This window comes from Streptomyces sp. NPDC048825, assembly GCF_043198355.1.
GTDB classification, from domain to species: Bacteria; Actinomycetota; Actinomycetes; order Streptomycetales; family Streptomycetaceae; genus Streptomyces; species Streptomyces xiangluensis.
This window is the reverse complement of record NZ_JBICUR010000029.1, coordinates 1-54896: the sequence shown is the minus strand read 5'-3', so window position 1 is coordinate 54896 and position 54896 is coordinate 1. Positions and strand designations below refer to the sequence as shown.

At 68.8% G+C, this 54896-nt stretch carries 53 protein-coding genes and 10 pseudogenes (1 of these 63 running past the window's edge); 26 read left to right on the top strand and 37 right to left on the bottom strand.

The annotated features are described in order from the left end of the window. From ACGFNK_RS43160 to ACGFNK_RS43145, 4 genes are all read right to left on the bottom strand, one after another. Positions 1-141, bottom strand: partial view of a hypothetical protein gene (locus tag ACGFNK_RS43160; RefSeq protein WP_393426057.1) — the 5' end (the start) only. Its footprint begins 159 nt before the window's first position; only the first 141 of its 300 coding nucleotides appear in the window; the start codon lies at positions 139-141; its stop codon lies off the left edge, out of view. A gap of 18 nt (positions 142-159) precedes the next feature. After that, the gene (locus tag ACGFNK_RS43155) at positions 160-285 is read right to left on the bottom strand and encodes a hypothetical protein (protein ID WP_393426054.1); all 126 of its coding nucleotides are present in this window, start codon (positions 283-285) and stop codon (positions 160-162) included. A 506-nt stretch (positions 286-791) separates the two neighbouring features. Next, positions 792-2303 carry a hypothetical protein gene (locus tag ACGFNK_RS43150; RefSeq protein WP_393426051.1) on the bottom strand — a complete coding sequence of 504 codons (1512 nt, stop codon included), beginning with the start codon at positions 2301-2303 and terminating at the stop codon, positions 792-794. Between the two features lie 36 nt (positions 2304-2339). Further along, complete coding sequence (locus tag ACGFNK_RS43145; protein ID WP_393426048.1) at positions 2340-2567, bottom strand: DUF6192 family protein; 228 nt, start codon at positions 2565-2567, stop codon at positions 2340-2342. Between the two features lie 396 nt (positions 2568-2963). Between ACGFNK_RS43145 and ACGFNK_RS43140 the strand changes: the two genes are divergently transcribed. From ACGFNK_RS43140 to ACGFNK_RS43120, 5 genes are all read left to right on the top strand, one after another. Next, entirely contained in the window at positions 2964-3605 is a 642-nt protein-coding gene (locus ACGFNK_RS43140; RefSeq protein WP_393426045.1) for a hypothetical protein, read from the top strand. Beyond that, a complete protein-coding gene (locus ACGFNK_RS43135) occupies positions 3602-4516 on the top strand; it encodes a DUF692 domain-containing protein (RefSeq protein ID WP_393426042.1) in 915 nt (304 codons plus the stop codon). Before ACGFNK_RS43140 ends, ACGFNK_RS43135 begins: the two co-directional genes overlap by 4 nt. After that, complete coding sequence (locus ACGFNK_RS43130; protein ID WP_393426039.1) at positions 4517-5224, top strand: putative DNA-binding domain-containing protein; 708 nt, start codon at positions 4517-4519, stop codon at positions 5222-5224. 64 nt (positions 5225-5288) lie between these two features. Then, a complete protein-coding gene (locus ACGFNK_RS43125; protein WP_393426036.1) occupies positions 5289-6590 on the top strand; it encodes a ferritin-like protein in 1302 nt (433 codons plus the stop codon). Positions 6591-6884: 294 nt separating this feature from the next. Then, a complete protein-coding gene (locus ACGFNK_RS43120; protein ID WP_393426033.1) occupies positions 6885-7652 on the top strand; it encodes an SDR family NAD(P)-dependent oxidoreductase in 768 nt (255 codons plus the stop codon). Positions 7653-7848: 196 nt separating this feature from the next. Here the strand turns inward: ACGFNK_RS43120 and ACGFNK_RS43115 are convergent, their stop codons facing one another. Further along, entirely contained in the window at positions 7849-8352 is a 504-nt protein-coding gene (locus tag ACGFNK_RS43115) for a lamin tail domain-containing protein (RefSeq protein WP_393426030.1), read from the bottom strand. Positions 8353-9261: 909 nt separating this feature from the next. Further along, positions 9262-9619: pseudogene (locus tag ACGFNK_RS43110) on the bottom strand (IS5/IS1182 family transposase); the annotation flags it as partial. Positions 9620-9860: 241 nt separating this feature from the next. Between ACGFNK_RS43110 and ACGFNK_RS43105 the strand changes: the two are divergent. Further along, a complete protein-coding gene (locus tag ACGFNK_RS43105) occupies positions 9861-11204 on the top strand; it encodes a PQQ-binding-like beta-propeller repeat protein (protein WP_393426027.1) in 1344 nt (447 codons plus the stop codon). 32 nt (positions 11205-11236) lie between these two features. Here the strand turns inward: ACGFNK_RS43105 and ACGFNK_RS43100 are convergent, their stop codons facing one another. The 3 genes from ACGFNK_RS43100 to ACGFNK_RS43090 all read right to left on the bottom strand — a co-directional run bounded on the left by ACGFNK_RS43100 (position 11237) and on the right by ACGFNK_RS43090 (position 13067). After that, complete coding sequence (locus ACGFNK_RS43100) at positions 11237-11467, bottom strand: ATP-binding domain-containing protein (RefSeq protein ID WP_393426024.1); 231 nt, start codon at positions 11465-11467, stop codon at positions 11237-11239. Beyond that, positions 11434-12417, bottom strand: a complete 984-nt coding sequence (locus tag ACGFNK_RS43095) for a hypothetical protein (protein WP_393426021.1) — start codon at positions 12415-12417, stop codon at positions 11434-11436. Before ACGFNK_RS43095 ends, ACGFNK_RS43100 begins: the two co-directional genes overlap by 34 nt. A gap of 170 nt (positions 12418-12587) precedes the next feature. Beyond that, a complete protein-coding gene (locus tag ACGFNK_RS43090) occupies positions 12588-13067 on the bottom strand; it encodes an SAM-dependent methyltransferase (RefSeq protein ID WP_393426018.1) in 480 nt (159 codons plus the stop codon). 297 nt (positions 13068-13364) lie between these two features. Between ACGFNK_RS43090 and ACGFNK_RS43085 the strand changes: the two genes are divergently transcribed. Next, positions 13365-13976, top strand: coding sequence for a hypothetical protein (locus tag ACGFNK_RS43085; protein WP_393426015.1), 612 nt, complete (start codon positions 13365-13367; stop codon positions 13974-13976). Positions 13977-14281: 305 nt separating this feature from the next. Here the strand turns inward: ACGFNK_RS43085 and ACGFNK_RS43080 are convergent, their stop codons facing one another. The 3 genes from ACGFNK_RS43080 to ACGFNK_RS43070 form a co-directional block, all read right to left on the bottom strand. Next, positions 14282-14554, bottom strand: a complete 273-nt coding sequence (locus ACGFNK_RS43080; protein WP_393426012.1) for a hypothetical protein — start codon at positions 14552-14554, stop codon at positions 14282-14284. 158 nt (positions 14555-14712) lie between these two features. Beyond that, positions 14713-15312, bottom strand: a complete 600-nt coding sequence (locus ACGFNK_RS43075; protein WP_393426123.1) for a hypothetical protein — start codon at positions 15310-15312, stop codon at positions 14713-14715. A gap of 47 nt (positions 15313-15359) precedes the next feature. Beyond that, positions 15360-18536: a BTAD domain-containing putative transcriptional regulator gene (locus tag ACGFNK_RS43070; RefSeq protein ID WP_393426009.1), complete on the bottom strand. Its 3177-nt coding sequence runs from the start codon at positions 18534-18536 to the stop codon at positions 15360-15362. 912 nt (positions 18537-19448) lie between these two features. Here ACGFNK_RS43070 and ACGFNK_RS43065 point away from each other — a divergent pair. Further along, complete coding sequence (locus tag ACGFNK_RS43065) at positions 19449-20609, top strand: pentapeptide repeat-containing protein (RefSeq protein WP_393426006.1); 1161 nt, start codon at positions 19449-19451, stop codon at positions 20607-20609. A gap of 341 nt (positions 20610-20950) precedes the next feature. On the opposite strand, the gene ACGFNK_RS43060 is transcribed toward ACGFNK_RS43065, so the two are convergent. From ACGFNK_RS43060 to ACGFNK_RS43050, 3 genes are all read right to left on the bottom strand, one after another. Beyond that, complete coding sequence (locus tag ACGFNK_RS43060; RefSeq protein WP_393426003.1) at positions 20951-21091, bottom strand: hypothetical protein; 141 nt, start codon at positions 21089-21091, stop codon at positions 20951-20953. Positions 21092-21103: 12 nt separating this feature from the next. Further along, on the bottom strand, positions 21104-21229 hold the full coding sequence (locus tag ACGFNK_RS43055; protein ID WP_393426000.1) for a hypothetical protein: 126 nt from the start codon (positions 21227-21229) through the stop codon (positions 21104-21106). 173 nt (positions 21230-21402) lie between these two features. After that, the gene (locus tag ACGFNK_RS43050; RefSeq protein WP_393425997.1) at positions 21403-22314 is read right to left on the bottom strand and encodes a hypothetical protein; all 912 of its coding nucleotides are present in this window, start codon (positions 22312-22314) and stop codon (positions 21403-21405) included. 273 nt (positions 22315-22587) lie between these two features. Here ACGFNK_RS43050 and ACGFNK_RS43045 point away from each other — a divergent pair, with 273 nt between their 5' ends. Continuing rightward, complete coding sequence (locus ACGFNK_RS43045; RefSeq protein ID WP_393425994.1) at positions 22588-22716, top strand: hypothetical protein; 129 nt, start codon at positions 22588-22590, stop codon at positions 22714-22716. A 97-nt stretch (positions 22717-22813) separates the two neighbouring features. Then, on the top strand, positions 22814-23026 hold the full coding sequence (locus ACGFNK_RS43040; protein WP_393425991.1) for a DUF4287 domain-containing protein: 213 nt from the start codon (positions 22814-22816) through the stop codon (positions 23024-23026). On the opposite strand, the gene ACGFNK_RS43035 is transcribed toward ACGFNK_RS43040, so the two are convergent. Together ACGFNK_RS43035 and ACGFNK_RS43030 are read right to left on the bottom strand one after the other, a co-directional pair. Further along, positions 22975-23310 (bottom strand): pentapeptide repeat-containing protein, encoded by a 336-nt coding sequence (locus ACGFNK_RS43035; RefSeq protein ID WP_393425988.1) that lies wholly within the window; start codon positions 23308-23310, stop codon positions 22975-22977. The two genes, ACGFNK_RS43040 and ACGFNK_RS43035, sit on opposite strands and share 52 nt — an antisense overlap. Before the next feature lie 104 nt (positions 23311-23414). Then, a complete protein-coding gene (locus tag ACGFNK_RS43030; RefSeq protein WP_393425985.1) occupies positions 23415-24386 on the bottom strand; it encodes a GNAT family N-acetyltransferase in 972 nt (323 codons plus the stop codon). On the opposite strand from ACGFNK_RS43030, the gene ACGFNK_RS43025 reads away from it, so the two are divergent. From ACGFNK_RS43025 to ACGFNK_RS43005, 5 genes are read left to right on the top strand one after another with little or no spacing between them, the layout of a single operon-like run. Further along, a complete protein-coding gene (locus ACGFNK_RS43025; protein ID WP_393426120.1) occupies positions 24366-25484 on the top strand; it encodes a fumarylacetoacetate hydrolase family protein in 1119 nt (372 codons plus the stop codon). The two genes, ACGFNK_RS43030 and ACGFNK_RS43025, sit on opposite strands and share 21 nt — an antisense overlap. Continuing rightward, positions 25481-26416, top strand: coding sequence for a 4-hydroxy-tetrahydrodipicolinate synthase (gene dapA / locus ACGFNK_RS43020; RefSeq protein WP_393425982.1), 936 nt, complete (start codon positions 25481-25483; stop codon positions 26414-26416). The genes ACGFNK_RS43025 and dapA overlap by 4 nt, the downstream gene beginning before the upstream one ends. After that, on the top strand, positions 26413-27465 hold the full coding sequence (locus ACGFNK_RS43015) for an aldehyde dehydrogenase family protein (protein ID WP_393426117.1): 1053 nt from the start codon (positions 26413-26415) through the stop codon (positions 27463-27465). Before dapA ends, ACGFNK_RS43015 begins: the two co-directional genes overlap by 4 nt. A 3-nt stretch (positions 27466-27468) precedes the next feature. Then, complete coding sequence (locus ACGFNK_RS43010) at positions 27469-28194, top strand: siderophore-interacting protein (RefSeq protein WP_393425979.1); 726 nt, start codon at positions 27469-27471, stop codon at positions 28192-28194. A gap of 34 nt (positions 28195-28228) precedes the next feature. Beyond that, complete coding sequence (locus tag ACGFNK_RS43005) at positions 28229-29026, top strand: BTAD domain-containing putative transcriptional regulator (RefSeq protein ID WP_393425976.1); 798 nt, start codon at positions 28229-28231, stop codon at positions 29024-29026. A gap of 666 nt (positions 29027-29692) precedes the next feature. Here the strand turns inward: ACGFNK_RS43005 and ACGFNK_RS43000 are convergent. Together ACGFNK_RS43000 and ACGFNK_RS42995 are read right to left on the bottom strand one after the other, a co-directional pair. Further along, entirely contained in the window at positions 29693-30196 is a 504-nt protein-coding gene (locus ACGFNK_RS43000) for a hypothetical protein (RefSeq protein ID WP_393425973.1), read from the bottom strand. Next, positions 30193-30864: an SDR family NAD(P)-dependent oxidoreductase gene (locus ACGFNK_RS42995; RefSeq protein ID WP_393425971.1), complete on the bottom strand. Its 672-nt coding sequence runs from the start codon at positions 30862-30864 to the stop codon at positions 30193-30195. The genes ACGFNK_RS43000 and ACGFNK_RS42995 overlap by 4 nt, the downstream gene beginning before the upstream one ends. A gap of 149 nt (positions 30865-31013) precedes the next feature. Between ACGFNK_RS42995 and ACGFNK_RS42990 the strand changes: the two genes are divergently transcribed. Beyond that, the gene (locus ACGFNK_RS42990) at positions 31014-31706 is read left to right on the top strand and encodes a TetR/AcrR family transcriptional regulator (protein ID WP_393425968.1); all 693 of its coding nucleotides are present in this window, start codon (positions 31014-31016) and stop codon (positions 31704-31706) included. 21 nt (positions 31707-31727) lie between these two features. Here ACGFNK_RS42990 and ACGFNK_RS42985 read toward each other — a convergent pair whose 3' ends face one another. The 5 genes and pseudogenes from ACGFNK_RS42985 to ACGFNK_RS42965 all read right to left on the bottom strand — a co-directional run. After that, positions 31728-31922 carry a putative quinol monooxygenase gene (locus ACGFNK_RS42985; protein ID WP_393425965.1) on the bottom strand — a complete coding sequence of 65 codons (195 nt, stop codon included), beginning with the start codon at positions 31920-31922 and terminating at the stop codon, positions 31728-31730. 213 nt (positions 31923-32135) lie between these two features. Next, a complete protein-coding gene (locus ACGFNK_RS42980) occupies positions 32136-32792 on the bottom strand; it encodes a LysR substrate-binding domain-containing protein (protein ID WP_393425962.1) in 657 nt (218 codons plus the stop codon). A gap of 91 nt (positions 32793-32883) precedes the next feature. Next, positions 32884-33402: pseudogene (locus tag ACGFNK_RS42975) on the bottom strand (response regulator); the annotation flags it as partial. Between the two features lie 85 nt (positions 33403-33487). Beyond that, positions 33488-33643: pseudogene (locus ACGFNK_RS42970) on the bottom strand (sensor histidine kinase); the annotation flags it as partial. 136 nt (positions 33644-33779) lie between these two features. Beyond that, positions 33780-34565, bottom strand: a pseudogene (locus tag ACGFNK_RS42965) (histidine kinase); the annotation flags it as partial. A gap of 404 nt (positions 34566-34969) precedes the next feature. Here ACGFNK_RS42965 and ACGFNK_RS42960 point away from each other — a divergent pair. Further along, a complete protein-coding gene (locus ACGFNK_RS42960; protein WP_393425959.1) occupies positions 34970-36199 on the top strand; it encodes an aminoglycoside phosphotransferase family protein in 1230 nt (409 codons plus the stop codon). Positions 36200-36674: 475 nt separating this feature from the next. On the opposite strand, the pseudogene ACGFNK_RS42955 reads toward ACGFNK_RS42960, so the two are convergent. Further along, positions 36675-36927, bottom strand: a pseudogene (locus tag ACGFNK_RS42955) (type II toxin-antitoxin system Phd/YefM family antitoxin). A 304-nt stretch (positions 36928-37231) separates the two neighbouring features. Between ACGFNK_RS42955 and ACGFNK_RS42950 the strand changes: the two are divergent. Next, positions 37232-38470 carry an MFS transporter gene (locus ACGFNK_RS42950; RefSeq protein ID WP_393426114.1) on the top strand — a complete coding sequence of 413 codons (1239 nt, stop codon included), beginning with the start codon at positions 37232-37234 and terminating at the stop codon, positions 38468-38470. 459 nt (positions 38471-38929) lie between these two features. On the opposite strand, the gene ACGFNK_RS42945 is transcribed toward ACGFNK_RS42950, so the two are convergent. Beyond that, positions 38930-39298: a VOC family protein gene (locus tag ACGFNK_RS42945; protein WP_393425956.1), complete on the bottom strand. Its 369-nt coding sequence runs from the start codon at positions 39296-39298 to the stop codon at positions 38930-38932. Between the two features lie 381 nt (positions 39299-39679). On the opposite strand from ACGFNK_RS42945, the pseudogene ACGFNK_RS42940 reads away from it, so the two are divergent. After that, positions 39680-39886 (top strand): annotated as a pseudogene (locus ACGFNK_RS42940) (collagenase); the annotation flags it as partial. Positions 39887-39960: 74 nt separating this feature from the next. On the opposite strand, the gene ACGFNK_RS42935 reads toward ACGFNK_RS42940, so the two are convergent. From ACGFNK_RS42935 to ACGFNK_RS42920, 4 genes are all read right to left on the bottom strand, one after another. Beyond that, positions 39961-40437, bottom strand: coding sequence for a thioesterase family protein (locus tag ACGFNK_RS42935; RefSeq protein WP_393426111.1), 477 nt, complete (start codon positions 40435-40437; stop codon positions 39961-39963). Between the two features lie 2 nt (positions 40438-40439). Continuing rightward, positions 40440-41414, bottom strand: coding sequence for a 3-hydroxyacyl-CoA dehydrogenase NAD-binding domain-containing protein (locus ACGFNK_RS42930; protein ID WP_393425953.1), 975 nt, complete (start codon positions 41412-41414; stop codon positions 40440-40442). A gap of 58 nt (positions 41415-41472) precedes the next feature. Then, positions 41473-42360, bottom strand: coding sequence for a 3-keto-5-aminohexanoate cleavage protein (locus ACGFNK_RS42925; protein ID WP_393425950.1), 888 nt, complete (start codon positions 42358-42360; stop codon positions 41473-41475). A 138-nt stretch (positions 42361-42498) separates the two neighbouring features. Continuing rightward, a complete protein-coding gene (locus ACGFNK_RS42920) occupies positions 42499-43326 on the bottom strand; it encodes an IclR family transcriptional regulator (protein ID WP_386347752.1) in 828 nt (275 codons plus the stop codon). A 320-nt stretch (positions 43327-43646) separates the two neighbouring features. On the opposite strand from ACGFNK_RS42920, the pseudogene ACGFNK_RS42915 reads away from it, so the two are divergent. Together ACGFNK_RS42915 and ACGFNK_RS42910 are read left to right on the top strand one after the other, a co-directional pair. Beyond that, a pseudogene (locus ACGFNK_RS42915) lies at positions 43647-43937 on the top strand (ABC transporter substrate-binding protein); the annotation flags it as partial. Between the two features lie 70 nt (positions 43938-44007). Continuing rightward, positions 44008-44154, top strand: a pseudogene (locus tag ACGFNK_RS42910) (GNAT family N-acetyltransferase); the annotation flags it as partial. A gap of 248 nt (positions 44155-44402) precedes the next feature. Here ACGFNK_RS42910 and ACGFNK_RS42905 read toward each other — a convergent pair. The 4 genes from ACGFNK_RS42905 to ACGFNK_RS42890 all read right to left on the bottom strand — a co-directional run bounded on the left by ACGFNK_RS42905 (position 44403) and on the right by ACGFNK_RS42890 (position 48950). Continuing rightward, the gene (locus ACGFNK_RS42905) at positions 44403-46055 is read right to left on the bottom strand and encodes a TniB family NTP-binding protein (protein WP_393425946.1); all 1653 of its coding nucleotides are present in this window, start codon (positions 46053-46055) and stop codon (positions 44403-44405) included. A gap of 84 nt (positions 46056-46139) precedes the next feature. Then, positions 46140-47114, bottom strand: a complete 975-nt coding sequence (locus tag ACGFNK_RS42900; protein ID WP_393425943.1) for an ATP-dependent DNA ligase — start codon at positions 47112-47114, stop codon at positions 46140-46142. A 444-nt stretch (positions 47115-47558) separates the two neighbouring features. Next, on the bottom strand, positions 47559-48182 hold the full coding sequence (locus ACGFNK_RS42895) for an NADPH-dependent F420 reductase (RefSeq protein ID WP_393425940.1): 624 nt from the start codon (positions 48180-48182) through the stop codon (positions 47559-47561). A gap of 33 nt (positions 48183-48215) precedes the next feature. Then, positions 48216-48950: an SDR family NAD(P)-dependent oxidoreductase gene (locus tag ACGFNK_RS42890; RefSeq protein ID WP_393425937.1), complete on the bottom strand. Its 735-nt coding sequence runs from the start codon at positions 48948-48950 to the stop codon at positions 48216-48218. Between the two features lie 144 nt (positions 48951-49094). Here ACGFNK_RS42890 and ACGFNK_RS42885 point away from each other — a divergent pair, with 144 nt between their 5' ends. Beyond that, complete coding sequence (locus ACGFNK_RS42885) at positions 49095-49706, top strand: TetR/AcrR family transcriptional regulator (protein WP_393425934.1); 612 nt, start codon at positions 49095-49097, stop codon at positions 49704-49706. Between the two features lie 763 nt (positions 49707-50469). Further along, positions 50470-50704, top strand: a pseudogene (locus ACGFNK_RS42880) (IS5/IS1182 family transposase); the annotation flags it as partial. 11 nt (positions 50705-50715) lie between these two features. Here ACGFNK_RS42880 and ACGFNK_RS42875 read toward each other — a convergent pair. After that, positions 50716-51132 (bottom strand): hypothetical protein, encoded by a 417-nt coding sequence (locus tag ACGFNK_RS42875; protein ID WP_393425931.1) that lies wholly within the window; start codon positions 51130-51132, stop codon positions 50716-50718. Positions 51133-51134: 2 nt separating this feature from the next. After that, the gene (locus ACGFNK_RS42870) at positions 51135-51746 is read right to left on the bottom strand and encodes a hypothetical protein (protein WP_393425928.1); all 612 of its coding nucleotides are present in this window, start codon (positions 51744-51746) and stop codon (positions 51135-51137) included. Between the two features lie 88 nt (positions 51747-51834). On the opposite strand from ACGFNK_RS42870, the gene ACGFNK_RS42865 reads away from it, so the two are divergent. The 3 genes from ACGFNK_RS42865 (at position 51835) to ACGFNK_RS42855 (ending at position 53720) form a co-directional block, all read left to right on the top strand. After that, a complete protein-coding gene (locus ACGFNK_RS42865; RefSeq protein ID WP_393425925.1) occupies positions 51835-52344 on the top strand; it encodes a hypothetical protein in 510 nt (169 codons plus the stop codon). Further along, positions 52287-52415, top strand: a complete 129-nt coding sequence (locus tag ACGFNK_RS42860; protein WP_393425922.1) for a hypothetical protein — start codon at positions 52287-52289, stop codon at positions 52413-52415. Before ACGFNK_RS42865 ends, ACGFNK_RS42860 begins: the two co-directional genes overlap by 58 nt. Before the next feature lie 201 nt (positions 52416-52616). After that, positions 52617-53720, top strand: a complete 1104-nt coding sequence (locus ACGFNK_RS42855; protein WP_393425919.1) for an amidohydrolase family protein — start codon at positions 52617-52619, stop codon at positions 53718-53720. Positions 53721-54371: 651 nt separating this feature from the next. Here ACGFNK_RS42855 and ACGFNK_RS42850 read toward each other — a convergent pair. Beyond that, positions 54372-54896: pseudogene (locus ACGFNK_RS42850) on the bottom strand (ATP-binding protein); the annotation flags it as partial.

The window sequence follows — 54896 nt, the reverse complement described above, 5'->3', positions numbered from 1 at the left end:
CCGGACGACGAACGACGGCACGTTCGCCCGCTCGCCGATCACGTTGGGGGTGCCGAGAGCCTCGGCGATCCGGTCCGCCGCCGCCGGAGAGCGGCGGGGAGGGCATCGCCGCCCGGATCGCGTCGGCGCGAGCGCCTCCACAGCGGCCCGCGACCACTGTCAGAAGGACGCGTCCGGTGCCGGAATGAGCCCGATGTGCCGCGCCCACCGGAAGGCGGCCGCGGACACCCGCAGGTGCTTGGTGGTCTGGGCCGCGTCGTACTCGGCCAGTGGTACTCGTGCCATGAGATCACTGTGACTTCGAGCGATACGTGGCCAGGGGCGCTCGGATCCGCCCTGGTCAGCCCTCCTTGACGATTCGTGGTTGGCTACTGTGCCGACGGATAGTTGGCCATTGGGAATCCGAACTGCATGGCACTACTCCACATCAACGTGGACGTGCACCTGCGCGCCTTCGCTGCGGACGCTGGTGTCTCGGGCCTGAGGTACGAGCAGCTGCGGGCTGCGTATGAGCAGACTGCGTCGCTTCTCGGCCATGAACCTGGCGGATTGGAGCACGCTGTCCGGCGGTTCAAGTCGCAGAACGTGTAGCCCGTTGCAGAGGTCGTCGAACTTTTGCGCATCGTGTGCTCCCCGCACCCGCGGGGATGGTCCCAAGCTCGGCGGCGTCGATACGAACACCGCCAACTGCCCCCCGCACCGTGGGGATGGTCCCTGCACTGCGAGGTCGGCCGCTCCGTCGGGACTCTGCTCCCCGCACCCGCCGGGATGGTCCCGTGTTCAGCAGCCTTCTAGGGCATCAGATCCAGCATCACAGCACGCGGCAGCGACGGATTGCCGGCCGCCGCTTCCACTACCTGCCAGTCGTCGTCGGTGAGCAACTCCACGATGGCCGGGGGCGGGAGTGTCGGATGGCCGGCGGCTATGCGTCTCGCCTGGGCGTCCGTCAGGCAGGCGAGCAGTGCCTGCGGTGTCGCGCGGCGGTGTCGGGCGACTTCGCGGAACGCCTTCTGTACTGGCGGCTCGTGGCGGGTGAGGTCCTCCAGCAGCGCCCCGGGCGTGTCCGGGTTGGTCGCCACCTTGGCGAGGACCCGGACTCCGTGCCGGTGGACCATGGCACGCAGCTGTGCCTCGGAGAGGCCCGGGTGCGGTGCGATGGACTTGAGTACCTTCGCGTCGGGGTCGCTGGCCAGCGCGTCGCGGATCTCGGCGGGCAGATCGCGTCGCTGGGCCAGGAGCATCCGTACGGCCGGCTCGGTCGACCGGGCCAGTTCCTCGACCTCGGCGGGGGAAGCGGTCGCGATCCGTGGTGGCAGGGCGGCGCCGAGTCTGGTGGTGGCGGCGAGGTGGATGAGCACGTCGAGCGGCACGTTGGGGTTGTGCGCGAGGCGGAACCGCACGTCGTGGCTCTGGTCGTCGGCCAGCGTGCGCATCAGGGCGTCGTCGATCGCCGGGTTCTCGGCGAGGTCGGCCCGGACACCCGGAACGGGATCCACGGCGAGCCGTCGGCTCGCCTCCGGGGGGAGGTCGGGGCGTTCGGCGAGGGCCCGGCGCAGCAGCATCGACGGGTGGTCCACGAAGGCGACCACGGCTTCGGTGGGTGTGGCCGGGTTCCGCAGGGCCGCATGCCACATGTCGTGCACGGTGGACTCGTGGGAGCCGTCGCAGGAGGCGCCCGGCGGCAGCTCGCAGTCGAGCCGCGCGCACTGCGGATCGTGCGTGAACGGCGTCTCTTCACGGTCGCAGACCAGACACCGCTGCGCGGGAGGCGGTCCCTCGCCGCTGATCAGCGCCGCCAGTACGGCCGGGGGCGTCGCCTCGTTGCCCGCCACCGCCCGGCGGACCTCAGCGTGCGGATGCTCCGCGAGCCCGGTCGCAACGTCTGGCGTCGTCCACAGGGCGAGTTCCGCGACGACCCGTACGTCCGAGTCCGCGGCGAGCGTCTCCACCACATCGGAGGGGAGGCCGGAGCAGGCGGCCAGCTTCTCCCTCCGCTCGACCACCGGATCCGCTGCGAGCAGGCGCCCCCACTCCGGGTTGCCGGCCCCCTCGTCGAGCAACGCGAGGGCAGTGTCCGGCTGTGCCTCGGGATCGACGTCGGCGGCGGTCAGCCGGCCCTCGCGGGCAAGCCGTACGCCGCTCTCCTCGACGCGTGAGTACAAGGCGATCGCCTGCGCACGGCTGAGGTCCGCGCGGCCTGCGAGGTCCGAGGCGATATCGGCGTCCGCGACCGCGATCAGCCGGTCCACCAGCTCCGGCGGCAGGGCGGTATTGGCGGCGAGCCCGCACAGGACATGGTTCACAGGGGGCATCCTGCCGGGGGCGTGGCCGAATGGCTCCTATGTTTCGGATTCCCGCCCCGGGGCGAGAGAGTGGATCGCGCTGACCTTCTCCTGCGCAGTGACGGGCTTGACGACCTGTCGGCCGACCCTTCGGTTGGCCTCGTCCGGCGTCCAACGGGACTTGCCCGGCGGCGGGTTGAGGATCGTGTCGAACCGTTCCCCGTCGTCGGTGATGCCCGCGAGGATGTAAGGGAGTGGGACTCCTCTGCTTCCACAAGGCCCCACAGCAGCGCCTCAACTTCGGTAATGCAGCACAAGACCAGCCATATCGCCTTGGAATAGGCCGAACGAGTGAACGGGCAGGGTGTCCGTCACGGTCAGTCCACAACGGGCACACAGACAGCATGCCTGCGGTGACAGCCCGCCCGGCGACCCGGGTCGACCGGGCTTGCGGTACCGCCCGGGCCACCCGATTGGTCCCAATCGGGCTTGTGCTCGCCAACGTGCCGGTCCCCAGGGCTTCAGAAGGCGCCTGACCCCGATGGCGGTGCTCCCCGCGCGTCGTCGGCCGGTCCCCGGGAGGCTGAGATGTGCAGGTCGGCGTTGCTGCGCCGCCTTTAACCAAACGTGGACGACACGGGGCCCGTCGTCGGGGCCGTTTTCGATGGAGGAGGTAGGTCCATGGCTGGCAGTGATGGCGACGGCGATGGCCGGGTGGCGCATGATCCGGCGGTCCTGGAGACGATCGAGGCGATGCGGGCCGGCGGAACGCTGGGCCGTGCTCGGCGGCGGATGGCGAGTGAGTCGGGCGGGCCACGCGCTGGGGCGGCGGAGCTGCAGAAGATCACCGAGCTGCATGTCTGCATGGGTTTGAACGCCTGCAAGGGGCATGACCGGGATGGCACAGCACCGATGGCGGGCATGGGCCGGTGCGCGACGGTGCTGCACGTGTGCCACGGTGCGAACGAGTGCCGGGGGCAGGGCGGGTGCGGCTACACCGGGCCGGACGCGGAGCTGGCCCGGCCGGGTACGCAGGCGTGTCGTGAGAACGGCAGTTGCGCGAGCCCGATCAACGTCAGCCGGGTGTTCGCCGGAGGCCCGCTGAAGGGCAAGAGCGTGTGGAAGCTGGCCCGGCAGCTGTTCGAGGCCAGGATGTACGAGGCCGGGATCCCGTTCGGTCCCGCTCCGGGCGAGGGCTACCCGGACGATCTTGTCCCGCCGTACGAAGTGACGGAGCAGGACAAGCAGAAGCGCAGGCTGCAGGACGGCGCAGCGCGGCAGGGTGCGGCACTGACGGCCGGGCCCGACGGGGCTGCTTCGTGACATCACTGCCCGGCAGCGGGGGCATTTCCTCCATCTCCCGCTTCGCGCTTCCCGCTTTGGGGTTCGGGGTCGGTCTGCGGGCTCCGCATCACGGGTGGGTCCTGGATCACCTGGACGGCGGGCTGGGTGTGGACTGGCTGGAGGTGATCAGCGAGAACTACCTGGGCTCCGGCGGCTTTCCGCGTCATGTACTGGACCGGGTGGCTGAGCGGTACCCGGTGGTGCTGCACGGGGTGTCGATGTCCATCGGCAGTGTCGATCCACTGGACTTCGACTACCTGGCCCGGTTGCGGCGTCTGGCGGACACTGTCGGTGCCGCGTGGGTGTCGGATCACATCTGCTGGACCGGGGTGGCCGGGGTCAACACGCACGACCTGCTGCCGGTGCCCTTCACCGAGGAGGCCCTGGCCCATATGGCCGAGCGGGTGCGGATGGTCCAGGAGGTCCTGGAGCGCCCGCTGGTGCTGGAGAACCCCAGCTCGTATGTGGGCTTCACCGCCTCCACGATGCCGGAGGAGGAGTTCGTCGCACGGCTGGTCACGGAGGCGGACTGTGCGCTGCTGCTCGATGTGAACAACCTCTACGTCTCGGCGGTCAACCACGGCACCGACCCGCACGCCTACCTGGCGGCGCTGCCGCTGGACCGTGTGGTGCAGATTCACCTGGCCGGTCACACCGACGTCGGCACCCACCTGGTGGACACCCACGACGGGCCCGTCACGCCGCCCGTGTGGGACCTGTACGCCGCGGTGCTGGCGCGCAGCGGTCCGGTCTCCACCCTGCTGGAGTGGGACGACCGGCTGCCTTCCTTCCCTGACCTGGTGCGCCACCTCAGCCAGGCACGGCAGTTGGCCGAGCGCTCAGAACCGGCCGCCAGGGCTGTGGTGGCGGCTGCAGGGGCGGGAGGGTGAATGCCCACCACCACCCCGCCCCTGGCCCCGCACCACAGTGTCGCCGATGCGGCAGGGCCCGCGGACCTGGCCGATCTTCAACGCTGGTTCCAGACCGCGATCCTGCACCCGCACGCAGCGGAGGGCGAAGGCGCGGACCGGGTCGCAGCCGTCCTCACCAGCTCCTCGCGGCAGGCCGCCCACGAGCGCCTGGCGGTCTACCAGCGCGGCTACCGGCTGCGTCTGCTGGGCAGCCTGCACTCCTGCTTCCCGGCGCTGCGCCACCTGCTGGGGCCCGAGGCGTTCGACGTCCTCGCCACGGAGTACCTCGACGCGCTCCCCCCGCGCGGCTACACCCTCGACCACTACATGCAGGGCTTTCCCGCCCACTTGATCCAGGGCAGACCCGACGCGGGGCGACCTGCCGATGAACGTGACCCGTGGGTCGACCTCGTCGTCGACCTGGCCCGCTTCGAGCGGGCCTTCGCCGAGGTGTACGACGCAGCTGAACCGAACCCCCACCGCTTGCTGGCATGCCGGCATCCCGTGCACACCTACGCCACCGCCGTCGCCCGCGGCCAAGCCCCCGCACCACCCCCGGCCCGGCCCGTCCTGCTGACACTGCGCCGCCGCGGCCACACCGTGGTCGTCACCGAGACAGCCCCGCAGGCCAGCAGCCGTGGCGCCACCCAGCCCCGCCACACCGCACAGGCGCGGACGCCCGCGTGAGCAGTACGCCCTCACCCCGTCCCTGTCCGGGTCGCCAGCGCCCGGCAACCGAACTGGAGCCATCATGACAACCCGCACCACTGCCGGCCTGCCCTTCACGATCGAGCCCCTGGTTCCCGTGAATTCGAATGAACCGATCCAGGACTACGAAACCCTGGTCAACCATCTCCACCAGGCGGCGCAGGTGGAGATGTCCACGATCCCGATGTACCTGTACGCGGCCTACTCCATCCAGACCAAGGGCCACAATCAGTGGCTGCCCGGCATCTCCGCCTTCCGCACCATCGTGGCGATCGCGATCGAGGAAATGCTGCACCTGTGCCTGGTCCGCAACCTCTTGGTCGCCCTCGGAGCGGCAGACCGGATCACCTTCAACGACAAGCACTTCATCCCCAGCTACCCCAGCAAGATGCTGCACAGGGTCCCCGACCTCGAACTGCACCTGCAACCGTGCTCGCCCGAGCTGATGAGGGACGTCTTCCTGCCACTGGAGCTGCCCGCCGAGCACCATGCGCCGGCGCAGCCCGACCAGTACCAGACCCTCGGCCAGTTCTACCGGGCCATCGAGGACGGCCTGGTCCGCGTGGACCGCGCCGAGGGCAGCAGGCTGTGGCAGTACGCCAAGGACAGCACCGCCTGGCAGTACCAGCGCGCCTACTGGAACCGCGACGGCGGCGGCGAACCCATCCTCATCACCGACCTCACCACCGCCCGCGAAGCCCTGCAGATCGTCGTCGAACAAGGGGAGGGCGTCGACCCCGCCAAGGCCACCGTCCCCATCGACCCAGTCAACCCCACCCCCGGCTTGGACGAACTCTCCCACTACGCCCGCTTCCTGCGCATCCAGCAAGGCATCGAGCCCATCGGAAACGTGCGCAACGTTCCTGTCGACCCCAAAGTCCGCGACTTCGACGAGCCCGCCGCGAGCCTGGCCCAGCTCTTCAACGCCGCCTACTTCTACACCCTCGCCATGCTCGACAAGCTCTACAACCTACCCGCGACCTTCGCGGCCGAGACGGCCAACCCCCGCTACCACCTCGAGCGGACCTTCGTCTCCGCCATGAGCGGCCTGCTTTACCCCATCGCCGACCTGCTGATGCAAACCCCCGCCACGAAACTGGACCCCGACCCGGCGACGGTGCCCGTCTTCGCCGCCCCGACCTTCGAGTTCTACGACTTCCCCGCCGAGATCAAGAAGTCCGGCTCCCACACCATGAAGCAACACCTGATGTGGCTGTGCAACCAAGCCATCGCGCACTTCCCTGAACTCGGCGGAGACAACAGCGTCCACTGGCTGATCGACAAAATGCCCGACATCGACCAGATCTCCTCGCAGCCCCCCACCAGCCGCCCCCAACAGAAGTGACGCCACACCACACTCGGGCCCCGATCCGCAGGTTCGACGGCGGACTGTCAGGCACACCGAGACCTGGGAAGAAGAGGCCCAAGACGCCCGCTCAAGTGGTCCCGGCGCAGGCGGATCCCCGGGGCCACTTGAAGATGTCCAGGAGACACAGGATCTTCACCAACTGGGGCCGCTGGAAGGCGTCCTGCCGGGTCCGCTGAACAACGTCACAGCCAACCTTGAGTACGCGTTCGCGTCGGCGGGCAGGGGCGGCTGCGGGGGTAAGAGCGGCTACGGCCTGGGCATGGACCAGGGATGGGACGTTTTGAGGGGCACGCTGTTTTGGTCACTGGGGCGGCACGCGGTATCGGCGCAGCCACTGCCCGCAGGTTCGCGATGGAGGGCGCCCGCGTCCTGGTCACGGACGTCGATCCTGCTGAGGCGGAGAAGACGGCCGCCGCGATCGGGTCGGCCGAACCGTTCGTGTGTGATGTCGGCTCGCGGGAATCCGTCGAGTCTGCTGTCGCGTACGCCGTGGACGTGTTCGGCTCGCTGGACGTGCTGGTCAACAACGCCTGCGCGTGCCACCCCGATGCCCCGCTCTTCGAGGAGGAGCCCGACGAGGTGTGGGCTCGTGACCTTGACGTCACCCTCACCGGCGCCTTTCGTTGCTGTCGTGCCGCGCTTCCGCATCTGGCCGCTTCCGGCCGCGGAGCCATCGTGAACGTCGGCTCCGTCAACGGCCTGATGGACTTCGGCAACCACGCCTACAGCGCGGCCAAGGCGGGGCTTGGCTCGCTCACCCGCACCCTTGCCGGGGACGCGGGCGCACGCGGGGTTCGCGTGAACCTGGTCGCTCCGGGCACTGTCCGGACCTCGGCATGGGAGGGTCGGGAAGCCGATCTGGAGAGCGTGAGCGGCCTGTACCCGCTCGGCCGGGTCGGCGAGCCGGAGGACATCGCCGCTGCCATTGCCTTCCTCGCCTCGCGCGACGCGTCCTGGATCACCGGTACGACGTTGTGCGTGGACGGCGGACTGCTGGCGGTCAACACCGCGTTCCAGCATGCAGATTGGGGCAGTTGACGCAGTGCAGGGCGGCCGCGGCACGGGTGCCGCCCCGGGAGGGGGGCGGGGCACATATCCACGTGTTCGATCAGACCGGGGTAGAGGAGGGGGTAACCCCCGCGCAGGCGGGGGTTGTTCTGCGCGGAGCAGGCTGGGGGGTGGGCTGCGATGTGCGCGACGTGGTGATCGCCTCTGGGTAGCGTGTCAGGTTCGCTCAGCGGTTGTGGTGACGGTGGTGGCCGCCGGCGCGGTGGTTGTGGTCGTCCCAGGAGTCGGTGTCGATGACGCGGCCACGGTCGTTGCTCAGGGTGGCGGTATCCGAGCGGTTGTCCCACACATACCCGTGCCGGTCCTGGTAGACGTCGCTGTCGCTGTCGCGGCCGGTGCCGGTGTGGATGCGAACGGTGGCGCGCCCCGCCAGCCAGAAGCCGTCGAAGGTGTAGGTGTGGCCGTCTTCGTTCGACAGGGTCCAGCCGTCCAGGTTCACCGCGTGGCGCGAGGTGTTGGTGAGCTCCACCCACTCTGTGTTCAGCGAACGGTTGCTGCCGTCGTCGTAGCCCGGCGAGTCGTACTGCACGTTGCTGATCTCCACGTGCGGCCGGTGGGGACGCGGGGCGTGGTCGGCGGAGGCCGGCACGGCCGTCGCTCCCACCAGAGCGCCGGCCGCGGCGAGGGCGAGGGACAGACGGCGGACGGTGACAGACAGAGAAGCAGACATGAAGCCCCTTCATTTCCGTGGTGGCAGACCGGAGTCCGGCATGGAGGTTGCCGAGGTCTGCTGGTGTGGGCCCCGGCCCGGTGGCCGAGGACCCTCACACTTCCGCCCAATCTTGCCGATATGAGCGTTACGCGATGCCTGTTACAGAATGCCGGTATTTTCGTGACGGTCGCCTGCATGATCCATTCACGAAGCGAAAGCATCTGCCTGGTGCCCCGTCAGTTCGGTCTGCCTCATGAATTCCGGCCGGCCTCAACCCCGGCCAGCACACCCCTTCCGGCCCCTCACCAGCCCGTCACCCGAAAGTGCGTAACAGCACGAGCATGGCTGCCGGGCATGGCCACCCTGTGGCTGTACGTCCGCGGGCAAGGACGTCCGTGGTCCCAGGCAGCGCTGCCGGGGCTGCAGGAAACCAATCCGCTACCCGGGCACCTGACCTGACAGCACATCAATAGGCAAGGCCGCGGCCTCATCCGCGTTGCTCATGCCGCTCGTCACCGGCCATACGCCTGCCGCCCCTCGGCCTTCGCCACTGAAACCGGTCAGTGACGCCAGTTGCAGGGCCGTCGGCCTACGGCCCTGCTCGGCAGTTTCCGCCGGAGATCGCACGCAGGTGAAAGCCCCGGCTGGACGGGGGAGACCAGCCGGGGCAGTGAGGTGGTGGCGTGCGGAGGGCGGTCGCCTCTCGGCGGACGGCTCCATGGGGCTTCAGCCGGACGATCGTCCCCATGGGCTGTAGGTGAGGCCCGGGGACACTGTCCCCTCCGCAGCCACATACAGATGAACCGTCAGCTGCCCCCAGTTGTTCCATGCCCGCTCCAGCGGTTGCTGTGAGCTGAGGCACCCCCATGGAGCAGGTCAATGGAGATATTGCCGGTGTGGGCCCACTCCGGCTGGGGAAGTTGGGCTCTAGGCCGTTTCTGATGGCTCTTGGACGGTGTCGCGGAGCCAGATGACGATCGCTGCGAGTGTCAGGGTGCCGTTGAAGATGTAGTCGCGTTTGTCGTATCGGCTGGCCACCGCGCGGAACTGTTTCCACTTGTTCACGCACCGCTCGACCGCGCTGCGGCGACGGTACTGGGCCTTGTCGAAGGCCGGTGGCCTGCTGGCCGCGCCGTCGGATCCGCAAGGCGCCCAGCACGGGAACGAACATGGGGCTGTCGCCGCGCTGACCGGGTGAGGTCTGCCAGGTCAGCGGTCGGGCCCGGTCGTTGGACAGGAGATGGACCTTGGAGGTCAGCCCGCCCCGCGAGCGCCCTAACGCCTCGCGTCCATCGGCGTCCTCACGCACCCCGCCCCCTTTTCCGGGAAGCCTGCAGCTGAGACCGTGCACCGTCCTGGGAGGCGCGGTCACGGTGCAGTTTTATCGTGATCTGGGGACCGCTCGCGGCGAGCAAGTCCAGGAGCCTGCCGGCCCGGAAGTAGCGCGTCCCCTGTCCTCCTTCGCCAGCCACAGGCACCATGCTCGTGGGGAGTCTGCGGGGTCAGGGCCGCCGAAGGGGGATCCGATGATCGAGGACGACTTCGGCACGCGGCTGGAGCGGGGGCCGGGGCCGGGGCTGTGGACACTGACGGCACCCAAGTGGAGCCTGTCACGGCCCGTGGTCGCAGGGGGACGGGTGTATGTGTCGGTCGACGGGTGGATCACAGCGCTGGACCGGGAGACGGGCGAGCAGGTGTGGCGCAGCCCGTACCGGTGCTCCACGTCCCGCAGCCAACCTCTCACCGTGGCCAGCAGTTGTGTTGTGGTGCAAGGCCCCGAGGGCGTCGCCGTCGCTGTCCTGGAGACCGAGTCGGGCTCCGAACTGCGCCGCATCGACGTCAGGAACCACATCGGTCACGTGAGCGACGGGCGGACCGTGGTCGTGGCGCACGCCCCGGACGGGAGGATGTTCACCGGATACGACGTCCGTGGCGGCGACCCGCTGTGGTCGTGGCCGGACCCCATTGCATGGGGCGCCATCGCTTCCGTGCGCGGCATGGAGGTGATGGACGGCCGTCTCGTGCTCTACGGCGGGGAGGACAACGAGTACCGCAACACCCCCCGCAGCTTCGTTGTCCGAGGCTACGACCTTCGCACGGGCAGCCTGCTCTGGCGTCGCCCCTTCCCCAACGCGAAGATCCTCTCGCCACCGCGCGCGAGTGAGGCGCAGCAACGGCTGGTCTTCGTGTGGTGCCCGGACACGCTATGCCTCACCTGGCTCTCCGCCGCCGACGGAGAGGAGGTGGGCCGGCTCACCTACCCCTCGATGAGCGAGTACGCAAGGCCACGCCTCTTCGACGACGAGCGGACCCTGTGGATCACCAAGTCGGGAGGGCGCAGCGTGTACCGATTCCGCGCGTTCGAGCCGGAGGAACCGCGGGTCACGTACCGCCTCGTGGAGGAGCTCTCGGTCTACGACCTCTCCCTCGCGGTGGCGGGAGGGTGGCTGTACGCGACTACCAACGACGGCATGCTGGCGGCCGCCCGCGCAGACAGGAACCGCTGGCCGCGCCGCGTGCGCCACCGGGTCCGCGTGCGCGGGACTCTCCGGTGGCGCATGGCCGAGGGCCACGAACGGCTCGTGGCGGGAGGCGATTACGTTTACGCCCGCGCCTGGGACCGCAGGGGATGGGCCAGTGTCGTCGCGCTGCGCCACGGCCAGGAACTCTGGCGGCGCCGTCACTGCTCGCCGGTCGAGCCGCTACCTTGCGACGACCGTGTGCTCCTCATGGAATCCGACAAGTGTGCCGTCCCCGACGACCCCTACAAGGAGTGGCTGACCGGCCGCCGCGGCTGCGCCCGCCCCCACGACCAAGACCGCCTCCTGATGGTCGACGCGGAGACCGGAGCCACGACAGGTTCGCCCTAGGTCGGACGCGGGGAGAGGGTGCCGGTCACGGCTCAGTGCTCATCGATCCAGCCCAGTCCCTCGCGGTTGAGGACCTCGGTCGCGCGGGTAACGGCGACGTAGGCCGCCCTCGCATACGACGCGTCGATGCGCCCTGCGGCCCCGTTCTCCCGGCGCGGGGGCGGCGGGAAGTCGGTCGCGATCCGGACCTTCGGCCACTCAAGTCCCTTGGCCTTGTGCACGGTGGAGATCACCACGTCCGCCGACTGCTCGTCCGGTGCCATGGCGTCGCGACCACGGGGTTGGAGTCCTGCGCCTCGTCCAACATCACGTACGCGTAGCCCAGCTGGGGCTCGTCCAGGGCCCACATCTTCAGGTACACGTCCGGATCGAAGAACAGCCGCCCGGCCTGCGATGAGAGGTCCGCCCAGGCCGCGTACGCCATCGGCAGCACCGCGTCCCGCAGCTGCTGCGCCTCGGTCGGCGTGAGGAGCGACGGGACAGGCACGTGCTGCTTCTCGATCTGTGGATCGGCGCTGTGGCACCACCGGGTCACGGTCTGCGTCGCCATCTCCGCCAGGCGCGCGGGCCCGTACCGGAGATGGCCGTTCACCTGGAACACCTCGTCTATCCCGAGGATCTCTGCCTGCTTCGCGCCGGGCAACCGCGCAGAGTTGTCGAGCCGCTCCTTGTACCGGTGGCCGACGGCGGCGTACGCGAGCTTGTGTGCGTTCTTGCACGTGACGTGCTGGGGGAAGACCTTGGCCGCCGACAGGATCGAAGCCTTGGTGAACGACGTGTACAGGCCGCGTTCCGGCATCCGCTCTGACGTCATCACCAGCGTCGACGTCTTGCCCGCGCCAGCCGCAGCGTCGACGACCATGTTCTCGCCGCGTACCCCGCCCTCGATCACCTTGTCGGTGGGCCGCGGGCGGTCTGCGTGTACGAGCGGTGCCACAGCCGGCTGCCGAGCCGACGCGGTCACTACTGGACGCGGGGGAGGGGTGGCCGGGGTGAGCCGTCCGCTGGCTTCCCACGCTTCCAGTGCCTCCACGCCGTCTTGTGCGTGGCCCTGGAGCTCCTGGAGCTGCGGCTCGTCCAGAGGTTCCAGGGCGCGCGCATCGCTCGTCAGCCCGGCCGCGGCTTGCCGCAGCACGGCGAGGGCCTGCCACGCCTTCGCCTTCAACTCCCAGAGGGCCGACGCCGGTTCGTTGTCATGATCTCGAATCGTCATGCAGCCGACCTTGATCCGGGCATGGGGCACCTGGCCAGCGCGGATCGTCCCCAAGTGCCCGATCTCCCGCAGGGTGACTATTTTTCTGCTTCGGCCTCCCGGCCTGCGGGAATTGGCGGCACCGGCCCGCCCGAGTGGTCTTTAGCGGCTGGGGTTAAGGGGCTTATGGCTCAGGACCGCGGGATGAGCAGTTCGCGAAGTGGATCGCCACCGTCGATGAAGAGCCGGGCGTTTGCCTTGGTTGCCATGGCGATACGCTGCAGCACCTGCTGACCAGCCTCGGGGTGTCGCCCGTCGAGGGCGCCAACGCGGACGGCGAACACGATGTCGTACGGCTCTTCGTGTGGTTGCAGAACGAAGTGTTCGGCCGGTACCTGACGGATACTCATGCGCCCCGACACGATCTCCTCTACCGCGGCGGCTTTTGCCTGGGCGATGGCGGTGGCGGATCTGTCGATAGCCAAGATGTGGCCGGTGGTGAGTCGGCTTGCGACTGCTCGTGCGGCCGCCCCGGGCCCGCACCCAATTTCGAGAACGCGAGAGTGCGGCTGGAGGGGAAGCGCGTCCACGATCGCGGCGAGACGCGGGGACAGACCTTTCGGCACGGGCGAAAGGATAAGTGCCGAACGGCCAACACGCACTCGCGGCATGGCGCACTGGTCGCGCGCCTGCTCGCGTACTGCGTTCGCACGGCGGACACGACGTCGGGGCCGTACCGTCAAGACCGGACTCAATCTCCAACCGCCGTAACCCCAGCCATTGAAAATCTCTAAGGCGGCTCCGGCGCTATGTGAATGCCCCTGGCGCCTGCTCGGATGCGCCGAACCCTCGGGGAGGAGCGGCCGCGCCTTCGACGCCCGTTTGGCTACTGGTACGCGGGCCAGCCGTGAAAGGATCAAGGAACAGTTCACAGACAGCTTTGACCATGAAACTGCAGGGGTGAGGGTATGAAGCGCGCAGTCACGGCGACCACGGCGGCCGCCGTGCTGTTAGCGATCGCCGGATGCTCATCAGACACCGAGGAGAAGAAGGAATCTGGCGCGGCCAACAAGGGCGGGGCGACTACCCAGGCATCCGCCGAGGAGTTCGCCCGTACGTACCAGGAGGCCGTCAACGACGAGAACTGGCAGCGGGTGTGTCAGATGCGCACCGAGCGGTACCGGTACGGAACCGTTCAGTCATGCGTCGACGACAACACGGAGACGACACCGACCGCTGCCCCGTCGCTGAGTGAGACCAGTGATCCGCCCCTGCGGCGTGCGGACGGCTCGGTCATCCCGACCAGGGCGGCTCCGTCCGCAAGCGGCCCGGAGCGGGCTGCCACCGGCCGCTTCGAGGCCGGCGACGTGGTGACGGTGCCGGCCATCGGAGACCACCCGGCCGGGACCGGCGTAGGCGTCGAGTACACGGTCACCTGGCCCGACAGCACCACTACGACGAAGGAAGCCCTCCGCATGGTCAAGCAGGGCGGCGAGTGGTTCGTCGACCAGGCTGAGGAGATCCATGCCTCGGACGAGGCACACGGTAATCCGGTCCGCGATGCCCTGATGAACGGATGACTCCGCCAACGGCAGCGGAGTGACCTGCGCCGACTCCACGGCGGCCGTCCCAGGCGGCTGAATTCCGCCACCTCGCGGGCCCCGTTTCGTCGGTTCTTCCGACAAGTACAGGATCGACACCGTCGGCCTCTACCTGTCCCGCTCCGGGGTCCTTACTTCCTGGCTCGTCGACAGATACAAAGTCCCCAGCAGCAAGCTGACGGGGATTCATGAACCATTGCGGTTAAGGCCTGAATGGCCGTGGAGCGCACGGCTCTACCGACGCCGTGCGCTCCACGATACTGAAGCATGTCCCAAGCGGGAGGTCAGCCTATGCTGAAGTGGGTTGATGTCCAGACTGAGAAGCCATAGTCACCGATGGCAGCACGCTTTTTGAAGGTGCTGAATTGGAGATAGCCGCTACGGTGGCCCTTCAACTCGGTCGCGGTGTAGGTGTGATACCACGTGTAGGAGGAGTTGCAGCCGGACGTCTGACGGTACTTCCACTCATTGATGAGGGTTCCTCCGGTGCGGAACGCCTTGATGATGACCCCAGGTCCGACGTTGTCGCAGTTGTCGTCGTGAATGGAAACCGTCACCTTCACATCGTCGGCCCTACTCACCACAATGATCCGATAGTTGCCTTGGGTTGTGGATTTGGTGAAGGTCCCGTCGGCGTGAGCTGGCCTTCACGACGTCGGTGATTCGGTTGGTGCTGCAGCGGTCGGGCCGGCGAGGTACAGGCCGACGCCGATTCTCAGTTGGTCCAGACGACCGGGCTGTCGCGGTACGCGTCGCCCTCGTCGAACGAGGCGCCGATGATGGGCGAGCTTTTCGTGGCGCTGAGCGCGCAGGTCTCGTACGACGCACCCTTGGTGGTGAACTCGGTGGGCGCGCTCTCGCGGTCGCACTTGCCCGGGATGTCACCGAACAGTACGACGCCCGTCCCGGCGCCACCTTCCAGCACACCGTCCAGCTTCAGCGATGCGTAGGACAGGTCGGTGCCGCCGACGTTCTCCACCTTCATCTTGATGAAGTAGGGCGTCATTCCCTTCGCCTTCTCACCGAAGGCGGCCATGTCGGCCTCGGCGCCCTTCTCGATCGCCGTGACGGTTACGGCGATGGTGCCCTTCTTCTCGCTCGTGTACTCGAAGGGCAGGACAGCCCTGTCGCCGACCTTGAGTTCCGTGCCCGGCGCGGTGACGTCACCCTCGGCCGGCGCGGCACTGTCGTCGCCGCTGTCGGCAGTCGGGCTCTCGCTGCTCGGCGCGGACGAGGCCGGGGCTGACGCCGCCGGCGAATCCTGTGCCACCGGCCCTCCCTCGTCGTCGGCGCAGGCCGAAAGCCCGAGCCCCATGGTGGCCAGAGCAGCCGCGAACACGATACGTCCCTTGTGCACTACTACTACCTCACTGGTAACGAGAGCTGTCCGATACGGCAGCTTGGAACGGTCGATGGTTTCGAGAAATGACCGACCACACAGCCGGACATGCCAGAGCGGCTTCCCGACGGCGTTTCGTCGTCGACGCGCACAGTGGCAGCTCCCGGAATACGGCGGCCACACGCCGGGAATACGAGCTGCGCGGTACGGCTCAGCGGATCTTGGCTCCCACGGCAGCCGCCTCGTCGGCCAGGTGCCTCGCGGCGGTGTCGTCTCCCGCCGCAGCCCGCAGCCCGCAGCCGGGCGAGCCTTTCCAGCACACCCGCGAGCAGGTACGGGTAGTCGATACCGCGGGCCACCTCGACCGCGTGCTCCCCCTGGCCGATCGCGACTCGCAGATCATGGCGGTCGTACAGGCGGGGATCGAGCAGGTCGATGAGAACACGGGTCTCGAACATGGGGTCATGGAGTGCACGCGCGACCTCGACGCCTTCGAGGAGACGGCGGCGCGCGTCGGCGTACTCACCTCGGGCCAGGTGGAGACAGCCCCAGGCGTGGGCCGTGTAGAACGCGCCCGATGACCCGACGTCGCGGGCATACGCGGTCAGCTCGGTGAACGACTCCTCAGCCTCCGCATGACGGCCGAGTGTGAGCTGCGCCTGGCCGAGCCAGTAGGTGTCCCGCGCGATCAGGGTCCGGATCCCCTGCTTCCTCGCCCCGGCGACGATCTCCGTGAGGACCTCTACCGCGACCTCTGGCCTGCCCGCCTGTAGATGAGCGAGGCCAACCTGTGAGTACGCGTGCAGCGCCGCCGCAGCCTGCCCGCCGGCGTTGAGCCGTTCGTAGGCCTCGCGGCCCGCCGTGATCGCCTCGGTCAATCGTCCGTTGGGCACGAGGAAGAACGGTGCGTTACTCAGCGCCTCCAGGTAGCCCCGCCCGTCCCCGATCTGCTCGAACAGGCCCATGGCCTCGGTGTTGGCCTCCTCGGCCGGACCGTACCGACGCCGGGTGTAGCGCAGTCCGGCCATCGAGATGAGCAATCTGGCCCGGCCCCGCATGTTGTCCGCAGCCTTGGCCAGGCCCATCGCCGTCTCGTAGCACTCCTGCCAGTCGTCGTAGTACCGCTCCGTCTCGAACAGCGCGTGCCCGCCCACGGCCAGCTCCCAGCAGAGCTCGTCCCTGCCCAGCTCCGCGGCTTGCCGTACACCTGTCACCAACGGGATACGCTCCGAATCCAGCAACGCCATCCGCGGTACGGAAGGCGGCAGGCTTGCCTCCACCCGCGCCGGCTGCCACCGGTCGGCGTCCCGCTGGAACATGTTCTGTCCCATGTGGTCACGGTCGGCGATGTCCGTGAGGGCCAGGAGGGCGCTGAGGACGCGGACGACGGCTTCGTCCCGGGCCTCCACCGACTCCTCCACCTCCGCGCGTTCCCTTGCGTACGCGCGGATCAGGTCGTGGAAGCCGTAACGCGCCTGGCCCTTCGGCGTTCCGGTGACGTCGAGCAGGTGGACGTCGACCAGCTCGTCGAGGAGTTCCTGGGCTGCGCGCAGTTCGGTGTCGACCGTGGCGGCAGCCGCCCAGAGCGGGAAATCGGGTGCCTCCAGGAGCCCAAGGAGCCGGAACAGCCGCCGTGCCTCGGGCCGGAGCCCCTCGTAGCTCAGCCCGAAACTGGCCCGAACTTCGAGATCGCGATAGCGGAGCGCGTCCAGCCGATGCTGTTCGTCCGCCAACCGCGACATGAGGTCCGCCAGGCGCCAATGCGGTCGTGACACCAGGAGCGACCCGACGATCCGCAGCGCGAGCGGCAGCCGCGCACACTGCCGGACCAGATCGGACAGCTCCGCCTGGGTAGCCGAGGTCAACCGGTCGTCCGAGCTGTTGCGCAGCATGGCCAGACTGTCGGCTTCGGACATCTCGCGGAGCTCGACCCGGTGTGCGCCGCCAAGACCTCCCAGCCGCACGCGGCCGGTGGCGATCACACCGCACGTACCGCTCGCCGGCAGCAGGGGAGCCAACTGCTCCTCGTCGAACGCGTCGTCGAGCACCACCAGGATCCGGCGTTCCGCGAGCATGCCCCGGTAGAGATCGGTGCGCTCCTCCGGATCGTCCGGCACGGCGGTGGCGGGCACTCCCAGCGCACGCAGGAAGCGACCGAGCACAGTGGCCGGGGCGACCGGCTGGGTACGTGCACCGGCCAGCGCCGCGAACAGCTGCCCGTCGGGGTACGCGGACCTGAGGCGATGCCCGGCCTGCACCGCGAGCGCGGTCTTGCCGACCCCGCCAGGGCCCGAGATCGTCACCACCGCGGCCGGCTCATCGGCGGCGCGGTCCTCGCGGAGCACTGCCTCGATCCGCGCCAACTCCGTCTGTTGCCCGCTGAAGTCGCCGAGCGCCGGAGGCAGCATCCGGGCGCTGGTGGCGTTCCGGCGTCCCCGCTCCTCGGTCGCGATCGCCGGGTCCAGCGCGGGATCCTCGCCGAGGATGGCCTGGTGCAGGTCCCGCAACTTCTGCCCGGGCTCCAGACCGGTCTCCTCGGCCAGGACGTCACGGACCTGGAGATAAGCCAGCAGCGCGTCCGCCCGTCGGCCACAGCGATACAGCGCGAGCATGAGCTGGGCCCACATCCGCTCGCGGAACGGGTGTTCCATCGTCAGCGCGGTCAGCTCGCCCAGAAGCTCGCTGTGCCGACCGAGCCGAAGGCCGACGTCGATCCGCTCTTCGAGTACGCCGAGCCGCAGCTCGTCGAGGCGAGTGGCCTCCGAGGTCAGCGCCGGGACGTCGGCGATCCCGGCGAACGCGGGTCCCCGCCAGAGGCCCAGGGCCTCGTCGAAGAGCCGACGCGACTGATCGAGATCACCGGCCGCCAGCGCCGCGCGCGCCACGCCCGTCAGATCTTCGAAACGCGCCGCGTCCAGCTCGTCACGGTCGGCACGCAGCAGGTAGCCCCGGCCCTCCCTGGTGATGCGTCCCGAATCTCCCAGGTGCTGCCGGAGCCGGTGGACGTAGGTCTGCACGTTCTTGGCGGCACTCTTCGGCTGCCCCTCGCCCCAGAGCGCCTCCGCCAGCGCATCACCGGCGACCGACCGGCCCAACCGGCACAGCAGGACCGCCAGGAGCACCCGCCCTTTCGGCGTGCCCAGTTCCAGCGGTACGCCGTCCCGCCACACCGTCAGCGGGCCCAATACCCCGAAGTCCACAGCCGCCCCCGCCTTTCGACGGCAACTGTAACGGCCGTCGGCTCGTCACCGGCCCGACAGAGCGACGTCGGCCGCATCGGCCACTCGAGGGGCTGTAGCCACCGTTGTCGCGCGTCTTGGGGCCTGGCTATCGGTCTAGGGCCTTGTGGCGGGCCGCCACAGCGAATGAGTTCTGGAATCCGAGATGCCTTGAGTAGCCGTATCTCACCGAACATGATCGCTTGATTCCAGCTGGTCAGGCATGGTCTCGGTCCGGGTGAGGGAGACATCCGGCGTTCTGCTTCCGCTTGTTCGTCGAGGTGAAGAACAAGGCCGCCTACCTGCGTTACGACACCGCGCTGACCGATCGCAGGCGGGGTGTCGGTGGACGCGGCGTAGCCGTGGTCGCTCGTTGGGCATCAACTGCCGTACAGACGTGTGCCCGCCGCTGGACCAGCAGGGATCGGCAGTCGGCCAGATGGCGGCCGCCTCCCGACCTCAGGCCATGCGTCCGGGCTTCACAGCCGCGTCGGCGCTGTCTTCGGCCGCGGCTGCGATCTGACCGTGGACGTAGTAGTCGGCCAGCGTCCGCACCGTTGCCGCGTCGGCGGGGAGTCCAGTCCGCCATGGCAGAAACGCATGTCCCTCCCGTCGTCTTTGAGTTCACGGAGCGTCGTGAGTATGCGGCTCCGACCTGGAATGTCTTTCATCAAGTTGCTGACTCGGACAGTTGCCTGGCTCCATGCTCCTGACGTGGCAATCTCACTGCGCAGGCGCGGGGCCCCTCGGGGCCGGTACACACCGAACCTCTGGCCAGTCTGGCTCGTCGCGCCCCTGGCCGTCGCTCTCGCCCTCATCCTGGGCTGGGGCATATACCGCTTCGCGTACGACTACTTCGCGCAGGCGGCCGCCGACCAGAAACCCCCGAAACCGGTGAACGTCAATGACGTCCTCAAGGCCAGCGTCACCGCGCTGACGCTGATCGGTGCCGTCCTCGCCGGCCTCTACGCATACCGCAAACAACTTCTGTCCGAGGGCGACGCCCACCGCGCCGACGCGAGCCAGCTCGCCGACCGCTACACCACGGCCGCCGAACAACTCGGCCACGACCAGGCCGCCGTACGCCTCGCCGGCGTCTATGCCCTCGCCCGGCTCGCTGACGACTGGGAAGAGCAACGTCAGGTCTGCATCGATGTCCTGTGCGCCTACCTGCGCATGCCCTACCAACCCGACCCAGCAGCGACAGACCATAAGACTGGCGAGCGGGAAGTCCGCCACACCATCATCCGCGTCATTCGCAACCATCTGCAGCAACCATCCGATCCGCTGTCGTGGTGCACATACACGCTCGACTTCACCGGAGCGACCTTCGACGGAGGCGACTTCTACTCAAGCCACTTCCGCGGCGAAGTTCATTTCTGTGATGCGGGGTTCATCGGCTCGGTCGACTTCCGCCTGGCGGAGTTCAGCAGTGGAAGCGTCGGCTTCCGCGGTGCAACGTTCAGCGGCGGCACAGTCGACTTCAGCGAGGCAAAGTTCAATGGCGGCACGCTCAACTACAGGGGCGCAAAGTTCAATGGCGGCACGGTCGACTTCAGCCGCGCGGACTTCAGCGGCGGCGAGGTCGTCTTCGACGATGCGGCGTTCAGCGACGGCACCGTCTCCTTCAGCGATGCCATGTTCAGTGGCGCAACAGTGACCTTCGCCAGTGCGGATTTTGAGGGTGGCACGGTCGACTTCAGCGCGGCGTTCAACAGCGGCACGGTCGCCTTCTCCAAAGCGGAGTTCAGCGGCGGCACAGTCGGTTTCCACCGGGCAGCGTTCAACAGCGGCAGCGTCCAATTCGCCGACGCGGCCCTCACCAGCGGCACAGTCGACTTCTCCGATGCGGTGTTCACCGGCGGCGCGGTCGGCTTCGTCGACGCAAGGCTCACCGGCGGCATGCTCTCCTTCGACCACGCGCACTTCATCGGAGGCACGATCAACTTCAGCGGGGCGATACGCAGCGGCAGCACGCTCCGTTTCGACGGCACGGCGTTCACCGGGACAGCGATCGATTGGGGCTCCCTGCCTGTTCCTGCGGGTGCCCAGTAGGTGACTCCCCTCGGTCACGCGTGTGGTCCCCCCGGTTTGGCATGCCTGTGGGCGGGAGCCTTGTTTCACTCAGGGGAGGCCCTGGACGGGCGTCAGCACACCACATCGTCGGAAGGCTGCCCGGCGAAAGGCTGCTTCCTGGAACTACGCCGCCGTCCTCGGGGGTAGGCAGGGCGACAGCACCTCCTTCTGAACCAGCCGCGGTAGTCCCATGCCCGGGATCTCGCGCCCAGAAGCTGTGAACAAACCCCTCGGGGCCTGATTTTTGGCGGCCTCGCCAAGGAGGTCCGACTGCTGTCCTGTCTCGCTGAAATGCTCAGCCACGTTTTATTCAATGGCCGTCAGCGCTGGCGGTCGGCTGCTGATGTGGCCAGTTCGGCCAGCTTGGTGGAGTCCGGCAGGCCGATGAGTTCGGCGCGTGCCTGTTCTGCGCAGGAGGATGCCATCCGGGCCGCCTTGTTGAGAGCGCCGGTGCGTGTCATTTATGGAAGGGCTCAGTCGACGAAGTCGCCGATGAGGGTGGCGAATTCGTCGGGGGTGGCCGGGCGGATGCCGGGCCGCATGACGCGGCGCACCATCCTTGTGGTCTCGGTCTTGCTCGCGCCGGGCTGCCCGATCACGACACGGCGCGCGGATCGTCCTGGGGCACGACGCCTGCCAGCACGGTCGGTGTGATCAGCTCGTGGAAGATCCAGTTGTGCTCTGCGGCCGAAGCCGGTGGTAGGCGACGCGGGGCTGCGTGGTGGTGGGCTGGGCGATGCGGCGGACCGGCTCGGACCAGGCGGCCGCACGTTCACTGTCGCGCTGGGGGGCTGCAGCTTGCAGCGTCGTCGGCGGGCGTTGTGCGGGGTGGCCAGCTGCGGGCGTCGCCGATGCCGTTCGCGAGGGCGAGGATGATGCCCAGCAGCAGGAACGGCGCGGAGGAGAAGCCCCACAGGGCGGCGGGCAAGACAGTCCCGGTTACCGAGCCGCGTAGGGGGCGGTCCAGGGCGATGACGTCGATCGGGTCGCCGGGCTGCCGGTTGCCGCAGTAGCGGCTGGTCTCGTGCCGACCGCCGTCCCAGGGGTCCGTCCAGGTAAACAGGCAGGTGTCTGCGGCACCGTGTCCGGTCGTTGCGACGTGGGCGGCGACCGGGCGGCCCAAACCGTAGACGAAAGCGACTGGCAGCAGCAGCGCAGCACCCACCAGGAGGAGGGCGACGGGCTCGCCGCCCAGGAAACGCCAGAGCGGCGACCCTGCCCGAGCTGGAGCATGTGGAGCGCTCTCAGGCCCTGCCGGAGCCATGGTGAGCATCGCCAGCAGGGTCCGTGAGTGCGGCGTGGACACCCAGATCCGGACGGCACCACCCTCTGGCACAGGTAGATAGTCGACCTCCCGATGCCCCCACATGCCGCCGCTGCCGCCCCACTTCACCTTGCTCACCTGCTGCACGGTGCCGCCGCACGCCAGCCGCAGGGCCTCACGCCCGTACGGCCGGAATTCCACGACGCCCGCCTGGGGCAGCAGCCGCACGCGTCCGCGGACGAAGCGCCGGGGGTACGGCGGCGCGAAGCCATGCAGCCTGCACCAGATCCGGACCTCGTGCCCCGCGGCGGCTCTCCGCGCCATCCAACGGCCCCAGACCGCCATCGCCAGACCAACGAGCGGCAACCAGCCCAGCGCGAGAAGTGGGCTGCTGCCGGACGGCAGCCACGTGAATTCCATGACGGCATACATACAGCCTGACCTGCTCGTGACGATAGGCGCGGGAACAAGCATGATCGCCGGACCATGGCGGAACCCGGCAGGCCTATCCCCTACAGAAGCGGCCCGACGCGCCCCACGCTGCCCGCCTTTCGGACACGGCTCACCACCGCTGCAACCTCTCATCGCCGCACCACCCGCCGGCTGCGGCTGCACACGGAGGCGGCGGGCTCCGCTCACTAATGATCTCTGTGTGATGCCACCCGCTGAAAGCCCGTTTATGCACCCGCGGGGATGGTCCCGGGATGGGCGGCACGGCGGCTCACCGGGGACCGGATCACCGACATCCATGTCTTTCAGGACACCGAGCGGCTGCTCCCGCATTTCAACCTGCCCCCGCACATCGGCGAGCAGGAGGTGTGACGCAGCACACCTTCATCGACCGATGACTCCGCTCGTGCCCCTCGGTCATACCAGCGACAACACCGCAGCAACACAACGGACAGACAGGATGACTGACATGACCGCCACCGTTAAGGGCCCTGCCAGCTACTTCCCTTCCATCGAGAAGAAGTACGGTCGCCCGGTTCCGGAGTGGAAGGACCTGATCCGCTCCTCGCCTCTGACCAAGCACATGGAGCTCGTGAACTGGCTCAAGGCCGAGCACGGGCTGGGCCACGGTCACGCCAACGCCCTCGTCGCGCACACCCTCGCCGAGCGGTGCGGCAACTGAGCTGCCACGCATGCGAGCACACCGACCTCGCCGCGCTCGCCTGCTGTGCGTAGGGATGCTCCCTCGAACCGGGCCCCGGTGACGTCGGTCAGTCCGAGCGGGGGCATGCCGGTGTTCACGCTTCCGATCCTGGCGCCGGTCAGATCGGTGTCGCGCAGGTCAGCACCCCGTAGATCGCATCCGGCCAGGCTGACCTCGCGCAGTGAAGCCCCGCGCAGGTCTGCGCCGCTCAGATCGCAGAACTTAAACCAGCACCTGGCTTTGTCCGCGAGAACGGACAGCACTTCGACAGTGGTCCGGGAGGTGTCTTGCCGTCCGCACTGGCTCGGAACATTCACGGGTTCTGACAGCACCAGGCCTTGCTACCCAGCCGAGCGCGGCGGTGGTCTCAGCGCCAGTCGTCGATCACATACGCGTCGGGGTGGCTGTACCCGGGTTCGTTGGGCCTGTGCATGGTCACGCCCTGCAACCAGCTGCGGAAACCGCGGTCGATCATGCGCCGGTAGGCATCCGGGCGGCCCAGGTTCATGCCGGCGTCCAGTTGCCCCAGCCCACGCTCGGCGGCCAGCCGCTCGCACGCGTCGAGCAGTCGCTCGAACCGGTCGGCGGCCTCCGGACCAGGACGTACGGCGCCGAATTTGACGAAACACACGTCCGCGCCAGCCTCCGACCCGGCTCCGCAGTGGCAGACGGCCAGGCCATCGAGCTCGGAGCCAGCGCCACGGAGCAGGATGGTGTCACCGAGTCCCTGCGCGTGCGCGGCCACGATCTCGCGTTCCAGGCTCAGGCCCTCGTACACGGCTCCCGTCAGTGCGCGACAGAGACTCAGCGCGTCGGTCCGCTCGGCGGCGGGCAGTTCGCCATAGAGGACCCGGCCGGGGACTGCGGCACCGTCTGCGACCTGCTTCTTCATGATGGCTGTGAGGAATCGAGGCCAGAAACCGTACCGGCGGTAGAGCTCAAGGTGCTTGGGACTGTGCGCGAAGGTGAACAGGCCGAGGTGGCGGTTCCCCCAGGCGTCGAAGCAGTCCATGACCGGCTCCATCAGACGCCTGCCGATGCCCTGGTCCCACAGATCCGGACGTACGGTCAGCGGTCCGAAAAACCCGACGCTGCCCCAGTTGGCGGCGAAGTTCGATCCAACTACTTCGCCCTCGACCGTCGCCGCGAATGCCGCCCGCGGATCGGCCGCCCAGCGCGTACGGACATAGTCGATGGTCCCGAAGGGATCAGGGGCCCCCAGGAAGGTCCCGAAGGCGACCCCGCAGATCTCATCGGCCCGATCCAGGTCCGTCCCACCCAGCGGGCGGACTGATACCGGGGCCGCGCCACTCTTGCGCTGCGCTGCTGGTGGGATCATCACTCTCTCCCTCCGGCGTCCCTTTCCATCGCACCACGGAGGTGCGTCGCAGGCGAGGCGAGCGGTCCGGCGATATACCTGAGGATCGAGGACCAAGCCGGTCTACCTTGCAAGCTGGTCGCCGACCTGTCCCGGCTGGTCACCCTGGAACCCGGGGACGTGATCCTCACCGGCACACCGGCCGGTGCCTCGGTGGTCGCGCCGGGGGACGTGGTGGAAGTGGAGGTGGGCGACGGCAAGGTGAGCACCGGGGTGTTGCGCAACCCGGTCGCCACCGCCGACCACGACCTGGAGCCGTGGGGCGCACAGCCCAAGGCGGACCGGACGGAGGAGGAATCGGCGTACGGACTCGCGTACGAACCCCTTCCCCTGCTGGACGAAGACCTCGCCGATGGTCTTCGTTCCGTGGCCGTGGCGACGCTCAGCGCCCAGCTGCGGCAGCGAGGTCTGCCTCACATGTCGATCGACGGGGTGCACCCCGCCACGCCCGGCACCCGCATGGTGGGCGTCGCGCACACCCTGCGCTATCTGCCGCTGCGCGAGGACCTGTTCGACAAGCACGGCACCGGCATGAACGCCCAGAAGCGGGCGATCGAGGAGCTCCGGCCCGGACACGTGCTGGTGATGGACGCCCGGCGGGACACCTCCGCGGGAACCCTGGGCGACATCCTCGCCCTGCGGGCCCAGCAACGCGGCGCGGCCGGGGTCGTGACCGACGGAGGGCTGCGGGACAGCACGGCCGTCGCCGACCTCGGACTGCCGGTGTTCCACGGCGGAGCCCACCCCTCGGTGCTCGGCCGCCGGCACGTCCCGTCGGACACCGGCGTACCCGTCGCCTGTGGCGGTGCCCTGGTCCAGCCGGGCGACCTGATTGTGGGCGCAGACGACGGCGTGGTCGTTGTACCGCCCGACCTCGCCACGGAACTGGTCGCAGCCTGCCGAGAGCAGGAGCTGCAGGAGCGGTTCATCGCCGAGCAGGTGCGGGGCGGGGCGAGCGTCGACGGCCTCTACCCGCTCGGGCCGGCCCGGCGTGAGCAGTACCGCACCTGGTGCTCCAAGAACGCCGCCAACAACGACATCGAAGGAGAACAACCGTGAAGTTCCGCAGCGACCCGTCCATGATCCGAGGCTCCATCGCCCCGGTCGTCACCCCCTTCACCGCCGAAGGAGCGGTCGACCACGACAGCCTGGCCGGGCTGATCCGCTTCCAGCTGGAGTCCGGTTCGCACGGTATCTCGCTGGGCGGGTCGACCGGTGAGCCGAGCGCGCAGAGCGTCGCCGAGCGGATCGCGGCGATGCGTACGGCGGTGGGGGTGATCGACGACCGGGTACCGTTCCTGCCCGGCACGGGCTCGCACAAGCTCGACGAGACCCTCGAGCTCACCGCGGCCGCACAGGAGCTGGGGGCGGACGCGGCCCTCGTCATCACCCCGTACTACGCGCGCCCCACGCAGGAGGCGCTGTACCAGTGGTACGCGACCGTCGCAGGGGAGTTCCCGGACCTGCCGATCGTCGCGTACAACGTGCCCTCCCGCACGGCCGTCGACATCGACCCGGAGACGGTCAGGCGGCTGTTCACCGACTTCGAGAACTTCGTGGGAGTGAAGGAGACCACAAAGGACTTCGAGCACTTCTCCCGCGTGCTGTACGCCTGCGGCCGGTCACTGCTGGTGTGGTCCGGTATCGAGCTGCTGTGCCTGCCGCTGCTCGCGCTCGGCGGAGCCGGTTTCGTCTCGGCCGTCGCCAACCTGGCGCCGACCGCGGTGGCGCGGATGTACGAGCTGTGGGAGGCGGGAGACCCCGAGAGCATGGACGCGGCCCGTGACCTGCACTACCGGCTGCACCCGCTGGTGGACCTGCTGTTCGTCGAGACCAACCCCGCGCCGGCGAAGTGGGTTCTCGCCCAGCAGGGCCGCATTGCCTCCCCCCACGTACGCCCACCGCTGACGACGCCCACCGAGGCGGGTCTGACGAAGATCCGCGGCCTGCTCGCCGAGGGCGCCGACCTCACCGCACCGATCGGAGCCTGACGCTGACCGTCGACAACCTGCCCTCCGTCATCCGGCACTGGATCGGTGGGGAACTGGTCGACAGCGCCGACGGGCGGACGTTTCCGGTGACCGAGCCGGTCTCCAACACGCCCCACGCCCAGGCCGCCGCCGGCGGCCCGGCCGACGTCGACCAGGCGGTGGCCGCCGCCCGGGCCGCCTTCCCGGTCTGGTCGGCGATCTCCAACCGTGAGCGGGCCACCGTGCTCAACCGGATCGCGGACGCGGTGGAGGCCCGCCACGAGCGGCTCGCCGCTTTCGAGACGTACGACACGGGGCTGCCCATCACGCAGGCGAAGGGACAGGCGCGCCGCGCCGCCGAGAACTTCCGCTACTTCGCGGACGTGATCGTTGCCCTCGGTGAGGAGGCGTTCCGGCAGGGCGGCGACCAGTTCAGCTACGTCGTCCGTACCCCCGTCGGGGTCGCGGGACTGATCACGCCGTGGAACACCCCGTTCATGCTGGAGAGCTGGAAGCTGGCCCCCGCCCTGGCCTCGGGCTGCACGCTGGTGCTGAAGCCGGCCGAGTGGACCCCGCTGTCCGCGTCGCTGTGGCCGGAGATCTTCGCGGAGGCCGGCGTCCCGGCGGGTGTCGTGAACATCGTCCATGGCATCGGCGAGGAGGCCGGCCAGGCCCTGGTCGACCATCCTGACGTGCCGCTGATCTCCTTCACCGGCTCCACCGACACCGGCCGCCACATCATCCGCTCGTCCGCCCAGCACCTCAAGACCACCTCGATGGAACTGGGCGGCAAGTCACCGGCGATCGTCTTCGCCGACGCCGATCTCGAAGCCGCCCTCGACTCGGTCGTCTTCGGCGTCTTCTCCCTGAACGGCGAGCGCTGCACGGCCGGTTCCCGGGTGCTTGTGGAGCGGCCGGTGTACGAGGAGTTCACCCGCCGCCTGGCCGAGCGGGCGGCGAGCGTCCGCGTCGGTGAGCCAGCAGACCCGGCCACCGAGGTGGGCGCACTCGTCCACCCCGAGCACTACGAACGCGTCCTGAACTACGTCGAGACACCACCTGAGGAGTGACCGATGCCCAGCCTGCCCGCGCCCTTCGCCCGGATGATCGAGGTCCGCGGAATGCCGTGCACGGTGACCGGGACAGAGGATCTGTCGCCGTCGTTCCGGCGTGTCCACCTCGCCGGCGAGCGCCTGAAGGGGCGTGAATGGGCACCGTGCCAGGTGACCACGTTCCTGGTCTCGCCGACCGCGTTCCGGCGCTACACGCCAGACGCGGTCGACACCGCCGCGGGACGCATGTCCGTCCTGTTCTACCGGCACAGCGTCGTTGTCCCGGGCCCGCCTTCACCCGGAGACGCGTGGCTGGACAGTTTCGCGGTCGGCGACCCGGTCTCCGCAATGGGGCTGGAGGCGACGCGAAGCTTCCGAGCGCGTGCCGAACCGGGAACCGCACTCGTGTGCGGCGACGCCACCACGGTGGGCCTGTGGTCCTCGATGATCCGCTGGCTGGGTGACCGGGGCCGGGTGCGCGGTGTGGTCGAGGTGCCCGCACAGGACGTACCGCTGATACGCGACCTGCTGCCCGGTGTACAGGTCGTCGCGCAGAGCCCGCAGCCGGGGGAGGCGCTGTTGTCCTGGCTGGGCGATGCCCCACCGGAGGCGGTCACACACGCCTATCTGTCCGGGCACGGGCAGACCATCCAGCGCGCGCGGAATCTGGTCCGTACCCGGTATGACCTGCACCGGTCGGCCATCTACACACAGCCGTACTGGGCGACGGGGAAAGTGGGCCTGTGAGATCCTCTGGCAAGTTCCCCTGGTTAAGGTGGCCATGGACGACCCCCGACAGACGGTGCCGCACGCCGTAGGTCTGATCCGGCACAAGATCTCCGTTCCCGACGTGCCCGAGCGTCTGGTGGCACGGCCCAGGATCGAGACAGCTCTCGGTGCACTGATCGAGCGACGTCAGGTGGTGCTCGTACTGGCGACCGCGGGCGCCGGCAAGACCACCGCCGTCAGCCAGGCGACAGCACACCTGCCCCACCCGGTGGCATGGCTGTCGGTCGATGCGACCGACGCCCGTCCGGGACGTCTGCTCGCCTACCTCGAAGACGTACTGGCACAGCACGCACCCGCCGCACACCAGGTGGCGACCCGCGCGCTGCGCGCGGGCATCCAGCACACGGAGTCCGCCGGGCTCCTCGCCGAGTCGCTGCGGGGACACGCGCATCTCGCGCATACCTACCGGCTGGCCGGCCGGGCAAGGCTGTCGGCGATCGAGGCACTGCTTGCCCGCAATGAGGGCGACTACCTGCCGGACCGTACCGCGCAGTGGGTGGCGGAACGGCGCGGGAAACTGTCCCAGCAAACCGCCGACGCACTCTCATCGGCGGCCGAACTCGCCCTGCGGCTGCACCAGTACGGCGACGCCGTCCGCCTGTGCGAACAGGCAACCGCGATCGACCCGCTCCGCGAGGTGGCCTGGCGTGTACGGATGCGTGCGGCGAACGCGCTGGGCGACGACGACGGAGTCCTCACGGCGTTCCAGGGCTGCGAGACAGCACTGGCCCAGATCGACGCGACCCCCTCTCTCAGCACTCGCAAGCTGCTCAAGCAGCTGCAGCGGTAGTGCAGTTGTTTCGCGGTCGGCGCAGCGGCGCGCCGGGCAGCGCCCGCCCAGATGGTTACCACAGCGCGCTCGCGGCATCGGCAACGGCGCCTTTTTCATGAGGCTGACCTGAGCCGGTCACAGCTGGGGCGGCGTCGGCTGAGCTGGCGCGACGCCCGCAGGTGGGTATCCGGTCCCTGCCCAGCCGCACGGCGGCCATTCGTGACCTGACTGCCGAAGTCCCAGCCGCAGTCGTTAACCGCCTTCTGGGCGTCAGCACCTCAAGCGCTACAAGCTGGGCCAAGAGATCATCCAACGCTTCATACGCTGCTGAAGTAGCCCGCCGAAGTGACCCGGACAAGTGACAACTGACACGGTGGCGGTAGAGGACACTGCGCTGGCGGTGACCGCAACTTGTGGGCCCGGTACAAGCGCCTACACCAGCCAGTCGGACTGGCGGCCCGTCAGCGCAGCAATCGGGCGTAGCCACGGGTCAGCTTGGATGGCCGCCGCGGAATAGGCCGGTGGCCCCGATCCTCCGGCACCGGGACCACCGGCACGAACGGGAAGCTGCTGTGGTTTCAGCTCAGGCGTTAGCCGAGAACGGCGAGACCGGCAGCGGCCGCGCGGTGCTGGTAGGCGCGCAGTCCGGGGGGCGCCGGGTCTGCAACCGGCGTTTCACGAGTGCTACCGGCCCGGCCGCTCGGGCTCCATCCGGAAGCGGACGAAGCGGGTCTTGGCGGCGGCCGTGCGCAGCTCGTCGTCGGTGGGCTGCCGATCGCCCGGGAGGCCGAGCATCAGCCCCTTGGCGGCCTTCGGGCCTTTGCGGCGGCCGAACTCACTCAGCAGGGCGGCGACTTCCTCAGGGTCCTCGACGACCGTCGGGACGGCGCCGTGGTCCTGGCCCCGGATGCGCAGCCGGACGGCGGACCCTTCGCGCATGCTGGGAATCCAGCCGAGCTGGGAGGACATGGCGAGCACCGTGCCGGGATCCCAGTCGAAGTAGCCGATGGGGACCGTGAATTCGCGACCCGTCCGGTGCCCCTTGTACGTGAGCAGCATCAGGCGCCCGCTCAGCGGCTTGTGGAAGCGGGAGGCGAGCAGCGGCCGTACGACCTTGTTGGCGGCTCGGAAGAGCTTCACCATGGGTGGCCTGGCCGTGTTCGCCGCGGGCGTGCCGGAGGTGCTCACCAGATGCCGCCGGGGACGGTGTGGACGATCTCGGCCTGGTCGCGCTTGGTGTAGGCGTCCCAGTAGTGCTCGGCGATGGTCTCGGGCTCGGTGCCGGGACCGCTGCCGATGAATACCCCGATGGCCACGTGCGCGGTGTGCACCCCGTGCTCGGCGAGGTCGATGCCCAGGGCCATGGCGTAGTTGCGCAGGGCCGCCGCCGCGACGCCGATGCTGCCGAACGCGCCGCCGAGCGGTCGGACCGAGGAGGCGCCCGTGGAGAACAGCAGGGTGCCACTGCCGCGTTCGAGCATGGCGGGCAGCACCTGACGGACCGCGGCAACCGCTCCGTACAGGTAGTAGTCGAGCTGCTTGTGGAGGTCCTGCGCCGTGGCGTCGACGGCGGCGGCGCCGTCGAAAGTGGGGTCGGCGGGCGAGTACTCCAGTACGTCGACGGCCCCGAACCGGTCGGCGACCGCGGCGAGCGTCGACTGCAGCGAGTCGGGACGCGTCACGTCCGCGGCGAAGCCCGCGGCCTCGATGCCCTCCTCGGTGAGCTGTGCGGCGAGCGCGTCGAGCTTGTCCTGGGTGCGGGAGACCAGGGCGACCTGGAACCCCTCCTTTCCGAAGCGGCGGGCGATGGACAGGCCCAGGCCTGGGCCTGCCCCGATGACGGCGATGACGGGCATGGGTGGTGCTCCTCTGGTCGGACGGGCTGGACGGATGAGGGGCACCTCCCGCCCCGACAGCGGTCAGGACTGAAAGTCGAGGGTGGCCTCATGTTCTTGGATCGTAGCAGAGAATATGAGGGACCCCTCCGGTTGGTAGCCTGAGTGACATGGCCATCGACCCTCCGTCCGCCTCCGCCGGGAACCCGGCCCCTGTCCGCCCCCTGCGGCGCGACGCGCAGCGCAATCGCGACGCCCTGCTCAGCGCGGCCCGCTCCTGCTTCGCTGAGCAGGGCTTGGAGGCACCCCTGGAGCAGGTGGCCAAGCGGGCCGGGGTGGCCATCGGCACGCTGTACCGGCACTTCCCCACCCGGCTGGGCCTGGTGCAGGCGACCTTCGCCGAGAAGCTGGCCGTCTGGCGGGAGGCCGCCGAGAAGGCCGTCACCATGGACGACGCCTGGGCGGGGCTGTGCCACTTCCTGGAGACCATGTGCGAACTCCAGTCACAGGACCGGGGGTTCAACGACCTGGCCTCCATACGGTTGCCGGAGAGCGCCTGCCTGGCGGGCGCCCAGACCCGCATCCGCGAACTCGGTGTACACATCGTCGAGCGTGCGCAGGAGCAGGGCAGCCTGCGCCCCGACCTCACCCCCGAGGACCTTGCCTTCGTCATCTGGTCGCACAGCCGCGTCACCGAGGCCACCCACGCCATCGCCCCGGACGCCTGGCGCCGCCACCTTTACCTTCTGCTCGACGGCTTCCGAACCGACCGCGCCCACCCGCTGCCGGCGCCGCCGCTCACCGAGGAGCAGCTGTACCGCGCCATGATCCGCCTCGGCGGAAACGGGGCCTGCGGCGCCTGACCGTCGGCAGGCGTCGTTGTCTCAAGGCGCCGCGGCGAGCCCCTTCCCGGCGACCAGGCCGAGCCGGTACGCCTCCGTCCCCGCGCCGCAGAGTTCGTGGACGCGTTCGGTGACCTCCGCGTGCACCGGCGACACCGCGTGCGTCTCGAAGGCCGCCTCGTCGGCGAAGCGTTCGTACATCCAGACCACGTCCGGGTCCTCGATGCTGACATGCATCAGGCTCAGCTCGCGCAGGGCTGCAGACCCTCCCCAAGGACCCCCGCTGATCCGCCGGCGGACATCGCCGGAATCTCTGAGTGGGCGGCAGGCGGACCACGGAAGGCGCGAACCGCCTGGTTCCCGTCTGTGGCGTCAGCGAGGCGAGCGGCAGCGCCGAAAGCCGAGCCGAGATGCGCCGACAGGGCAGCCTCGCAGATTTCCCTGGCCGACTCACCGAACTCTGTCGAGAAGGCGCGTGGCGTGGCGGACGGCGGCGATGGCGTGCCGGTCGTCGGTGGCGCGGGTGGCGAGGGCGATCTCCACGGGCGGTCCGTCGAGCGGGACGAACCGGACGTCCGGGTGGGGGTAGAAGCGGCTGGCGGCCTCGGCGTGCAGGGCTATGCGGCCGGTTGTCGCCACGGCTGACGGTATGGCGGCGGGGTGGCGCAGGGCGCCATGGCTGTGGGATCCGTCGGCGGCGGGGCCGGACCATGCTTCGAGCGCGGGATGGGCGAGGGCGGTGGGCAGCCACGGGCTGTCGCTGAGGTCGGCCTCGGTCAGGTGGTCGGCGTCGGCGAGAGGGGATCGGGCGGGGACGACCACGACTCGGGGCATGGTCAGGGCGTGCTCGAAGAGGAGCCCGTCGACGGGGCCGACGTACTGGACGATGCCCACGTCGACCCGGTGGCTGCGGACCGCTTCGTACTGGTCGGCCAGGTCCAGTTCGGCGTAGGAGAAGGTGATGCCTGGTTCTTGGCCGTGCACCGCCGCGGTCAGGTCCGGCCAGCGTTCGGCGAGTCCGAATCCCAGGACGCCCAGCGTAAGGAGCTTTTCGTCGGCGGTGCGGCGGCGGTTTTGTTCGGTGAGGGAGTCCACGGTGTCGAGCAAGCACCCGCCGGTGCTCGCGCTCGCCCTGCTCCAGGCCGAGCTTGGTGAAGACGCTGCGCACGTAGCCCTCGATCGTCTTGGGGCTCAGGATCAGTTCCTCGGACAAAGCGGCGTTGGTCAGCCCCTGGGCCATCAGCGCCAGCACTTCCCGCTCGCGGTCGGTGAGTTCGGCGAGCGGGTCACGTTGCCGGCGCCGGCCGACCAGCCTGGACACGAGCTCGGAGTCGATCACGACCTCGCCATCGGCGACGCGTCGTACGTCGACCGCGAAGGCGCCGAGGTCTGACACCCGGTCCTTCAGCAGGTAGCCGACCGCACCGTCGAACTCTTCCATGAGCCGCAACGCGTGATGCACCTCGACGTACTGCGACAACAGCATCAGCCCGACCTGCGGCGCGAACGAGCGGATCTCGGCCGCGGCCTCGATGCCCTCGTCCGCGAAGCCCGGCGGCATCCGCAGGTCGGTGATGACCACGTCCGGTGGGTCGCGGCGGACGTGGTCGACCAGCTCGGCACTGTTGCGGGCCTGAGCCACGACGTCGAAGCCCACCTCGGCGAGGATGCGAGCCATCCCCTCGCGGAAGAGGACCGCGTCGTCGGCGACGATCACTCGCACGGCAGCACCGCCCTGATCCGGTTCCGCCGCCGGAAGGGCTGTCTATCTGGAGCTCACCACCGAGGGCGGCGAGCCGATCCGCCAGTCCCTGCAGGCCCCTCCCCGGGCCAGGGCGCGCGCCGCCGCGACCGTCGTCGGTCACCTCCACGCACAGCCCGCTGTCGACCGAGGCCACGTCGACGACGACCACGCTCGCACCCGAATGGCGTGCGGCGTTGGTGAGTGCCTCGCTCACCACGTAGTACGCCGTCGCCTCGACGTCGCGGCGGCAGGCGACCGGCGACGGCCACGCGCGGTCGCACCGGGATCGCCGACCGGTCCGCGAGCGCGCCGAGCGCGGGCTCGAGACCCGCCTGGGCCAGCACCATCGGGTGCAGGCCACGGGCCAGCTCACGCAACTCGGCCGTGGCCTCCAGCAACTGCGCCCGCGCCTGCTTGACCCGATCCGCCATCGCCAGATCGCCGGCTTCCGCCTGCTTGGCCAGGGCGCCGAGTTCCAGACCAAGCGTCACCAGTCGCTGCTGCGCGCCGTCGTGGAGGTCGCGCTCGATGCGCCGGCGGGCCGCGTCCTCGGCGGTGACGATCCGGCGAGCCGCCGCCTGGATCTCCTGCGCCTGTTGCTGCTGCACGATGACCAGCCCTGTCTGCGCGACCAGGTCCGCCAGCAGGCGGTCCTCCGTGGAGCTGAGCGGCTCCCCCGCCGGCTTGCGGATCGTGATCGCGCCGCGCACGGTGCCGCGGTGGACGACGGGCCGGACCAGCCGGCGCAGGTGGTCCAGCCCGGCGAGCGCTGCGGGGCCCTCCTCGACCGTCGCGACCGGCCACCGGCCCTGCGCCACCAGACGATGCTCGTCGCCCACCCACACGACAACCTCCGTGGCGCCGACCGCGCCTGCGATCGTGGCCGCGATCGCGTCGAGCAACTCCTGCGGTGGGCCCTCGAGGTGGGCCGACAACTGGGACAGCGCTTCGTACGGTGTCGCGCGATGCCCGTACACGAGACCGTCCGCCACGCGCTGGGCCCGCCGCCGCAACGGCTCGAACGCGACCGCGACGACGGCCGTCGTGACCAGCGACAGCGCTCGATCGCCGGCCGGAACCACGGCTCCCGCACCGACCACGATCGCCACGTACGCGGCCGTGATCAGCAGCAGCATGGCCCCGACGACGAGGGTCTTGTTGATGACCGGGTTGATGTCGTAGAGCCGGAACTTGAGGATCGCGAACCCGGCGGCGACAGGGATCAGCGGGACCGCGAGCAGGCCCGGCACCGGGCTGCCGAACGCCAGCAGGCCGGCCACCAGCAACACGATCGCCGTGACGTCCTCCTGATCCACGTCAATGGATCACATTTGAGAGTGCATGCGGGGAACTTGGGGCGCTTCGGCTGGCTACGTAGGTGGGACCTGACACCGTTTGTCAGCGAGTCTGGGCATCACTTGTTGATCACGGGGGTGTGAAATGTCGACGAGAACTGACACCACGACCACGCCTTTGCCCGCCCACCCCCGGGGGCGAGGACGCTACGTCAGACTTAGGCGATGAGCCGGACAGTCAGTGCATGGGTCACTTCAGGTGGGGACTTCTCGGCGCCACCGGGCCGTTTCCCGTGGACGTCCCGCGGTGGTCGGAGGTCGAGCCGGTCATCGCGCGTCTTCACTACACGCTCGGCGTTCCGGTGATGGTGCTGCGCTTGCTGGACGTCGACGGCGGAGACGGAGCCCGCGACGGCCATGTCACCTACCACGTAGAGGCGCTGCGCCGCCCAACGCCGGGCCTGCTGATGCATGGTCCCCTCGCCGACAGCCTGCTGAAGCTGACCGGGCATGAGGACCTACGCGCCCCGTGGGCCCGGGCAGACGGTCTGCGGGAGATCCTAGGCTGGGCGTCCGACACATTGGCCGCGGCCGGCCGTCCGGTGACCGGGCCGGTCGAGCAGCGAAGAACATGGAATCTGGCCGGACTGTTCCGCCTGCCCACGGCCCAGGGCCCCGTCTGGTTGAAGACCACACCGCACTTCGCCGCCGATGAAGCCGCCGTCATCTCCGCGTTCGCCTGGGTCGACCCGGGCCTCGTCCCGACGGTCGTGGGGGCCGGAGTGCGGAGCATCCTGCTGGAACACCTGCCCGGCGAGGACTGCTGGGATGCCTCCCCTGAAACCATCACCAGCGCCTTGAGCCGCCTTGTAGCCGCCCAGGCCGCCGTAGCCGGCCTCCCGGAAGGCCGCCCGCGCGGGCTGCGGGACCGGCGGACGTCCGTCATCGCCGCCCAGGCCCGCGACCTCCTCGATGGAGAGGTTGCCCGCGAACTCCCTGCGGAAGAACTGGCCGCTACCCGCGAACTGCTCGACCGCTGGCCCATGCTGGACGAATGCGGCCTGCCGGACACCATCGTGCACGGCGATTTCCACCCCGGTAACTGGCGTAGCGACGGCGGCCCTCCGGTCGTCATCGACTTCGCCGACGCCCACTGGGGCAACCCGGTACTGGACGGTTTGCGAGCGTACGACTACCTGCCCGAAGCCAAGCGGCCCACTGCCGCCCGGGCCTGGATCGACGCCTGGGAAAGGCACCTCCCCGGCTGTCAGCCAAGACGTGCGCTGGCCATCGCGGAACCGCTCGCCCACTTGTCCTACGCCCTGCGCTACCAGGACTTCCTTGACGGCATCGAACCGTCAGAGAAGGTCTACCACCTCGGCGATCCCGTCGCCGTCATCCGCCACGCCCTGCGGTGCGCGAGCGTGCCGAACCCGCACTTCGAAGCGCAGGACCTTCGGTCGGGCCTTGAATGAATGCCTCGCTCGCGCGGCTGCTGGTCCATACCGCCTTGCCTGTCGGTGCGGCGTCACGTGAATCGCGCGGCTTCTTGCGCGGTCCAGCCGCACCGACGCGGCCGCGGTCTTCGCCGTGCGGAAGCCGACTCCGTACTTGCGCTGCAGGGCCCGGTCCGACAGGCCCGCACGGGCATCACAGCGGATCTCCGCGTACAGCTCGACCTTGGACTTGGGCGGCATCGGCGCCCCTCAGAGGGCGGTACGTGAGTTGATGTCCGTTTGGCCCTTTCGGCAAGGGTAAGCGGGCTGGCCGCGACGTCGCCGGGAGGCTACAACCGCGACTGGGTGAACAAGCCCTGCTCGGTCTCGGCCAGGCGCTCGCAATGCACGACGACATCACGCGCACGCATCCGAATTGCGATCGACGCGCTGGAGTGAATCTGCACATTCAGTGGACCCGCGCCAGGAACGCCGGTCCGTAAATAGGACGAGTTCAGTGATGCCGGTAAGTCTCGTGCGGACTGCCGTGCTCGGCGACCAGGCCGAACTGGTTCGGCTCGCTGTGAGGGGACGGGCGTCCAGGATGACGGACACCGTGCAAATCGCCTTGTCCGGCGGATTCGAGTCGCTCCAGGTCGGCGGCCGACACGAGGCGACGAGCGGCTTCCCGTGGCGGGTCAGGACGACGTGCTCCCCGTAGAGGACGCGGTTGATCAGCTCGCCAGCTCGGACCGAGCTTGCGTCACTGAACCTCACGGGCCCTCTACGTATCGCAAATTCTGTACGTCCTGTACGTTTTGCTTGGAGCGCTTCCGCCGAGGTGATCACACGGCACCAGCCGGTCGGCTGTGCATGTAACCGACCGAAAGGGAGTTGCTTGAAGTGCGGCGGAACCTGGCCCCTCTGAAGGAGTCCAGTGGGCGGTACGCGCTGGTCTTCATCCACCCGCCGTCTGGGCGGGGTTGACGCCGCTCAGGCGTTTCAGCGCGGCCACGTCGGCTGCCGTGCCCGGGCCCTGGCCTCCATCCCGAAGGAACAGTCTTGTTCAGTGTGCTGCGGATCCGGGACTACCGGTTTCTCGCGTCCGGTCAACTGCTGTCCAGCCTTGGCGACTGGTTCCTGCTCCTCGCGGTCCCGTACTACGTCCTGGAGCTGACCGGCTCCGCCATGGCGTCGGGTTTCTCGCTGGCCGCGGGAACGGTCCCGGCGCTGGTCCTCGGCCCGCTGGCCGGGGCGCTCGTCGACTGCTGGAACCGGCTGCGCGTCATGATCGTCGCGGACCTGGTCCGCATGGTGGCGGTCTCGCTGATGCTGTGGGTGGACAGTCCGGACGAGGTGTGGCTGATCTACGTCGCGTTGGTCCTGGAGTCGTCCCTGAGCCAGCTGTTCAACCCGGCCTCGGCCGCCCTGCTCCCGCAACTGGTCGGCCGTGGGGGCAACCTCCACGCGGCGAACTCCCTGAGCGCCCTGATCTTCGGCTCCATCCGGCTCGTCGGCGGCCCGTTGGGCGGGGCCGTGTACGACGGCCTGGGTTTCACGGCAGTCGTGGCCATCGACACGATCAGCTACGCATGTTCGGCACTGTGCCTCTCGATGGTCCGCTACCGGCCGCGGACGACCGCGCGCCGAAGCACCGGGTCGGGGCGCGGGCAGGTACGCAGGCTGGTCGCCGAGATCCGCGACGGAGTCGCACAGATACGCCACAGCCCGTGGCTGGCGGCGCTGGCGGCAGCCGGTGCTCTCTTCGCGATCGCCACGTCCGCCGTGAACGTCGGCCTCATACCGTACATGGACCGGGTCCTGCACGCCTCACCACAGATCCTCGGCCTGCTCTTCGGGGCTTTCGGGGCAGGGTTCCTGCTCGGGGTGCCGCTCAGCCGCGCACTCGCCCGGAGGCTCACCGACCGGACTGTGCTGGTGGGCTCCCTCACAGCGCTCGCCGTGACCTTCGCGGCGACATTCAACACCCCTGTGATCGGGTGGAGCGCCGCACTGTTCCTCACCATCGGGGCGCCCATGGTCTGTTTCACCATCACGAGCGGGACGTTCGTCGCCCGTCACACCCCTGACGCCGTGCTGGGCAGGGTCAGCGCCACCAACGGATTTCTACAGGCGGCGGCTTCCTTGTCGGGCATGGTGGCCGGCTCACTGCTGAGCGAGGGGCTGGGTATCGTGGCGATGATGAACCTGTGCTGCGTCACCGTCGCACTGGCCGCCGGAACGATGCTGCTCATGCCGCGGCGTCAGCCCCCGATCCCCGAGGATGTGTCCCTCGGGGAAGCGGCGTGACCGACCGCGGAATCCTGGTCGAGACCGAGCAGGGTTTGTTCACCCAGCCGTGGCCGTAGCCTCTCGGCGACGTCGCGGCCAGCTCGCTTACCCTTGCCGAAAGGGCCAAACGGACATCAACTCACGTACCACCCTCTCACAACGAGAAGCACACCGGTCCTCCCACCGCAAGCTGCGATGTGCCGGTTTGGTGTCAGCGGGTTGGTGTCAGTGACGGTATGTCAGCCCGGGGTGTTTTCGCTGGTCGGGTGTTGAGCAAGAGCGAGGTCACTGCCGTGGGGTGGTTTCTGTAGCGGGTGCGGCTGTCATGGGGCGGTACACCCCGCTCCGCTCACGGCCTTCGCCGACACAGCCGCTGCTGACTCGTCAGCCTTCTGCTCGGCCACGTTCTCACTGGTCATCGATGCATCTTCCATGATAGGGAGTTACACCGAACGTCTTACAGTCCCTGGCGGAGGCTCACTGAGGGTTGAGTGCGCTCAGCGGGGACCTGTCGCCGACGAGCCAAAGGTGGCCGAACGGGTCGATGAAACCTCCCTGGCGGTGGATGCCCCATGGTGCCTGGTGGTCGCGAATTTGATCGACGCTGCCGTCCGCTCCTGTTGCCACGGCACGTTCGATGAAGCTGTCGGGGTCGTCCACGAAGACCTCGACTCGCACCGTCCTTGTGCCGAGAGCGGTAGGGGTGTCCCAGCCGTTGTTGGCAGGTTCGCCCAGGAACAATGGGGCCCCCTCGACCGTCAGTCCGACGACACTGCCAAGGTTCCACAGTTCGGTGGCTCCGAGCGCCTGTGCGTACCACTGCGAGGCCGCTGCGGCATCGGGCACGGCAAGCATCAATGAGATCACTGGACGATGAGCTTCGGGTGTCATCGTCTGTCTCCTTTCGGCTGGGTATGGCGGCTGCATGGACACCGTTGTACTCCATCCGCGGCCGGACGAGGGGAAGACGACCGCGAAGATCGTGATCACGGTCCAGAACCCTGACAGACGATCTACACCGCAGACTGCCGCACACGACCACCACGAGCACCTCGAGAGGCCGTCACGCCAGCACCCTGACCAGCAACTTCAAGTTGGTGGAGGCTCACGGACTACGTCAACGCGGTCGCCGCCGACCCGGGCATCGTCCAGGCCCTCCACACGTTCGCGCTCAAGCACCTGGACCTACTCGGGACCGACCGCGCCTACCTGGACTCCAACGCCGGGATGAACCTCGCCCGTTACGTCGAACACATGGCGCTGCGGGCGACGGTCCGGCCCCTGGCCAAGGACCTGTTGAACGCGTCGGAGGTCACCGGCCCCACGGCCGGGCTGTGGATCGCGGTGGCGACGCAGGCCGACTACTACGACCACCTCAGCTGCTCGTACTGCGACGTCTGTCACCTGACCGGCCGGCTGACCAGGGCGGCCCTGCCGATCACCCGCACCTGCGACGCGAACCACACCGTCGCTGGATGCGGCATCACGCGTTCGGGGAAGCGCTGGTCTCAGGGCGCTGTGATCGAGCGCCCCGCCCACGAAGGAGGCTCTTCCATCAGTGCCGAGAGGCGCTCACGGACGGCGTCGGGGAAGGGCGTCGCACGGCCGGCCTCCTGGTCGACGTGGAGGGCGAGCAGTTCCGTCGTGGCGACCGGGCAGGTATCCGCTTCCGGATCGGTCCGCGGGCCCTTGACGACGTACATCTCGTGCGTGAAGCGTGCCTTCTTCCCGGCCGCACCCAACACGCGTGTACGTACCGCCAGTTGGGCCCCCTCCGGCGCATCCCGCAGATAGCGGACGTGAGCCTCGACCGTGTACATCGAGCAGCCGGTGCCCTTGCGGTAGGCGGCGTCCAACCCCGTACGCTCCATCAGCGCGTCCGTCGCGTAACCGAAGACCAGGACGTAGAACGCCTCGCTCATATGCCCGTTGTAGTCGATCCACTCCGGGCGCACGGTGTCGCGGAACAGCGGCAGCCCCGGCAGGCTCACTCGGCACCGGTCCCGGGCAGTCGACCCGTCGCGCGCAGGACGGCGATGACGCCCTGGTCGCGTTGGGCGACCAGGTCGGCGATCGTACGGCCGTCGGCGGCGTCGTCGCAGCCGGCGACGACCGCGTCGTACAGCGCTTTGTCCAGTTCCGGGGCCTCCAGCCGGGTCCATGGGGACTTCAGGGACGGCCCGAAGTGGTCGAGCATGTGGGCCATTCCGCCTTCTCCGCCCGCGAGTGCGAAGGTGAGCATCGGGCCCATGATCGCCCAGCGCAGGCCCGGCCCCTCGGTGATGGACAGGTCGATGTCGCGGACCGTCGCCTCACCACTGGCGACCATGTGCAGGGCCTCGCGCCACAAGGCCTCCTGGAGTCGGTTGGCGATGAAGCCGGGGACCTCGCGGTCCATGGTGATGACGGACTTGCCCGCCACCTCGTAGAAACGCGATGCCCAGCGCACCGCCTCAGGGTCCGTCCGCTCCCCGCCGACGACCTCGACCAGCGGGATGAGGTACGGCGGGTTGAACGGGTGGCCGACGACCAGCCGGCCGGGCGTGACCGCCTCGGTCTGCATGTCGGTCATCGGGTAGCCGGAGGTGGAGGAGGCGATGACGACCCCGGCGGGTGTCGCCGCATCCAGTTTCGCCAGCAGTTCGCGCTTGAGGTCCAGCTTCTCCGGGGCGCTCTCCTGCACGAACTGTGCCTCGGAGACTGCCTCTTCGAGTGTCGCGGTGACCATGAGGCGGTCCGCCGAGGCGCCGGGGGCGAGGCCGAGCTGTTCGAGCGCGGGCCAGGCGGCGTCGACGAGCCGTCGTAGCCGGGCCTCGGCGTCGGGGGCCGGGTCCCAGGCGGTGACGTCGTAGCCGCGGGCCAGGAAGTGGGCGACCCAGCCGCCGCCGATCACTCCGGCGCCCACGCAGGCCACACGCCGTACGTCCTCGGGAGAGGGCATGAGGGGGGAAGTCTCCGTCATCGGGGGCTCCTTGAAGAGGGGGTGAGTGATCCGCGAAGAGGGGGGAGCGATCCGCGGCTCAACCGCGCGGCTTGAGGCCGAGCTTGAGACGCGCCTTGTCGGGAGTCGCGACCCGCGCCCCCAGGGCCTCGATGATCGTCACGGCCCGCTCCACCAACTGGGCGTTGGTCGCCTTGACGCCCTTGCCCAGATAGAGGTTGTCCTCCAGGCCGACGCGCACATGGCCGCCGAGCAGGATCGACTGTGCCACCCACGGCATCTGCATGCGACCCAGAGCGAAACTGGCCCACTGGGCGCCGTCCGGCAGCATGTTCACCATCGACTGCAGCACTCCGGGGTCCGCGGGCGCGCCCCACGGGATGCCCATGCACAGCTGGAACACGGTCGGATCGTCCAGCAGCCCCTCGGCGAGCAGCTGCTTCGCGAACCACAGGTGCCCGGTGTCGAAGATCTCCAACTCCGGCCGCACGCCCAGCTCCTGAACGCGCTTGGCACCCGTGCGCAGCATGTCGGGCGTGGAGACGTAGAGGTTCGACCCGTCGCCGAAATTGAGTGACCCGCAGTCCAGGGTGCAGATGTCGGGCAGAAGGTCCTCTACGTGCGGCAACCGCGCAAGGCCCCCGACCAGGTCGGTGCCGGGCAGCTGCTTCAGCGGCTTCTCCGCGTCGATGACCAGGTCGCCGCCCATGCCCGCGGTGAGGTTGATGACGACGTCGGTCCCGGTCTCCTTGATGCGCTCGACGACCTCGCGGTAGAGGCGCGGGTCGCGGGCGGGTGCTCCGGTCTCGGGGTCGCGTACGTGGATGTGGACCGCGGCGGCACCGGCCTCGGCGGCCTGCACCGCGGAGGCGGCGATCTGCTCGGGGGTGACGGGCACGTGCGGGCTCTTGCGCACGGTGTCACCGGCGCCGGTGAGGGCGCAGGTGATGATGACGTCCTGGTTCATGGCCGCGCGGGTTCCTCTCTGAGCGGAGGTAGGGCCGACGGGAGTGGCCGGCCCGACCTTAGCCGCGCAGCGGAGGAACCTCAATACTCTGTTTCATAATGCGGTCGGACATTGCATAAAATGAACACTCGCAGAGCATTACAGCGCCTGCGCCACCTTGGCGATTTCCTCCGCCGCAGCGCGCGCGAGCGGCCCCAGCGCCGTGAGCCGCGACTCGGGCACCCGGTCCTGAGGCCCCCAGATGCTGACCACCGCGAACGGCCGGCCGCGGCTGCCGAGCACCGGTGCCGAGACGCCGTAGAGGTTTCGCTCCATCTCGCCCGCGCAGACGCTGTATCCGCGCTCCCGCGTCTGCTCCAACTCGGCGCGCAGCCGCGCCCGGTCCGTGATGGTGGTGTCCGTGTACGCCTCCAGCGAGCCGCTGAGTAGCGACTCCGCCTCCTCCTCGGGCAGCCAGGCGAGCAGCGCCTTGCCAGTGGATGTGGCATGTACGGGCACCTGTCGCCCCAGCCACTTGGCGGCCAGCACGACCGGTGGGGTCACCTCGTCGATGTACGTCAGCCCGAGCGGCTGCACCACCGCGAGGTTGGCGGTCTCGCCCGTCTGTTCGCTGACCCGGCTCAGCGTGCCGTGCGCGCGGCGGATCAGACCGTCGAAGCCGGCCGCCGAGGCCATCCGGGCGACCGCGAAGCCGACCGTGTACCGGTTGGTGACGGGGCTGCGCTCCACCATGCCGTACTGCTCCAGCGTGGACAGCAGTCGCCAGGCCGTGGCGCGGTTGAGCCCGCACCGTGCGGCCAGGTTGGACGCCGTGTCGCCGTCCGGCGCGCTATCCGCCGTCGCCTGCAGCAGGATGATCGCCCGCTCCAGCGACTGGACCTTGCCCGACGCCGACGCTGCGACCCCGTCCGGCTCGGTGATCTGGGCGGACTTGCTGTTGTCGGTGGTGCGCTCGGCCTTCGACATGAGCATCTCTTCCTCGGCTTCCGGCGGTTGGCGTTCGGGTGCCGGGCAGTGCCTGGCCCGCACCCGGCGGGCGATCGACGGCTCCGGGTGCGGAATTCACCCCTTGACTACTTGACCGTCATCTCTATCTTTTCATCATCCGTGCGGCCGTCGCGTCATATGAACGTCTCGAACGTCTTGCGATCTGAAGGCTAGGCCAGCCATGCCCGACACCCATTCCCCTCCCCACGCGATGACGCGCAGGGATCTCCTCCGCGGTGGCGCCCTCCTCGCCGCCTCCCTGCCGGCAGTCGGCCTGCTGACCGCCTGCTCCGCGACCCGTGCCGCCCCCTCGAACGGCAAGCCGGTGCGTGGCGGCGCCCTGCGGGTCGACGTCAGCGGTGGCAGCGCCAAGGACACCCTCGACCCGCACAGCCGGGCTGTCCTACCCGGACCAGGCGCGTGTAGTGAACCTGTACGAACCGCTCTTCTATCACGACGCCGACTACCGCCTGAAACCCTTCCTCGCCGAGTCCATCGAACCTTCGAAGGACGGAAAGACCTGGCTCCTGAAGCTGCGGTCGGGCGTCGAGTTCCACAACGGCAGGACGCTCGACGCCCGTGACGTCATCGCGACGCTGCGCCGCATCGTGGACGCCAAGGCGCCCACGGCCGGCGCGGCCAGCCTCTCGGTGATCGACGGGAGAAGGCGATCTGGCCCCGATGTTGTGGAACGAGCGGAACGGGACGACGTGGGGTATGACCGCCGTGGTCAGCAGCCTGTTCGTTGCCCCGCAGGCGAGGGGACATCGGATCGGTGCACTGCTGATCGGCCAGGCAGTGGAGGAAGTGTGATTGAGAGGTTCCTAGTTGGTGTGGTGTGTGGGCTGTGAGCTGGGGTGTTGGGGGTTTTATGAGAAGGGGAGGGACTGTGTTCGGGATGCTTTGGCGGTGGTGAGGGGGCGTCTGGTCTGCGGTTGTTGGGGTTTTGATAACGGTGGTGTGGTGTTGGTGATGGTGTCTGGCATCTAAAGGGCTGGTGCGAGTTTGTGCTGGTCATCGGGTTGCTGGGTGTTCGTCGCTGCTGGTGGGCGGATCTATGTCCCTGCTGGGTGGGGGTTGGCGCCCATCTGGTACAGGGCGGTGTCGATGTCGCGTGCACTCCAGCCGTCGGCGCGTGCTGCGCCGTGGCTCAGGAGGTCGTCGAGGAGTTGGAGGTAGCGGCCGTAGCGTCCCGGTGCGGGGGTGAGGGTGAGGCCGAGGGTGTCCAGGGCGTGTTGGACACGGCGGTCGTAGACGGCCATGCGCTGGGGTGCTGCTGCGGTCAGGACGGCTGAGGCGAGTGCGTCGCCGGTGCGCAGGCCGGGCAGTTCGGCGATGATGCCGCGTCCGGTGCGGGCGGCTTCGCTGCGCGGGAGGGTGGTGTCGCGGACGGCGGTGACGGCCTGTTCGGTGACGGCTCGCACGTGGGTGTCGGGCAGGGACATGAGGTCTGTCGCCCAGCGGGTTTGTGCGGTCAGCCGTTTCCAGACGACGAGGGCTGCGATGTCCGTCTTGCCGAGGCTGCCGGTGTGTTCGGTTCGCTGCGCGATCTCGTGGAGGACCTCGTCGTAGTGGGCTGAGACGTCGTCGAGGTAGCCGGCGCGGGCGAAGATCAGGATGTCCCAGGCCCGGTCGTAGAGGGCGGCGAAGTCTTCGTCATTGGGCGTATCAGCGCTCTTCTTCACGTCCGCATCATGCCGTTTGGGTCGGTTGGCGGGTGCGGGGGCGGCTTGCTTCTTCGGCGAGGTGGTCGAGCTGGATGGCTTCGAGTGTTTTCTTGGTGATGCGTTCGGTGCCGTCGCAGATGGCGGTGATGGCTGCTTGGCGGACGAGGCGGGCGAGGCTTCCGATGCGGCCGGCGGTGCGTTGGTGGAGGTAGGTGGCGTGGCGGGGGAGTGTGTCGGGTGTGTGGTGGGTGAGGTCGAGGGCGTTCTCCATGTCGGTGATGAGGTCGGTGAAGGGTCGGGTCTGGCCGTGGCGGGCGGGGAGGGGGCCGCAGGTGATGAGGCTGGCGCGGCCGGCGAGTTGGGCGCCGCGCCGGTGAACAGGGGGGTGGCGGCGACGTCGATGCCGGTGTAGACGAAGGTGGCTTTGATGCGTTCGGTGAGGTCTTTGAGGAGGCCGGCGGCTTCGGCGCCGGTGGTGGTGCGGGGGTTGAGGCGGTGGATTTCGTCGATGAGGACGAGGCGGACGCCGGCGGTGGTGTAGGTGTGGCAGACGGCCTGGGTGATCTGGGTCTGGGTCATGCGGGTGGTGGTGGGGATGCCGAGGTAGCGGGCGAATTGGGTGGCGAGGGTCTTGGCGGTGGCGCCGGGCGGGACCAGCAGGTAGGCGACCGGCACCTGCTGGTGGGCGAGTCCGGGCGGGGCGGGGTGTTTGCGGGTGTGGGCGAGGTGGCAGGTGCGCCCGACTTCGAGGAGGGCGGTTGTTTTCCCGGCTGCGGCGGGGCCGGTGACGATCAGCGAGGGTCGGGCGGTGGTCTGCTGGTGGCGGCCGAGCAGCATCAGGGTGCGGACCTGGGTGGCGAGGGTGTTGATGGCGGGGGTGCGGACGGTGACGAACGCGGAGTGGTAGGCCAGGCGTTCTTCCGTGCTGCGGGGTGGCTCGCCGGGCTGGGGCGCGGTGGGGGGTGGGGTGGTGGCGAAGTGCTGCCAGCCCTGCCAGGTGGTGATCGGCCAGTGCTGACCGGGAGTTGGACGGTCCTGCACAACGACGAAACTGTAAGCACTGATGTAGTTAAGCGCGCTTCTTAGCGCGCGTCTTGCGCCGATCAGCCTGTCGGCGCTGTAACCCTATTCCACGAATAACGGGACATCCGCGACGGAAAGGTCCGCTCGAATGCGGGCGAGGCGTACTGGGTGGCGCCAGCGGTCGGCGGTGTCGCGTGCGATGTCCGCACTCACTTCCACCACCAGCAGCGGGCTGACCAGGGTCACCTCGAGGAGGTCCGTCGATCCCCACCCGGCGGAGAACGTCCAGCCCGTCCACGGATGCCCCGCCTGCGCCGGGGGAAGCAGGTCGCCAACCTGCCGGGCGGCATCCTCACCCAGCGGTGTCGTACGTCCCAGGAAGCGGAGCCGTCCCCTTTGTGAGTCGTAGCGGCCCAGGAGCAGGATGCCCGGCCTGGTCCGGGCGCCGGTGACAGCGCCGACGACGGCCTCTGTCGTGTGCCGTACACGTACCTTGACCCACGTCCTGGCCCGGCTCTTGTAGGGCCCGTCGAGCCGTTTGGCGACGATGCCCTCAATGCCCGCCGGCGCCCACTGGCGCATCCAGTCCAGCGCCTGGCTGCGCTGCAGCGTCATCGGGCACAGCGTCCAGACCGGTCCCAGCCGGTGCTCGGTGAAGAAAGCCTGCAGGCGGGCGCGCCGCTGCCGGTAGGGCAGAGGGCGGAGGTCGGTGCCGTCGAGGGTGAGCGGGTCGAACGCGACGAACTGGGCCGGGGTCGCCCGGACCTGGGCAGCCACAGCCGCCGGGCGCCGGTTGAGTCGGCGCAGCAGCCGCTCGAAGGCGAGCCGGTCCTGATGCCAGATCACCAACTCCCCATCTACTAGCACGGCAGGGGGGAGGTCACGCCTGGCAGCGGACGTGATCTCGGGGAAGCCCGTCGTGAGGTCGGTGCCCTTGCGGGAGCGCATGAGGACACTGCCGTCCTCGGTCCGGGCGATGAGACAGCGGAAGCCGTCCCACTTCGCCTCGAACGCGTAGGAGCCCTCCGGCGGCAAGTCCTCGGCCGGAGCGGCCAGCATCACCTCGGGCAGACGCATGGTGCCCTCAGCCTGCCCCGCCCCACCCCCACCCGCCATCGCAGCCCGCGGCGGAGTTCTTGCGGACACGCCCGCGGGCGTGGAACGCCCCGCAGGCCTAGGCTGAGGGTGCTCGGGGCCCGTCGCGGAGGTTCAGTCATGCCCCGGACTGTATGGTCAGGCGCCATCTCGTTCGGACTGGTCACTTCTCTGAACTAGCGCGTCTTCGAGCTCCGTTGGCTCTGCCGACCGGCCTGCGGCAAGGGCCGAGGTCGGCGAGGACGCTCGACGGACACGTGAGATTGAGCGGTGCGACTCTCTCGGCAACCGGCTCCAGATTGGCGCTTGGCGCCGCAAGCATGCCAGTCAGTGGCTCAGGGCGCGTAGCCGCGCAGGAGGACTGCGATCGTCTCGTCCGAGCCCTCCTTCATCTTGTCGGCGGGGAGTGTGCCGCTCAGAGCTAGTTCAGACGGGAAGTTCGGTGATGCTGAGGGCGAAGTCCAAGTTCCCCACCCCGTGGTTGGCGAGGCCCACCGTGACCACGCCCGCTCCTTCCAGCCAGTGCGCCATTTTCAGGCCGCCGACGTCCAGCGGGCGCAGCCCGAGGCTCTCGATGAACGCCTCCACACTTGCCTTGGCCTGCGCATTATCGCCAGCGATGAAGACGTCGGGCCGACCCTTCTCCAGGACATGACGGAAGACGGTGTTGAACGCCTTCACCACGCTGGCGCCGACCGGGGCGACCTTGGCGACTTCCTGCGCGATCGAGGTCTCCTCGCGGTGAGCTAGCCCGTCGAACGTGGAATTGAAGGGATTGCTGATGTCGACGATGACCTTGCCTGCGAGAGCGTCTCCGTACTCGGCGACGACCGGCACGACACCGTCGTACAGCAGGGCCACGATGACGATGTCCCCGGCCGGAGCGGTGCCCCATTCTCCCGTGGTGGTGCCGCCGCCGAGAGCCTTGGCCAGGTCAGCGGCCTTGGACTGATCGCGGCCCATGACCTCGACGGTGTTGCCGCCCGCCACCGCCCGCGCACCGATGGTGCGGGCCATGTTCCCGGCGCCGATGATGCTGATGTTGCTCATGAGATGTCCTGCCCTGGTTGTGTGTTGTTCGGTCTAGATGACGGTGGTGCCGCCGTCGGCGACGAGTTCCATGCCGTTGACGTAGCTGGAGTCGTCGGAGGCGAGGAAGAGGGCGGCGGTGGCGATTTCGTCGGGGCGGCCCATCTGGCCGCGGGGGATGAGGGACTCGAACTGGCGCTTGGTGGCCTCGTCGAAGAGTTCTTCCTGCTTGGCGGTGGCGACCTGGCCGGGGGTCAGGACGTTGACGCGGATGCGGCGGTCCTTGAGCTCGTTGAGCCAGACGCGGGCCCATGCCTGCTGGACGGCCTTGCTGCCGGCGTAGACGCTCCAGCCGGGGAAGGCGCCGAGGGAGGCGTTGGAGCCGGTCATGAGGATGGAGCCGCCGTCGTTGAAGAGCGGGAGGGCCTTCTGGACGGTGAACAGGGTGCCGCGGGCGTTGAGCCCGAACCAGGTGTCGAACTGGGCCTCGGTGATCTCGCCGAGCGGGGCGGGCTCGCCACCGCCGGCGCTGGCCCACAGCACGTCGAGGCTGCCCTTCTCCCGCTTGACGGTGTCGTACAGGCGGTCCAGGTCGTCCAGGTCGGCGGCGTCGCCCTGGACGCCGGTGACGTTGCGGCCGATCTGCTTCACGGCCTCGTCCAGGGCCTCCTGGCGGCGGCCGGTGATGAAGACGTGCGCTCCCTCGTCGACGAACAGCTTCGCGCCGGCCAGCGCCATGCCGGTGGTGCCGCCGGTGATGACCGCGACCTTGCCGTCAAGCTTTCCCATGGTCGTTCCCTTGAGTCGGTGGTGCCGTGTGTACCTGAGGCGGTGCCGTTATGTACACCGTCCTGTGTGCTTACGGTACGGGGCGGGCGGCCGGGACGCAAACTATGTACACCGGTCGTTACCTAGCCGCGGTACGATGGACCCATGATGGAGTTGGAGAAGGGCCCCACGGGCCGCCGCCGCGGCCGGGGCGCCCGCGAGCGCATCATCAGCGCGTCCCAGCAACTGTTCCGCGAGCAGGGCATCAACCGCACCGGCATGGACCAGCTTTGCGCGGCGGCCCAGGTGTCCAAGCGCACGGCCTACCAGCACTTCACCGGCAAGGACGAACTCGTCGCCGAGTACCTGCGCCGGTTCGACCCCTCCGTTCTGTCCGGCGTGTTCGACCGCACCGACCTCACGCCCCGCGAACGGCTCCTCGCCGCCTTCGACATCCCCCCCACCACCCCCCTGTGCCCCTACATCGCCGCCGCCGTCGAACTGCACGACCCCCAGCACCCCGCATCCCAGTGCGCACGCGACTACAAGAAAGCCGTCGCCGCGCGGCTCGCCGACACCGCCCGCGAAGCCGGCGCCGCCGACCCTGAACAGCTCGGCGAGCAGCTCGCGCTGCTCATCGACGGCGCCGCGGCCCGCACCCGGGTCCTTAACGCCGACGCCTTCCCCACCGCCGCCGCCATCGCCGCCGTCCTCATCGACAACGCCATCCCCGCCACAGCCAGCGATGACCGGCGACGGGAGGAAGTGTCAAGCTAACTTGGCACTCCGCGGCCGGGCTGGACGCGCGGCTGCACCCGCTGGTACGCGACACCAGCCGCCCGGCACCTGGCCCGGACCTGCTGGCTTTTACGGAACTGGCCGCCCGCCTGCTGAAGGCCGCAGCAGAAGCCGCCGGGGAGACCGGCGACCCCCGAGGACCCGCCGACGTGGTCGGCCTGGCAGCTGCTGGCGCCGCACGCTGCCGCAGTGCTGAACAGCCTCAGCGCTCTGCCGGACAACTCAACGGCACGGGAGCCTGTCCGTTGCGGACCTCGCCCTCACCCTGCCACCGTCACCCGATCAGTGGCCACGCTGAAAATGCTCACAGTCTGCCGTGACCTGGGTTGAGAACCAGAAGGTCGTCCAACGCGGCCGCGAACCGCGTGGCATGAGCGCGACACCAGCAGGTCGCACTTGCCGGCGACTTGCCCGAGGAGGTGGCATCGCGCGTTCCGGAGCGCTTCTTCCCGGTCCTGCGGCGGTATGAAAGCGGTGTCCAGGACCGGGCTCATGAGGCAGACCCTCGTCTGCATCGGTCATCAAGCCGGCCTGACAACACCCCGGCCCGTTCCCCACAAGCCCCCCTCGACACGGACGGTTCCCGACATCAGTTTGGAGGGATTTGATCTCGCTGCGCAACGGCTTCGACGGGCACACACCGGACCCTCACCTGATGCGGCGTCAACTTGGGGCAGTGCACTCCTGACAAATGCCGCTGCTTGACTTCCTCCCCCTCGTTCACGAGGGGGAGGAAGTCAACCGCACAGTGATCCCCGTCCCGGCGGACCAGAAGGCCCACCGGCTGCAACGGGGCAGCCGGGGCGGCAGGCCACCGGCCTTCGACCGCGAAGCATACAAGCAGCGCAACACCGTCGAGCGGTGCATCAACCGCCTGACGCAAGTGGCGAGGCATCGCCACCCGCTACGAGAAGACCGCGGCCATCCACCCGGCCGGACTCCACATCGCGGGCATCTTCCTCTGGTCCGACCGCTGATTGGCCTGAGACTACGTCCTGGCGATCTCTCGCCGGAGCTGATGGGTAAAGCGGCGAAGGAGGTCCAACGTCTCATGGTGCTCGGCCCTGCGATCATCGCTGCCCTCGCTGGGCCGGGACTTCCAGACCCGACGCGCGAGAGTGTTGGCGAGTTCGACGGTGTCGTCGGCACACACTAGGTAGAGGGCCGACCGGGCTTCCTGCATCCGGCCGGCCAGCTCGTTGCCCCCAGCACCGTCGTCACTCAGCTGTGTTTCCCGGAGGTAGTCGATCAGCTGAGTCACGGCAGTGTTGAAGCCGATCCCGGCTTTGAGCTTCTGTTCGCGAAGCCACATGCGGTCTTGTCGGCGCGCGGTGAACCAAGAACCGAACACGGCCCCTATGAGGCCGAAACCGGCACCGATGGCCACGGACAGGATGTTCACCACGGTCAGCTCAGCTCCCCCCGACGCACGATCAACGCCAGGCTACAGAAGCCGTCGAAGGTGCCCAACCGATGAGCGCTCAATTGCTCCGACGGCAGCACGCGGTCGAGGTACTCGTCCAGGACCTCCTGGCCCAGCTTCCCGTCCAGGGACAGTGACTGGCACAGCGACCTCCCGGTCACCTTGGCCGGGATACCCCAGCGTTTCTCCGTCGCTCGGAGAATGTCTCCGATGGCGGTCTGCGCGGAGTCGGGGTGGTGGCGGACGAACCAGTCGAGCATCTTGGCCACCGGGAGTCCCAGGGTGAGTTCGTACCAGTCGACCTCGGCGTTTGCCTCGCGCTGGTCGTGGTAGTCCAGGCTGGATCCGTACTCTTCGAGGACGGCGTGCCGGATGGTCGCGCTGACGATGTCGGTGGGCAGGATCCGGTCCAGGCTGACCGCGACACTCCACGCCAGCTCGTCGGCGACATCCTGTACGTCCGCTTCGTTGCGGTGCCGCATCACCCACCACTTGCGCCGGTCCGGCCGCTCCCACAGGGAGTGGTGGAAGTCCTTGGCGAACCGTCGGTCGCGGACTGCGGCGGCCCCCGGCATCGACGAGGCCGTCTTCTTCACCCCGACGGCCGGGCCCCGACACCTACAAGGTCGGGACCGGATTCGGCGAGGTCAAGGTCAAGACCGACGCCCCGGAAACTGACCGCTGATGGCCACCGGCACGGGAGACTCCCTCGGCGCCGCCCTCAACCAGCTGCTCCGCGAATTTGGCGTCCAGCCCCTGCGACGCCTGTCCACCTACCACGCCAAGCACTGGCACGCCCAGCTCACCAAGCTCACCCACACCCAGCGCGGCTGGGAGGCCCTCGAACGTGCCGGGCTGACCGTCCGGCCCGAAACCCTGATCAAGTGGCTGTCCGATCCGGAATACAACGTCCGCCACAGCTACCGCGACATCATCCACGCCGCCTACGAGAACGCGGCCATCGTTCCCGCCGATCCCATTCCGCAAGCCGTCAAAGACGGCCAGTTCGAGATCAGAGGTCTCGTCAAGACCGGCGACGACGAACGCATCCGCGGCGTGCTCAACGAACACGGCAGGATCAGTGCGCCGTTGCGGATCGTCGGCCGCAGCGGCAACTGGGTTGAAATCGAGCGCAAATGGCTTCGGGCGAACTCGACGACGACTCATTCGAGGACGACTTCATCGACTACGTGATCATCGAGGACATCGGTGAGGGCACCGACGGCTGGGAATTCCCCGGATCCTCCTACACCGTCACCGTCTAAAGGGAGAGGTGCACACCCTCGCATCCTGGGCCCTGCCCTTGTGCCGGGCGACCAGCGCGGCCGGGACGCCGGAAACCACGTTCCAAACCGCGTCCGTCCGAGGTAACCGGCCTCGAACCGGGCACGCCGTGAGGATCGTGGGCCCGTCGCCGGGCCATCGTGGTGCGGCAAGCCGGATGGCGCTACGGATGGGATACGCGGATGTCGGAATCGACCCAGGCCATGAGTCGGCGCAGTCTGCTGATCAACGGTGGGGCGGTGGCGACCACCGTCGCCGCAACGAGCGGCGCCAGCGCTCTGGCCAGGGAGGAAGCTGTACTGCGGGGTTCGGAGAGCGCTGATGACGCCGGCCGGGCAAGGATTGACGTCCACCACCATTTCACCGCTCCCGCATGGGTTGACTGGGCCGAGCGTGAGGGCCTGGTACGCCGGCAGGAGCTACCGTGGTGGGCGCGTTGGGATCTGGACTCCACTCTGGCGCTGATGGACCGGGTGGGAATCGCCACTGCGGTCCTCAACCCGACCATGCAAGACCGGTACCGCTCCGCGGCGCAGGCCAAGGAGGGCCTCACTGTCGTATTCGAGGCGCTGGCCGACTTGGTGGCCGTGCACCCGGACCGTTTCGCCGTCCTTAGCCCTGCTGTCCTGGACCATCCCGAAGTGACCACGTGGGCTCTCCAACGCGCCTTCGACGAGCTCGGTGCCGTTGGAGTCAGCGTGAAGGCCAACTACAACGGTATCTATCTCGGTGATCCCTCGTACGACCGCTTCCTCGCAGAACTCGACGACCGCGCCACAGTCCTCTTCACCCACCCGCTCGATCTCCCGGGCGGACCACCCGGCGTGCCCACCGTCCCCGGAATCCCGAACTTCATGTGCGATTTTCTGCTGGACTCCACGCGTGCCGCTGTGAACCTGATCCGAACCAGGACACTCGACCGCTACCCGCACCTGTCAGTCGTCCTGCCACACGCCGGCGGATTCCTCCCCCAGATCGCCACCCGCATGAAGGCCTTCGGCGACTTCTGCACCCCGCCGCTCGATGCTGCCCGTGTACAGGACTATCTCCACCGCTTCTACTACGACACGGCGGGCCCGCTGGCCCCCTCGGGCACTCTGGTGGCCACGGCCGGTGCGGACCGGATTCTCTTCGGCACCGACTGGCCGGCCGCCTCCGCCGACATCGTCACCGACTTCACGGTGCCGGCCATCGAGACCGACCCCGTCTTCACCAACCGCCAACTTCGCGGCATCTACCGAGACAACGCGCTCCGCCTCATGCCCGCGCTGAGGCGACGCGCTTAACTAGTGCCGCATCAGGCAAGGTTCGCCCTGTCGTGATGTGTCGCCCACTTCCTGCGCGAGGAAGCATCGGACGGCCAGAATGATCAGGTGGCTGAACGCGTGCGGGTTCGGGAGATTGATGACGACGAGGGCAGGCGGTTGCTGCGGATCATCCGCATCCTGCTCCGCGAGGAGGGCGTCTCCGGCGCGCCGCCCCCTCGATGCGCCAGGCCGGCGGCGGCGCGATCGTCAACGTCAACTCCATCGCCGGCCTCGCGGCCGCACCGGGCCTCGTCGCGGACAGCGGCGCCGTCCTCCTGCTTGGAGACCCTGCGCCGCACCGCTGCCCGGTCGCTAGCCCCCGGTGTTGCTCAATCGTGCTCAGCACTGCCCACGGGAACCTCTGGTGTGGCTTGGATTACGGTCCAGCAGCAGGGCCCTCGGCCGGCGCGGGTACCGGCGCTGTCGCCGTGGCCCTGCGCCGAGACCCTCAGGCGTCATGGGCCCGGGTGAAACCGCCCCCAGAGTGGTCATGTTCGAGCGCAACTGCCCCGGCCAGCACGCCGGGTTCGCGGACCAACGCCTCGAGGGAGGCAGATGAGGGTAGGGATGAAGGAGTTTCTTGTTGTGGCCATTGAACGACAACGAGTGGCAGTACGCGCTTCGGTGGCCTCACTCCTCCGGGGACGAGTGTGGCGGGGTCGGTGTGGATGTCGTGGCCGGTTGACGCAGCAGTTGTTCAATGAGGCGTTCCTTGGCCAGGGCAAGGTGGCGCCGGTAGGTGCCGTAGGGCACCCCCAGTCGCCGGGCGGCGGCCTTGTGGGTGCGCAAGGCCGTGATGTAGGTGGCGGTGAGAGCCTCGTGGGCTTTGACGCCCGCGGGGTCGATCTGTATCGCGTCGAGGGCGGTGGTGATGGCGCCGCGCAGGTCCGCGACCGGGTCGGGTGAGCCCGACGGCACGAGATGGGAGCGCAGCAGGACGCTGGTCGCGAATTCGCGTGGGGTCTGCCAGGTGCGCAGCGCCTCGAGCACGCCTTCCTCGAACGCGGCGCGCGGCAGCTGGTCGCCTGGGCCGCTCGTGGAGGCGGTTGCAGGCCATGTCGCTACGGGCGTGACCGCGGTGCGAGCCCGGTGTTGCACCCACTGTTCCACTGTTTGCCGTCGCCAGTCCCGGCCGAAGACGTGCTGTCGCAGGCC

Coding starts and splice junctions, on each gene's coding strand:
- ACGFNK_RS43155 (WP_393426054.1), bottom strand. CDS start 285: ATGGCACGAGTACCACTGGCCGAGTACGACGCGGCCCAGACCACCAAG.
- ACGFNK_RS43140 (WP_393426045.1), top strand. CDS start 2,964: ATGGCTGGCAGTGATGGCGACGGCGATGGCCGGGTGGCGCATGATCCG.
- ACGFNK_RS43130 (WP_393426039.1), top strand. CDS start 4,517: ATGCCCACCACCACCCCGCCCCTGGCCCCGCACCACAGTGTCGCCGAT.
- ACGFNK_RS43125 (WP_393426036.1), top strand. CDS start 5,289: ATGACAACCCGCACCACTGCCGGCCTGCCCTTCACGATCGAGCCCCTG.
- ACGFNK_RS43120 (WP_393426033.1), top strand. CDS start 6,885: ATGGGACGTTTTGAGGGGCACGCTGTTTTGGTCACTGGGGCGGCACGC.
- ACGFNK_RS43115 (WP_393426030.1), bottom strand. CDS start 8,352: ATGTCTGCTTCTCTGTCTGTCACCGTCCGCCGTCTGTCCCTCGCCCTC.
- ACGFNK_RS43105 (WP_393426027.1), top strand. CDS start 9,861: ATGATCGAGGACGACTTCGGCACGCGGCTGGAGCGGGGGCCGGGGCCG.
- ACGFNK_RS43100 (WP_393426024.1), bottom strand. CDS start 11,467: ATGGCACCGGACGAGCAGTCGGCGGACGTGGTGATCTCCACCGTGCAC.
- ACGFNK_RS43095 (WP_393426021.1), bottom strand. CDS start 12,417: ATGACGATTCGAGATCATGACAACGAACCGGCGTCGGCCCTCTGGGAG.
- ACGFNK_RS43090 (WP_393426018.1), bottom strand. CDS start 13,067: ATGCCGCGAGTGCGTGTTGGCCGTTCGGCACTTATCCTTTCGCCCGTG.
- ACGFNK_RS43085 (WP_393426015.1), top strand. CDS start 13,365: ATGAAGCGCGCAGTCACGGCGACCACGGCGGCCGCCGTGCTGTTAGCG.
- ACGFNK_RS43075 (WP_393426123.1), bottom strand. CDS start 15,312: ATGGGGCTCGGGCTTTCGGCCTGCGCCGACGACGAGGGAGGGCCGGTG.
- ACGFNK_RS43060 (WP_393426003.1), bottom strand. CDS start 21,091: ATGACACGCACCGGCGCTCTCAACAAGGCGGCCCGGATGGCATCCTCC.
- ACGFNK_RS43050 (WP_393425997.1), bottom strand. CDS start 22,314: ATGGAATTCACGTGGCTGCCGTCCGGCAGCAGCCCACTTCTCGCGCTG.
- ACGFNK_RS43045 (WP_393425994.1), top strand. CDS start 22,588: ATGGTCCCGGGATGGGCGGCACGGCGGCTCACCGGGGACCGGATCACC.
- ACGFNK_RS43040 (WP_393425991.1), top strand. CDS start 22,814: ATGACCGCCACCGTTAAGGGCCCTGCCAGCTACTTCCCTTCCATCGAG.
- ACGFNK_RS43030 (WP_393425985.1), bottom strand. CDS start 24,386: ATGATCCCACCAGCAGCGCAGCGCAAGAGTGGCGCGGCCCCGGTATCA.
- ACGFNK_RS43010 (WP_393425979.1), top strand. CDS start 27,469: ATGCCCAGCCTGCCCGCGCCCTTCGCCCGGATGATCGAGGTCCGCGGA.
- ACGFNK_RS43005 (WP_393425976.1), top strand. CDS start 28,229: ATGGACGACCCCCGACAGACGGTGCCGCACGCCGTAGGTCTGATCCGG.
- ACGFNK_RS42995 (WP_393425971.1), bottom strand. CDS start 30,864: ATGCCCGTCATCGCCGTCATCGGGGCAGGCCCAGGCCTGGGCCTGTCC.
- ACGFNK_RS42990 (WP_393425968.1), top strand. CDS start 31,014: ATGGCCATCGACCCTCCGTCCGCCTCCGCCGGGAACCCGGCCCCTGTC.
- ACGFNK_RS42985 (WP_393425965.1), bottom strand. CDS start 31,922: ATGCATGTCAGCATCGAGGACCCGGACGTGGTCTGGATGTACGAACGC.
- ACGFNK_RS42960 (WP_393425959.1), top strand. CDS start 34,970: ATGGGTCACTTCAGGTGGGGACTTCTCGGCGCCACCGGGCCGTTTCCC.
- ACGFNK_RS42930 (WP_393425953.1), bottom strand. CDS start 41,414: ATGACGGAGACTTCCCCCCTCATGCCCTCTCCCGAGGACGTACGGCGT.
- ACGFNK_RS42925 (WP_393425950.1), bottom strand. CDS start 42,360: ATGAACCAGGACGTCATCATCACCTGCGCCCTCACCGGCGCCGGTGAC.
- ACGFNK_RS42920 (WP_386347752.1), bottom strand. CDS start 43,326: ATGTCGAAGGCCGAGCGCACCACCGACAACAGCAAGTCCGCCCAGATC.
- ACGFNK_RS42900 (WP_393425943.1), bottom strand. CDS start 47,114: ATGCGTCTGCCCGAGGTGATGCTGGCCGCTCCGGCCGAGGACTTGCCG.
- ACGFNK_RS42895 (WP_393425940.1), bottom strand. CDS start 48,182: ATGAGCAACATCAGCATCATCGGCGCCGGGAACATGGCCCGCACCATC.
- ACGFNK_RS42890 (WP_393425937.1), bottom strand. CDS start 48,950: ATGGGAAAGCTTGACGGCAAGGTCGCGGTCATCACCGGCGGCACCACC.
- ACGFNK_RS42885 (WP_393425934.1), top strand. CDS start 49,095: ATGATGGAGTTGGAGAAGGGCCCCACGGGCCGCCGCCGCGGCCGGGGC.
- ACGFNK_RS42865 (WP_393425925.1), top strand. CDS start 51,835: ATGGCCACCGGCACGGGAGACTCCCTCGGCGCCGCCCTCAACCAGCTG.
- ACGFNK_RS42860 (WP_393425922.1), top strand. CDS start 52,287: ATGGCTTCGGGCGAACTCGACGACGACTCATTCGAGGACGACTTCATC.
- ACGFNK_RS42855 (WP_393425919.1), top strand. CDS start 52,617: ATGTCGGAATCGACCCAGGCCATGAGTCGGCGCAGTCTGCTGATCAAC.